Raw genomic sequence first — 56,206 nt, 5'->3', positions numbered from 1 at the left:
CAAGCACCTGCACGGCCGGACGATCCGCCGCATCTCGCGCGCGGCCGCCGCATCCACCGCGACCGGCTCGCCGAAGGTGCACGCGCTCGAGCAGGCGGCGATCCTCAAGAAGGCGCTGACGCTCTAGCCGTCGCATGACCAGGACCGGATGCCGCGGCATCCGGTCTTCGTCATCTGCGCGTGGATGCTCCCCGGCGCCGCTGCACGAGCGTCACGACCACGGCGGCGATCGCGAGCACCACGACCGGAAGCATCGAGCGGACGGCGAGCACCAGCATCCCGACGCAGAGGACGACCGCGACCCACGCCGTCCACCACCCGCGCGACCCCGTCGGCAGGATGCGCACCGCCGCGATCATGCCGATGACGTAGATCGCGACCATGCTGCTGGTGTGCACGAGGATGAACGGCGTCAGATCCAGCCCGCTCCACACCATGAGCGAGACGTAGACCGCCACGACGGCGCCGGTGAGCGCCAGAGCGCGCCGGGGGATGCCGCCGCTCTCGGCTCCGGGCGCGAACCAGCGGGGCAGATCACCGTTCGCGGCGAGCGACGCTCCGAGCTTGGCGAAGGCGGCGAGGTACACGTTCAGCACGCCGAGCGCCACGATCGCCGCGATCACTCCCACGGCGACGGACCCGAATCCCGGCGACCCGAGGCCGGCGAGGGTCAGCAGCGGCACCCGGCCCGCCCCTGCCGCGTCGCCGAGCGCGCCGACGGTGACGATCTGCAGCGCCAGGTAGCACGCACCGGTCACCACGAGCGCCACCGCGGTGGCGATCGGGATCACGCGGCGGGCATCGCGGAACTCGCCCGACACGTGCGTTCCCACTTCCCAGCCCGCGAACGCCCAGACGAACAGGCTGACCGCGGTGCCCACGCCCGCCCACCCGTGCGGAAGGAACGGCTGGAAGTTCCGAGGCTCCACCGAAGGAGCCGCGAACGCGACCACGGCCACGACCACCGCCAGCAGCAGGGCCGTCAACACGAGCTGCAGCCACCCGGCCACCCGCACGCCGAACGTGTTCACGCCGAACGGCAGGGCGAGGAAGACCAGGCCGAGCAGCGGAACGACCGCTCGATCGGCTCCCACGACAGCCGCCACATACTCCGCACCCAGCATCGCCACCACCGGAGCGCCCGCGCACACGCCGAAGAAGAACCAGTAGCCGGTCACCCGGGCGGCGGTCGGACCCAGGGCGCGACGCGCGTAGCTGGCGACTCCGCCCGCATCCGGGTAGCGCGCCGCGAGGGCGGCGAACGTGCCCGCCAGCGGCACGGACAGGATGATGACCGCGACCACGGCGACGATGCTCGCCGGCCCGGCAACCTGTGCGGCGAGTCCGGGAAGGACCAGCAGCCCGGTGCCCAGCACGGAGCCGATGTACAGCGCGATGCCCTGAGTGAGCCCGAGCGACGCGGTTCGCGGAGGTGACGGGGCGAGGGCGGCGAGGGGGCGGGTCACTGCTCCAGTCTCACGTTCCGGCGTCCGCCCCACGCCGCCGCACCTGCCAATCGTGACGCGGCGCCTGCCAAACGCCGCTTCGAGCGGCTAGTACCAGACGCTGAGATACGGCACCTGTGCCGAGGCGAAGACCGCATCCAGGCGCTGCACGGTCGCCTCGTCCGCCGTCACCATACCCGCCGCGCGCAGGGTCGATGCCCGCACGCCGCCCAGCACCAGGGACGACAGCGCGTTCACCGACAGGCGGGCATCGGGGGTCCCCTCCGACGCGCTCACCGACGCCGAGCCCGACGCGTCGACCGCCAGCATCCACGTGCCGTCGGCGAAGCCGAGGGGGTCTTCGACGCGCAGCCGGAACGAGCCGGCGACCGGATAGCTGCGGGCGCCCAGCACCGCGGGCACATCCAGGATGCGCAACCACCCGTGCTCACCGGTCTCCACCTTCGTGCTGCGCTGGTCGGCGATCATCCAGCGCAGCGGCTCGTCGACCGAACGCAGCTGCGCCTTCACCGTCGAGACGAGGTCGTGCTCGAGCGCGAACCGCCACAGCGACGCATACGCGTCGTCGGTCTCGGTCAGCAGGTACTGCAGATGCAGCTCGTGCTTGGTGAAATCCGAGTCCTCGTCGCCGAGGCGGTACACCGCGAGCCCCCGCGTCGCGCCGGCCCGGTCGGCGTAGCGCACCGCCCGCAGCTTGTCGCCGCCCTCCTGCCCCGGCGCGAGGCCGGCCATGCGGCGCCAGAGTCCGGGCCATACCGCGATCTCCCCGGGTCGATCGGCGCGCACCCGGTCGTGCAGTGCGGGCAGTTCGTCGCGCAGGCGCGCGCGATCGATGAAGTCCAGCCGCCCGTCGGGGCGCGGGCCGATCCACACGGCCCGCTTCGTCTCGATCGACCAATCGGTGGCATACGTCGCCGGGGCGAATCCGAACCGCCCGTAGATGGTCGCCTCGGACACGGTCAGCCCGGCGATCGCAACGCCCGCGGCGGCGGCCGTGCGCAACTCCCCCTCGAGCATCGCGCGGGCGATGCCCCGACGCCGGTGGGTCGGAGCGACCGTGACGCCGCTGATCGCCCACATGGGCAGGCCTCGCCGGCCCGGCAGCGACAGATCGGCGACCCAGGAGTTGACCGTGCCGACCGGCTGCGCCGGATCGAGCGAGGCGGGGTCGTAGATCCCGACGAAGCGCCGGAAGCTCAACCCGTCGCGCATGCCGCCGAGCTGCTGGTCGCTCTGCTCCCCCGCCAGGAATCCCCGCATCTCGGCCTGCAGATAGGGGTCAAACACTGCCGCATCGGCGGTGTCGATCACCCGGTACTCCAGGCCGTTCCCGGCGACGGCCTCGGCTGCGGTGGGATCCGCCGGGGCGCTCTTCGCATCGTTGACAGACATGCTCCGAGGCTACCGACTGCGTCGGACAGGCACGCGGTCAGTCCGCGAGGGCTGCGGCGGCGGCATCCGTCGACGCTTCCCGATCGGCGGCGACCAGACCCAGGCGAGTGCGCCGATCGAGCAGGTCGTCCACGTCCAGGGCGCCCTCGACCCGCACGCCCCACCTCAGCTCCTGGGCCGTCACGCCGCGGGCCGAGGCCGGTCCGGCGGGCAGATCCGCGACGAAGGGCGCCTCCGCGCCGTAGCGGCGCACGAGGCGGGCGGGTGCGGCGATCTTTCCGGATCGGTCGCGTGGCCACGCGCCCACGAGGGGCAGCGAGCGTGTCCGGGATGCCGCCACGGCTCCCCCCGTGAAGCGCGTGGTCACCGCGGCATCCACCCCGTCCTGTGCCATGCGCCGGTAGGTCGTGAGCTTGCCGCCGACGACGGAGAGGATTCCGTCGTCGGACTCGAGGATCGCGTGGCGGCGGGAGAGGTCGCTCGTCGGCGCCCCCTCCGCGTCCGCCGACATCAGCAGAGGGCGGAGGCCGGCGAAGGTGGCGATCACGTCGGACCGCTCGAGCGGTCGCTGCATCACCGTGTTGGCAGTCTCCAGCAGCATGTCGATCTCAGCCTCCGTGGCGTGCGGCACCTCGGGCAGCGGGCCGTCCGCCGGCACGTCGGTCAGGCCGATGTACGTGCGATCGTGGGGGGCGGGCACCGTGAAGACGAACCGGCTGCTCGATCCGGGGACGGGGATCGTCAGCCCGGCATCGGAACCGCCCAGTCGGCGCGTCTCGACGACCAGATGAGTGCCTCGGCTCGGGCGGAGGCGCACGCGAGGATCGAGCTCTCCCGCCCACACTCCGGTCGCACTGATCACGGCTCGGGCGCCCACCTGCAGCTCGCTCCCGGTCAGCGTGTCGCGCAGGACGGCGCCGTCACCCTGCACGTTGCGCGCCTCGACACGCGTCAGGATGCTCGCACCGTACCCCGCCGCCGTGCGGGCGACCGCGACCACGAGCCGGACGTCGTCGAACAGCTGCCCGTCCCATCCGCGCATCGCCCCTCGCAGACCCTGTTCGCGGACGGCGGGGACGAGGTGGAGCGTGCGATCGCGCCCGATCGGCCCCGGACTGCTCAGCACCGCGTCCGGAGTGCCGACGAGCCGGCGCAGCCCGTCGCCCAGGCCGAACCCCACGCCGACGTATGCACCGCGGGCCATATAACCCGGCGCATACAGCGGCAGCACCTGGGCGAGCGGTCGGATGAGGTGGGGAGCGATGCTCGTCATGAGCAGATGGCGTTCTGCTGCGCTCTCGTGGGCGATGGCGAACTGCCCCGAGGCGAGGTATCGCAGGCCGCCGTGAACGAGCTTCGAGCTCCATCGGCTCGTGCCGTGGGCGAGGTCGTGGCGCTCGACGAGCACGGTCCGAAGCCCCCGGCTCGCAGCATCCAGCGCGATCCCGGCGCCCGTGATGCCGCCGCCGATCACGAGCACGTCGATGCGGCCCTCGTCTCCCAGCGCGGCGAGCTCGCGGGAGCGGCGATCCGCGTTGAGCGCGCTGGGGTGCGGCCGGCGCCCCTGGATGCGGCTCATCTCGGCGCGCCCGCCGGCGCCAGGTAGCCGACGATGGCCGCGCGCAGTTCGCTGCGCCACGCCTCGTGCGGCAGCCATTCCGCGACGAGGGGTGCGGACTGGATCGCGGACTGGGCGATCAGCAGCACCATGGCGGCGAGGCGGTCGGGGTCGCCGCCGCGGACGAAGCCGGCATCCTGGCCGGCCTGAAGGCGCGCGGCGATCTCGCGGTGGATGCCGCGCTGGCTCGTGCCGAGGCGCTCGAGGATGTACCGCGCGAACAGCTCGGAGTCGGTCTCGCGCAACCGGGCCAGCAGCGGCAGCGCCTGGATCCGATCGGCCGTCTCGACGAGGCGATCCGCCAGCTGGTCCAGCGACACCACGCTGCCCCCGTGCGGCACGACCGCGAACAGCTCCCGGGTCACCAGCGCGGCCAGCAGGGCCTGGACGTCGGACCAGTACCGGTAGAGGGTCTGGCGCGACATCTCGGCCCGTCGAGCGATGTCCGAAGCGGTGGTGCGGCGGATGCCGTGCGCCAGGATCTCGGCGAGGGCGGCGTCGAGCAGCGCCGTGCGGGTGTCGCTCGCCTCGTCCGCCATGTGACAACCATACAGAATGTGTCATACTGTCGCGATGTCAGCTCACGACGACGGCGCGGCAGAACCGCTTGCGCGTCCCGCGGCGCGGGCCCGGTCCGCGTGGGACGCCTGGGGCAACGACACCGCACGGCTGCCGGCCGGAGCGAAGGCGCTGGTGGCGACGGTCCTCCCCGGCAAGGCCCACCCCGTGCCGCGCCGCGCCGCCCCGCGGCTCACGCCGTCGCGCATGGACGGTACGGACCTCTCGGCGCTCGCGGCGATCGTCGGCGGGGACGCGGTGAGCGTCGACGACGCAGTGCGCATGCTGCATCTCGGCGGGAAGAGCACGCCCGACCTGCTCGCCCGGCGCCGGGATGACCCTCAGGACGCCCCGGACGCGGTGGTCGCGCCCGCTTCCCACGACGAGATCGCCGCTGTGCTCGCCGTGTGCGACGAGCGCCTGATCGCCGTGGTGCCCTTCGGGGGTGGGACGAGCGTGGTCGGGGGCGTCGACCCCGAACGCGGCGCCCATACGCGCGTCATCGCCCTCGACCTGGCCCGGACTGCCGCACTCGCCGATCTCGACGAGACCTCGCTGCTGGCGACGCTGGGCGCCGGGACGACCGGACCCCAGGCGGAAGAGCTGCTGAACGAGCGCGGCTGGACCCTCGGTCACTTCCCGCAGAGCTTCGAGTACGCCTCGATCGGGGGCTACGCGGCGACCCGCTCGAGCGGTCAGGCCTCGCGCGGGTACGGCCGGTTCGACGACCTCGTGCATGCGATGCGCATCGCGACGCCTGCCGGCGAGCTGCGTCTCGGGCGGGCGCCGGCGAGCGCGGCCGGTCCGGACCTGCGCCAGCTCTTCCTGGGGTCGGAGGGCGCCTTCGGCGTCATCACCGAGGTGACCGTCCGCATCCGCGCGCTGCCGGCGGCGACCGCGTACGGCGCCTGGACGTTCGGCGACTTCGCCGCCGGAGCCGACGCCCTGCGCGAACTCACTCAGCGCGGCATCCGGCCCACGGTGCTGCGACTGAGCGATCCGAGCGAGACGCGCGTCAACGCCCTCATGGGCGGGCACCTGACGCGTGCCCGCGGTGCGCTGGCGGTGGCCACCTTCGAGGGGACCGACGCCGCTGAAGCCCATGCCGGCATCGCGCAGATCGATGGGGTCTTCGGCCGGCACGGCGCCAAGGCGCGCGGCGAGGACCCCGCGTGGTCGTGGGAGCGCGGCCGCTTCGCCGCGCCTGCCCTGCGCGACACCCTCCTGGACATCGGCGTGCTCGCCGAGACGCTCGAGACCGCGACGACATGGACGAACCTCCGCCCCCTGAAGACCGCCGTGACGCGAGCGCTCACGGACAGCCTCAGCGGCGAGGGAACGAAGCCGATCGTGATGTGTCACATCTCGCACGTGTACCCGGCGGGGGCATCGCTGTACTTCACGGTGGTCGCCGCCCTCACGGCCGATCCCGCCGCGCAGTGGGCCCGGGCGAAGGATGCCGCCTCCCACGCGATCGGCGCGGCGGGGGGCACGATCACCCACCACCACGCTGTCGGTCGCGATCACCGTCCCTACCTGGCGTCCGAGATCGGGGATCTCGGAGTCGCCGTGCTGCGAGCAGTCAAAGCGACGGTCGATCCGCGCGGCATCATGAACCCGGGCGCGCTCGTGCCCGCCGAGGGTCGCACCCCGGAGAAGTCGGAATGAACGTCACCCTGCTGGTCAACCCGGCCGCGCGCGCCGGCGCCCACACGGGCTCGGGCACGCGAGCGGCAGAGCGACTGCGGGCTCGGGGTGTGCGAACCACGATCATCAGCGGCGGAAGCGCCGCAGAATCCAGCGAACTCCTTCGCGCCGCCGTCGCCCTCGGAACCGATGCCGTCGTCGTCGCGGGCGGCGACGGCACGGTCCGCCTGGCGATTCAGCACCTCGCCGGCACGGGTGTGCCGCTGGGCATCGTGCCTGCCGGCACCGGCAACGACATGGCGGCCGCCCTGGGGCTTCGCGAACTCGACGCCGAGGCGGCCGCCGATGCGATCGTCGCGGGTCGGACCCGACTCGTCGACCTCGCGCGAGTCACGAGGGAGGACGGCACGACGGCGTTGTTCGGAAGCGTGCTGGCGAGCGGATTCGACTCGCGCGTGAATGACCGCGCCAACGCGATGCGCTGGCCGCGCGGCGGCTCGCGCTACAACATCGCGATCCTGATCGAGTTCCTGACGCTCAAGGGCATCCCGTACGAGATCGACCTCGTACTCGCCGACGGCACGCGCCAGCACATCGCCGGCGATCTGGTGATGGCCACGGTCGGCAACGGCCCGAGCTACGGCGGCGGCATCCCGATCTGCCCCGCTGCCGACATCACCGACGGCGAGCTGGATGTCACGCTGGTGCGCCCCGCTGGACGGCTCCGGCTGCTGCGACTGCTGCCCCGCGTCTACCGCGGCACGCACATCACGGTGCCCGAGGTGTCCACTCACCGCGTCACGTCCGTGACACTGACCTCATCCGGCGTGACGGCGTATGCCGACGGCGATCCGATCGGAGCGCTGCCGCTGACGATCGAGATCGCCCCCGCCGCCCTCACGGTGTTCGTTCCGCAGGGTGGCGGCCTCTAGGTCAGTGGGTGGCCTGTGCGGCGCGCAGCCGCTCGAGAACCTGGTCGCGCAGCTGCTCGGGGGCCGTCTCCTTGCACGCACGCGCGACGACGTCGGTCAGCGTCCGCGCCACGAGCGCCTCGTCCTGGCAGCTCGCGCAGTTCTCGAGGTGCTCGGCGATGTCGGTCTGCGAGGTCTTGCACACCTCGTGCCGGAGATACTCCTCGAGGTCGCGTCGCGCCCTCTCACATCCGCAATCGGTCATTTCCCGCTCCCTGTGGCCGCGCTGATTCCCCGCTCGGCCGCGTAATCCGCCAGCAGCTCACGAAGCATGCGCCTGCCACGATGCAGGCGGCTCATGACCGTGCCGATCGGCGTCTTCATGATGTCGGCGATCTCCTGGTAGGCGAAGCCCTCGACGTCGGCGAGGTACACCGCCAACCGGAAGTCCTCGGGGATCGCCTGCAGCGCGTCCTTGACGACCGACGCCGGCATGCGGTCTATGGCCTCCGCCTCGGCGGACCGGCTGCTGGTCGCGGTGGTCGACTCCGCGCCGCCGAGCTGCCAGTCCTCCAGCTCGTCGATCGTGCCCTGGTAGGGCTCGCGCTGCTTCTTGCGATAGATGTTGATGTAGGTGTTGGTGAGGATCCGGTACAGCCACGCCTTGAGATTGGTCCCCTGGGTGAAGGTCCCCCACGAGCCGAACGCCTTGACGAACGTCTCCTGCACCAGGTCGGCGGCATCCGCCGGGTTGCGCGTCATCCGCATGGCCGCCGCGTACAGCTGGTCCATGAAGGGGAGCGCCTGCACCTCGAACTGCGTGCGCGCGTCGGTGGCGGCTTCTGCCTCGTCGTTCATCACCCGCCAGTCTACGGCGGCGGGATCCCACGCCTCGTCGGCCTGATCGAGGTCGACGAGCCCGGGGCGTTCCAGCGTGGCGAGCATCGGACTCCACTTCTGCTGCGTTGCCGCCGACGGTTGTCAGCGGCGTGTCAGTAGGGTAGAACCCGATGACAGGCGACCGGTATTCCCACGTTCCCGCACCGACTGTGCGCGGCCGCTGGCATGCGCCCCGCGCGGGCGGTGCCATGCGTGCGACCGTGACCGTGCCGGGTTCCAAATCCCTCACCAATCGGGAGCTCATCCTCGCGGCGCTGGCCGACGGTCCGAGCCGGCTGGCCGCCCCGCTGCACTCGGACGATTCCGCGCGGATGATCGATGCGCTGCGCACCCTGGGAGTGGGGATCGAATCGACTCCGGGCAACGGCCGGTACGGCGACGACCTCGTCATCACGCCGATCTGGCCGCTGCAGGGCTCGACCGTCATCGACTGCGGTCAGGCCGGCACTGTCATGCGTTTCGTCGCCGGTCTGGCGGGTTTCGCGCGGGGCGATGTCACCCTCACGGCGCACGAGAGCGCGCTGCACCGACCCATGGGGACCATGATCAAGGCGCTGCGCGATGTCGGAGTGGACATCGACGACGGCGGGCACTGGTCCCTGCCGTTCACCGTGCGCGGTCACGGCCACGTCCGCGGCGGAGAAGTGGTGGTCGATGCGAGCCAGTCCAGCCAGTTCGTCACCGGACTGCTTCTGGCCGCGCCCCGCTTCGATGTCGGCCTGCACCTGATCCACCGGGGCGAACGCCTCCCGAGCATGCCGCACATCGACATGACGATCGAATCCCTGGCCCACCGCGGCGTGCACGTCGAGCGGCCGGCTCCCGGGGAGTGGGTCGTCCCTGCCGGACCCGTGCGGGCGAAGGACACCCCGATCGAGCCCGACCTCTCCAACGCGGCGCCGTTCCTGGCCGCGGCGATGATCGCCGGCGGAAGCGTCTCGGTGACCGGCTGGCCGGCCCACTCGACGCAGCCCGGCGCGATGCTGACCGAGATCCTCACGCTCATGGGCGCCCGCGCTTCCCGTCGCGGCGGTGCCTTGACCGTCACCGGCGGCGCCGGCATCGCCGGGGTCGACCTCGACCTCTCCGCCGCCGGAGAGCTCACTCCCACCCTCGTGGCACTCGCCGCCTTCGCGGACTCCGAGAGCACGTTCTACGGCATCGGCCACATCCGCGGACACGAGACCGACCGCATCGCGGCGCTCGTGAGCGAGCTGCGCGCGCTCGGCGGAGAGGCGCACGAGCTGGCGGACGGCATCCGCATCGTCCCGCGTCCTCTGCACGGCGGCACGTGGCGAGCGCACCACGACCACCGTCTCGCCACGACCGGTGCGCTGATCGGCCTGGCAGTGGACGGTGTCGAGATCGACGACATCGGCACGACCGCCAAGACCATGCCGGAATTCCCGCAGCTGTGGCTCGACATGCTCGCCGGCTCCCCCGGCGATGACGCGCACGCCGAACCGCTGCACGACGTGGCGTCCTAGGTGGTCCGCGCACGGTGAGCTGGCTCTCGGAGGACGACGACGAAGACGAGTTCGACGAATCCACCCTGCGGGCACGGCCCAACCCCAAAGCCAACCGTCCCCGCACCAAGCGCCGCCCTGCCCACGCGGATGCGCAGATCGCGCGGGTGCTCGGCGTGGACCGCGGACGCTACACCGTCCTCGCCGACGAGGACGGCCCCGACGAGCGTCGTGTGCTGGCCACCCGCGCCCGCGAGCTGCGCCGGATGCAGATCGTGACGGGGGACCGCGCGCGCATCGTCGGCGATCGGACGGGGGCGGAAGGCACACTCGCACGCATCATCGGCATCGAAGAGCGCACGTCCCTGCTGCGGCGCTCGGCGGATGACACCGATCAGGTCGAGCGCGTGATCGTCGCGAACGCCGATCAGATGCTCATCGTGGTCGCCGCCGCCGATCCCGAGCCCCGCGAGCGCCTCGTCGACCGCTACCTCGTGGCGGCCCTGGATGCCGGAGTGAAGCCGCTCCTCGTGGTGACCAAGACCGACCTCGCCGATCCCTCCGACTTCCTCTCGCATTTCGAGGGCCTGGATCTCGAGGTGTTCACGAGCGCCCAGGAGGAGATGCCGCTCGAGCGCATCGGCGCGCAGCTGATCGGGCACTCCACCGTCTTCGTCGGCCACTCGGGCGTCGGCAAGTCGACGCTGGTCAACGCGCTCGTTCCGAGCGCCATGCGCGCCACCGGCCACGTCAACGAGGTCACCGGGCGCGGCCGCCACACCTCCTCGTCGACGGTCTCGCTGCGCTACCGCGGCGACGGAGGCAACGGATGGGTCATCGACACGCCGGGTGTGCGCTCCTTCGGTCTCGGCCACGTCGACCCGGCCAACATCCTCGGCGCCTTCACCGAGCTCGCCAGGATCGCGGAGGACTGTCCGCGGGGCTGCACGCATCTTCCGGACGCCCCGGACTGCGCGATCGTCGAGGCCGCTGCGGAGGGCCGCTTGGGACCCAACGGCGCCGCGCGCCTGGACTCCCTGCAGCGCCTGCTGCTCACCTTCGCCGGAGCGCCCTGAGCGGCATCCGGGTTACGTATCCTGGAGCGATGAGCTCAGTCGTCCTCGCACCCGGAACGCCCGCCCCCGACTTCACCCTGCTCGACCAGGACGAGAAGCCGGTCTCGCTGAAGGACCTGCGCGGCCACGGCGTCGTCCTGTTCTTCTACCCCGAGGCGATGACCCCCGGCTGCACGACCGAGGCCTGCGACTTCCGCGACAGTCTGGCGCCGTTGCAGGCGGCGGGTTACACCGTGCTGGGGATCTCGCCGGATCAGCCCGAGAAGCTCCGTCGGTTCCGCGAGCGTGACGCTCTTCCCTACGACCTGCTCAGCGACCCGGATCACGAGGCGCTCAACGCCTACGGCGCGTGGGGCGAGAAGAAGAACTACGGCAAGACCTATCAGGGCGTCATCCGCTCGACCTTCGTGATCGATGCCGACGGTCGGGTACAGGAGGCGCTCTACAACGTCAAGGCCACCGGTCACGTCGCGCGGGTGCGCTCGCTGGTGGGCGTCGGCTAGGACGCGTCGGGGGATGCCGCATCGCGGGACTCGCGCCCGGCCGCGCGCACCGCGATGACCAGCAGCACCAGCGTCACGATCGCCGGTGCGGCGAGGAGCAGACCGGTCGCCGGTTCCGCGTACACCCCGGTCACCGCGCCGAGGGCGACCGCGAGGATGAGCAGCTGAGTCACGATTCCGCCCGAGCGGCCCCACGACTGACCGCGCCACGTCGCGACGGCGAACGCGAACACGGCGACGGCGCCGATCGCCGTGAGGACGAGCAGCGCGATCGCGCTCTCGAGCGAGTCGGTGTCGCCGGCCAGCAGCGCGCCCAGCTGCCAGAGCACCAAGCCCGCGATCGCGATCGCCTCGAGGGCGAGCAGGGCGGCTGCGGCGCGCGCGGCGGCGTGTGTCGGCATCCTCTTCGCTCCTTCGTCTTCGCTCGGCACCCGCCGGATCATGCGGCTCACGCAGGGGACACCCAGCATCTGCACACATACCGGCAGGCTCGGACCCTTGATAAGCACTGACCGCTGTGGGACCATTGATGAAGCCGTGTGCTCCCACAGCGAGGTGGGGCGAGCATAACTCGCATCTCCCACAGGGTATCGGACCCGAATCCGGGCTCTGAACACCCGATCATCATCAAGGAGCACCCCCATGGACTGGCGCGATAAGGCCGCCTGCCTGACCGTCGACCCCGAGCTGTTCTTCCCCGTGGGGAACACCGGACCGGCCGTCGATCAGATCGAGAAGGCCAAGTCGGTCTGCGCACGTTGCACCGTGACGGAGATCTGTCTGCAGTACGCCCTCGAGACCGGGCAGGACTCCGGCGTCTGGGGAGGCCTCTCCGAAGACGAGCGTCGCGCGCTCAAGCGCCGCGCCGCTCGCGCTCGCCGCGCGTCCTGAAGGTCAGGCCCGTTCGCGCTCGATGTAGCGCATCGGGATGTCGATCGTGACCTCGGTCCCGCTGCCGACCAGCGTGTGCCAGTCGATCGTCCCCCCCAGTTCGCCCTGGATGAGGGTGCGCACGATCTGCGTGCCCAGACCCCGACCGACCTGACCCTCGGGAAGGCCCGAGCCGGTGTCGCGCACCCGCACCGCCAGGTTCTCCTCGCCGCGCTCGGCGATGATCTCCACGTCGCCCTCCTGCCCGGCGAGGCCGTGCTCGACGGCGTTGGTGACCAGCTCGGTCAGCGCGAGCGCGAGCGGAGTCGCATACTCGCTGGGCAGGGTGCCGAACTTTCCGGACGACCGCGTGCGCGCGCGCGTATTGGGTGCCGCGGCCACCTCGGCGACGAGCTTGAGCACCCGGTCGAAGACGTTGTCGAAATCGACGGTCTGCGACAGCCCCTCCGAGAGCGTGTCGTGCACGACCGCGATCGCGGCGACGCGGCGCATCGCCTGGGTGAGCGCCTCGCGCGCTTCTTCCGAGTGCGAGCGGCGGGCCTGGATGCGCAGCAGCGACGCCACGGTCTGGAGGTTGTTCTTGACGCGATGGTGGATCTCGCGGATCGTGGCGTCTTTGGTGATGAGCTCCTGCTCCTGGTGACGAAGCTCGGTCACGTCGCGGCACAGCACGATCGCTCCGATGCGGGTGCCCCGGTCGCGCAGCGGAATGGCGCGCAGGGACACGGTGACGCTGCGCGCCTCGATGTCGGTGCGCCACGGCGCACGGCCGGTGACCACGAGCGGCAGCGACTCGTCGAACTCGCGCTTGTCGGGCAGGATCCGGGTGGTCACCTCGCTCAGCGACTCCCCCTCGAGCTCGTCGTCGAAGCCCATCCGGTTGAACGCCGAAAGCGCGTTGGGGCTCGCGAAGGTCGTGACGCCGTCGACGTCCAGCCGGATGAGCCCGTCGGAGGCGCGCGGTGCGCCGCGGCGTGGAGCGGTCGGCGCGGACAGGTCGGGGAACTCCCCCGACGCGATCATGCCGAACAGATCGTCGGCGCAGTCGTTGAAGGTGATCTGCTGACGCGACGGCGTGCGCGTCTCACCGAGGTTCGTGTGGCGAGTGAGCACCCCCATGGTCAGAAGCGGCTCGCCATTGCGGGCGCGGACGATCGGCACGGCCCGCACCCGGGTCGGCGTCTCCTCGAACCAGTCCGGTGAGGCCGAATCGACGATGCGGCCGCTCTCGAACGCCTCGCGAACCTGCGTGCGCCACTGGGGCCGGACGCGGTCGCCGACGATGTCGCGGTAGAACAGCGTCGCCGCGCCGCCCGGCCGCGTGTGGGCGACCGCGACGAACGAATCGTCGCCGGTGGGCACCCAGATGACGATGTCGGCGAAGGCGAGGTCCGCCAGAAGCTGACCATCGCCGGCGAGACGATGCAGCCACTCGACATCGGCTTCGCTGGACCGACCCTGGGCGTAGACGAGATCGCTGAGCGTCGACACCACTCCAGGCTATACGTGGCGCGACGCGCCCCTGCTACGCGGGCACGGCCTGCGCCGAGCGACGACGTGACGAGCGACGGATGCCGGCGGCGGCGACCTCGGCGGGTGCCACGGCCTCGCCCACGAAGCGTCGCACCGCCGTCGGGATGGGCGAGCGCGCCGCCCCGCCGGCGATCGGTCGGGCCGCGAGCAGGGCGGCATCCGCCGCACGGGAATCGGCCGGGACGAACCACACGTCCGAGATGCCGCCGAACCGGTCCAGCGTGCGGCGTACCTGCCCGCGCGCATCGATCCCGAGGGCCCCGGGGCGCAGCCGGTTGGCCAGCACCGCGACCGGCGTCGCGCCGATCGTCGCCTGCAGCTCGGGATAGGACCGCAGGAACCGCGAGATGCCCAGGGGATCGCACGCCGCGACGGCGACGACCAGGTCGGCGGACCGGAGTGCCGCGAGGGTGGCGGCGTTGCGCCGTGGTCCCTCGAGGTCGCTGACGATCTCCTCGTCGCGCTCGAGGGACGCGGCGACGTCGACCACCGTGTAGTCGGCCCATTCGCGACACGCGGCGAGCGCCGCGGCGACACGGCTCTCAGTGAGCTCGGGCCAGCGCGACGGGCGGTTGAGCCCCGTGAGCACGTCGATGCCGGTGGTCCCCAGCGGGGCGCTGATCCTCGTCAACTCGCGCGCATCGAGCCCGCCCAGTTCGGCCTGCCGGCAGGCCCCCGCAAACCCGGGGGCTTCGTCGGCCAGCCCGAGCGCGAGCGCGATGGAGGGGGCGTGGGAATCGGCATCCACCAGCGCGACACGGCGGCCGCCACGCCCGAGCTCGACGGCGAGTTCGATCGCGAGCGTCGAGCGGCCGGGAGACCCGGCCGGTCCCCACACGACGATCACCCGCGGCCTCGGTGACCCGGCATCGGCGGATGCCTCGGCCGCGCGAACCGGTGGCGCGCCGAGGCGCTCGGCGAGCTGCCTCGCCTCCACCCCGAGCGCCAGCGCGGGTTCGAGCCCGAACGTCGCGACCCGCCGCTCATCGGAGCTGTCCACCACGAGGGGGACGATGCGCACCGCACGCCGATCGCACATCGCCACGACCTCGGCGCTGATGCTCGCCCGGGAGGTCTCGAGCACGACGGCATCCGCCTGGTCGAGCGCAGCCTCGAGGGCCTCCCCGCCCGGGCCGCCGCCCCGGCTCCGGCGCGCCGGTGCGGGCGCTGCGTCACCGTTCTCGGCCTTCGCCGCGAGCGCCGACGCCGGCACGAGCGCCAGCACGGTCACTCCCTCCGCCTCGAGTCCGGCCGCCAGATCGCTGCCGTGCGGCTCGTCGACGGCGACGATGACCCTCACTGCGATGCTCCGGATGCCGGCACCACCGAGAGTGCGGACTGCGCCGCCATCGCAGCGAGCGTCGCGGCCACATCTGCGCGTGGGATGACGATCTCCAGCGCCGCTGAGCCGCCGCCGATCATCGAATCGTCGCGCGTGACGGAGACGACCGTCGCGTCGGCGACGAGAATGCGCGGCGTGTCGTACAGGCCGCGCTCGATCAGCGGCGCCGCCCACACCTCGATGACCGAGCCGGCGCGGACCGAGGCGGGGACATCGACGGCGCTGCGCAGCACGACGCTGGTCGTGCGCACCGCGGCTGCATCGCCGACGGCGCTGCGCGCCACCAGCTCGCCGGAGGGGATCGTGCGGGTCGCGACCAGACCGTCGGCGAGCGCTTGGGGTTGCAGGTACGCGTCGCCCAGCTGTCCGAGAGAGACATCCACCAGCCGCAGGTCATCGCCCGAGATCGCCTCGCCCGGCACGATCGTGCGATTCGCGGCGAAGGCGGGAGCGGTCTGACGCGCCGCCGACACCACGAACCAGACCCCGGCGACGGAGGCGATGACCAGCAGGATGCCCAGGAAGAACCGGGCATCGCCCCAGAAGGCGCGCGATCGGGGACGGACGGCATCGAGTGCGGACATGAGACCATCGTGACGCAGAGCGCGAAAGCGGCGTCGCGGTTATCCACAGCGGGTGCGCCGCGGAGGACACACCGCCCGGAGCGCTCCATAATGGGGGCATGCCCGAGATTCCGACGTCCGACGTGCGCCTGCTGGCTCCCGCGCAGGTCGCGGAAGTGCTCGGCGTCACGGTGGACGAAGTGATGGCTCTCGTCGAGCAGGCGCGGCTGCGCGGGCTGCGCGTCGGCTCCCCGGCCCGCTGGCGGATCGAAGAGTCGAGTGTGGCGCAGTACCTGGACGAGCAGGCCGAAGAGGCGCGTCGCATGGCCCTATGGCGTCAGTCGAACGAAGCGAGCTTTCCCGAGCTGTGGGGAACCGGCGTCGTCCGAAACGGCGACTGAGCCGACTCCGGCGCTCAGCCGAGTGTGGCGCCCTCCTCGAGTCTGATCCACGCGACCGCGGAGAACGGCACGATGCGGTGACCCGTCACCTCGCTCGCGCGCCGAGGTGTTCCCGGTTCGTGCAGCGCGATGTCCAGGTGATCGGCTCCGGCGCGGTCGATCGTGCCGCTCAGCGCACGCCCGCGCGTGAGATGGATCGTGACCGGGATGCGCCGGCGCACGAGGTCGCGTGCGATGAAGCCCAGGCTCATCCGCTCCACCAGTGCGGAGCGGGCCGGAGCGGGCCGTGCCGTCCGCAGCACGTCGGCGTGCGGCATCCCGATCGCGGCGAGCGCCGAGAACGGCACGATCATCGCGCCGGACCGCCCCCCGTCCAGAGCCGCCCAGTCCGCACCCACGCCGGTGACTTCGGCGGAGAGCACCGTTCCGTCGATCAGGTCGAAGGAGGGGACGGAGGAATCGCCCTCGCGGTCCACGAGCATCGCCAAGCGCTCTCGAAGAGTGACGCGCGAGAGCCGCAGCCGCTCGGCCTCCGTGTCCAGGGCAGCGCGCTCAGCCTCCCATTCGGCAGCGAGCTGACCCTCGAGGTCGTCGAAGAAGTTCTCCCAGCGCACCCACCGAGGGTAGGGCAGATGATCACGAGTCGATGAGAAGTTCTCCACAGGTCGAGGCTGGATCTTCTCTGCGAAGAAGCTCCTATGTTGTACTTTTCGCCAGGACATCCCCCTGTCGAGATTGGCTTCCATGGCAACGACGCCTTCGCGCTCCCCCCGCGCCACGTCCGGACCCGTCGCCGCGCGCGACCTCTCCGAATTCTTCGCCCCCCAGCGCACACCGTCCGCGGATCTGCCCGATCCTGAGCCCTTCCTGCGCAACCTCACGCGCGGCGTGCTCGAGGTCTTCGCGGGAGTGCGCGAAGTCGATCAGCTGGCCCGCTGGCTCACCGAGGACGCTTATCGCAAGCTGCTCACGCGCGCCAATCTCGCCGCACGGGCGCGAAGCGCACGGGGTGTTCCCGCGATCCGGCCGGTCTACACCCTGCTGTCGGTGCACCACTCCTCCCCGGCGGACAGCGTGGTCGAGGCGGTGGTGGTGGTTCAGAGCGCCGCCCGGGCGCGCTCGGTCGCCCTGCGGCTGGAAGGCATGGACGGCCGCTGGCGAGCCACTTCGCTCGCCATCCTCTGACCGGCGGCGGACCGACCCCAGCGTCGTGGCCGGTTCGCTCGTCGACTCTGCGCGCAAGGCCCGGGGCGTGCGCTCACCGCCGCGCCGGAGTCAGTCCTGATCGATGAGCTCGAGCAGCTTCTTCAGCGCGTCCCGGATGTCATCGTGATCGTACTGTCCGGCGCGGCTCTCGCCAGAGATCACCCCCGAGCGATGGACCTTCCGGAAGTCGCCGAACGGGAAGGTGTATCGCCCCTTGGTCTCGGCGCTCTCGGCCTTGTCGATGCCCAGATGCCAGTGCGAGTACTCGGTCCATCCGTGTTCCTCGATGAAGGCGTTCTCCTCGTCGGCGGTCGGCGCCGCCTCCGACCAGTCGTCCCGCTGATCGCGGACGACCTTGCCCTCGCGCACGAGGGAGCGGGCGTGCTTCAGAGCCGGTTCGTTCAGTTCGATAGCCATACGCAGACTCTACGAACCGCGCCCGCGCGCGCGGCAGGGGCTTGACCGGTCGGCTACGGCCGGTACGAGGCCAGAAAGTTGCCGAGCCGCTCGATCGCCTCGCTGAGCACGCGCGCCTCCGGCAGCGTCACGATCCGGACGTGATCGGGGGTCGGCCAGTTGAACCCGGTGCCCTGCACAAGCAGCACGTGCTCGGCGACCAGGAAGTCGTACACGAACTTCGCGTCGTCGCGGATCTCGTGTACGTCCGGATCGAAGCGCGGGAAGGCGTACAGGGCGCCCTGCGGCTTGACGCAACTCACGCCCGGGATCGCCTCGAGGCTCTCCCACGCGGCATCCCGCTGCTCATGCAGCCGCCCCGAGGGACCGATCAGAGCGTCGATCGACTGCACCCCGGACAGCGCCGCCTGCACGGCGTGCTGCGCCGGGACGTTCGGGCACAGCCGGGTCGATGCGAGCAGGGTGATGCCCTCGATGAAGCCGCGGGCGTGTCCCTTCGGGCCGGTGATCACGAGCCAGCCGGAGCGGTACCCCGCCACCCGGTAGGTCTTGGACAGCCCGTTGAAGGTGAGGACGAGCAGATCGGGGGCGACCGAGGCCATCGGGATGTGGACGGCATCGTCGAACAGGATGCGGTCGTAGATCTCATCCGAGAGCACCAGCAGGGAGTTCTCCCGGGCGATGTCGGCGATGCCCTCCAGCACCTCCCGCGAGTAGACCGCGCCGGTCGGATTGTTGGGGTTGATCACCACGATCGCCTTGGTGCGGGGGGTGACCTTCGCGCGGATGTCCTCGAGGTCCGGCTGCCAGCCGTTGGCCTCGTCGGCGAGGTAGTGCACGGGCGTTCCCCCGCCGAGGCTCGTCATCGCGGTCCAGAGCGGGTAGTCCGGTGCGGGGATCAGCACTTCGTCGCCCTCGTCCAGCAGCGCCTGCATGACCATGGTGATCAGCTCGGAGACCCCGTTGCCGAGGTAGACGTCGTCGGGTCCGAACGGCGGGAAGGTCGGGTCCTGCTCGTACCGGTACACCACGGCGCGGCGGGCGGAGATGATGCCACGGCTGTCGCTGTACCCGTGGGCGTGCGGCACGGCCTCGATCATGTCCCGGACGATCTGGAACGGCGCCTCGAAGCCGAACACCGCCGGGTTGCCGGTGTTGAGCTTCAGGATCGTGTGGCCCTCGTTCTCGAGCCGATCGGCCTCGACGAGCGCCTGCCCGCGGATCTCGTAGAGGACGTCTCTGAGCTTGCTCGACTGGTCGAGGGGGCGTAGGGGGCTCATCGGTTCAGGATAGACCGCAGTCGATCCGGCCAATCGCCATCCGCTGGACCGACCCGATCGCCGTCAGCGGCGCACGCGGCTCGCCCGACGTGCGGAGACGACCTGGAAGATCAGCGTCGCGGCGATCGCGATGAGGAAGACCGCCGACGCGATGACGTTCGCCTGCGGAGGGATGCCGCGCTGGGCGGCCACGTAGATGTAGACGGGGAAGGTCTGCACCGTGCCGGAGGTGAAGTACGTGATGATGAAGTCGTCGAAGCTGAGGCTGAACGACAGCAGCGCCGCCGCGACGATGCCCGGCAGCAGCAGCGGGAAGGTGATGCGCCAGAACACTTCCCGCGGCGAGCCGTACAGGTCGCGCCCGGCCTCCTCGAGCGCCGGGTCGAGGGAGAGCACCCGGGCGCGCACGGTGACGACGACGAAGCTCAGGCAGAACATCGTGTGGGCGATGATGATCGTGACGAGGCCCTTGGCGACCCCGATGGTGAGGAACTGCGAAGCCAGGCCGGCGCCGATCACGACCTCGGGGGTGGCCATCGGCAGGAACAGCAGGAGGCTGATCGAGCTGCGGGCGCGGAAGCGGTACCGCACCAGGGCGAGGGCGATCATCGTCCCCAGAGTCGTCGCGATGAGGGTGGCGATCGCACCGACGAGCAGGCTGTTGCCGAACGCGACGCAGACATCGGGCTGCGCGCACACCGTGAGCCAGTTCTCCAGCGTGAAGCCGTTCCACGAGATGTTGGAGCGGTTGGCGGCATTGAACGAGAACGCGAACGTGTAGATGATCGGGATCAGCAGGACGAGGAAGGCCACGGTGACATAGAGCGGAAGCAGCCACGATCCGACGGGTCGGCGTCGGCGGGTGTCCCGGCTGCGCATCTGGATCGTGCTGGTCTGCACGGCGGTCACAGCAGATCGTCCGTTCCGGCGCGGCGGACGTAGAACCCGACGATGACCACGATGACGGCCATCAGCAGGATCGACAGCGCCGCGGCCTGCGGATAGTTCACAGTGATCAGGAACTTCGACTGGATGACGTTTCCGATCATGGCCGTGCCCGGTCCTCCGAGGAACGATTGGCTCGCGTTGACGTAGTCGCCGGCGGCGGGGATGAAGGTCAGCAGCGTGCCGGAGATGACGCCGGGGAGCGACAGCGGAAAGGTCACCTTCCAGAACGTCGCGGCGTTGCTCGCGTACAGGTCGCTTCCGGCCTCGATCAGCCGCTTGTCGAGGCGGTCGAGCGAGGCGAACAGCGGCAGGGTCATGAAGGGGATGAAGTTGTAGGTCAGGCCGAACACGACAGCGAACGGGGTGCCGGTGATGTGGTCCTGCGGCCCCATCAGCCCGACCACCTGCAGCACCCCCACGACCGGTCCCTCATCCGACAGGATCTGCTTCCAGGCGAGCGTGCGCAGCAGGAAGGAGATGAAGAACGGGGCGATGACCAGCACCAGCAGCAGGTTGCGCAGCAGCTTGCGCTCCCGGATCGTCACCCCGATGAAGTAGGCGATCGGGTAGCTGATCAGCAGGGCGAAGACCGTGGCGAGCAGGGCATACCAGAACGAGCGCAGGAACTGGGGCCAGTAGGCCGCGATCACGTCGATGTAGTTCTGCCAGTAGAACGCGTAGTAGTAGCCGCCGTACGTGGCAGTGTCGTTGATGCCGAACGAGGTGATCAGCAGCGACACGAACGGCACGAGGAAGAACAGCGCAAGGTAGGCCAGTCCCGGCACCAGCAGCGCGAGCGCGATCACCCCGCCCCGGCGACGCTCGGGTTCGCGTGCCGCCTGAAGTCCCGCCGGGACGAGGGCCGAGATCGCCATCTCAGGCGGCTCCGATGTCCGCCAGGTCGGGCTCTTCGCCGCGCTGCGCTTCCGCGGCCTCGACGCGGGCGGCGGCATCCAGTCCGAAGGTGTGCTCGCGCCGCCACGCGACCCACACCTCGGAGCCGGCGGTGAAGACCGAGCCGAACACCATGTTCTGCTCGAACACGGAGATCTCGCCCAGGCCCGGCATCTGCAGGATGTACTGCGTGCTGGCGCCGGCGAAGGAGGCATCGATGATCCGACCCGGGCCGAGCACGTTCTCCAGACCGTCGCGCGGGGGCTCCTCGCTCAGCAGGCGCAGCTTCTCGGGCCGGACACCCACCGTGATGGCGCCGGAGGTGACGACCGCGCGCTCCTGCGGCAGGGCCAGGACGCCGCCCGCCGTGCGAGCGGTCAGAAGGCCGCCCGCGGTGGACTCGACCTCGGCGGGGAAGAGGTTCGACTGCCCGAGGAAGCTGGCCACGAAGCCGGTGCGGGGCAGTTCGTAGAGCTCCTGCGGCGAGCCGAGCTGCTCGATGCGGCCGTGGTTCATGACGGCGACGGTGTCGGCCATCGTCATGGCCTCCTCCTGGTCGTGGGTCACGTGCAGGAAGGTCAGTCCGACCTCGGCCTGGATGGACTTGAGCTCGAGCTGCATCTGCCGGCGCAGCTTGAGATCCAGGGCGCCGAGGGGCTCGTCCAGCAGGAGCAGGGCCGGACGGTTCACGATCGCGCGGGCCAGCGCCACCCGCTGCTGCTGGCCTCCGGAGAGCTGGCTGGGCCGGCGGTCGGCGACGTGGTCGAGCTCGACCAGCCGCAGCGCCTCGTGGGCCTTGGAGACGGCATCCGTCACCCTGCGCCGCTTCAGACCGAACGCCACGTTCTCGATGACGCTCATGTGCGGGAACAGCGCGTAGCTCTGGAAGACGGTGTTCACGGGCCGCTTGTGCGGCTTGATCGTCGTCACGTCCGTGCCGCCGATCAGGATGCGGCCCGCGGTCGGCTCCTCCAGCCCGGCGACCAGACGCAGCGTCGTCGTCTTTCCGCAGCCTGACGGCCCGAGAAGCGCGAAGAACGATCCGGCCGGGATGAGCAGGTCCAGCTCCTCGATCGCGGTGAACCCGGGGAAGGTCTTGCGGATGCCCTCGAGCTGAAGATCGGCTCCGGACTCGGCGAATTCTCCCGCTGCCACGTCAGGCGCCGAGGCCGACGGCCTCGAACTCGGAGTTGTACTTCTGCTGCTCCTCGTTCGTCAGGGTGCGGAAGATGTGCGCCTGGGCCAGCGTCTCCTCGTTCGGGAAGATCAGCTGGTTCTCCACCAGGTCGGGGTCGAGGTCGGCCATCGCGTCCTGAGCTCCGGCGACGGGGGTGATGTAGTTCACCCACGCGGCGACCTCCGCCGCGACGGCCGGGTCGTAGTAGTAGTCGATGAGCTTCTCGACGTTGCTCTTCTGCTGCGACCCGATCGGGATCATGAAGTTGTCGCTCCAGAGCGTTCCACCCGAGTCCGGAAGGGCGAAGCCGAACTTGTCGCCGACCTCGGCGTTGATGGCCGTGATGTCGCCGGACCACACGATCGCCGCGAGGGTGTCCTCGTTCTTGAGGTCGTCGGCATAGGAGTTGCCCTTGATGTTGCGGATCTGGCCGTTGGAGACCTGCTCGGCGAACACATCGAGCGCGTTCTGGAACTCGGTGTCCCCCCAGCTGGCGCCCGAGATGTCGACGCCCTGGCTCAGCATGATGAGGCCCATCGTGTCGCGCATCTCACTGAGCACGCCGATGCGACCGTTCAGCTCCGGGTTCCAGAGGTCCTCGACGCTCTGCAGACCGTTCGGCAGCTTCTCCTTGTTCCAGGCGATGCCGGCGAACCCGGACTGCCATGGCAGGGAGTTGGCCCTGCCCGGGTCGAAGTCGGGGTTCTGCAGGCTCGGGTTGAGGTTCGCGAGCGCGTTGGGCACGTTGGCTTGATCGAAGGCCTGCGTGTACCCGGATTGGATCCAGATCGAGGCCATCCAGTCGGTGAGGCAGACGACATCCGCCCCGATGTCCTGTCCGAGGGCGAGCTGGTCGCGCACCTTCGCGAAGTAGGTGTTGTTGTCGTCGATCGACACGTCGTAGTTGACCGTCAGGCCGCTGTCCTTCATGAAGGCGTCCAGCGTCGGGTGGTTGCCGTCGTCGTCCTCATCCAGATAGAACGACCAGTTCGCCCAGGTGAGCGTCTTCTGCGACGCGCTCAGGTCCTCCCCCGCGCTGGCCGACGCGGCCGGGCCGGAGCCGCCGACGCGGCCGGAGCAGGCGGCCAGGAACGCGGCGAGCGAGAGCGCGCCGGCGCCGCCGATCAGTCCGCGGCGGCTCATCTGCGCTGAGCGCGCCTGGGCGATCAGAGCGCGGACGGCCGGGTCTTCGGGCAGGGGTCCACGGGGCATGGAGCACTCCTCATACAGAAGGGACATATCGCTGACGCGACGACGGGTGAACCGATCCTGCCAGATCGACCCGCGAATCGACGACGGAATCCGTACATCGAAACAAAACTTTCACATGAATGCGTTGCGCCTTCGCACGGGAAGTGCGAAATCCGTCGCGTCCTGTTGTCGCTCGTCCGTGCGGGTGCCAGGATCTGACCATGTCCCAGCCCGGCGCGATCGACGCCCTCTCCAAGCGGATCATCGAACAGCTGCAGGAGGACGGCCGGCGCTCGTATGCCGAGATCGGGCGCGCGGTGGGCCTGAGTGAGGCTGCTGTGCGGCAGCGCGTGCAGAAGCTGACCGAGAGCGGCGCGATGCAGGTCGTCGCGGTGACCGACCCCATGCAGCTCGGGTTCCACCGGCAGGCCATGATCGGACTGCGCGTGGCCGGGGACACCCGCGACGTGGCAGCGGCTCTCGAGAAGATCTCCGCGGTGGACTACCTCGTGCTGACAGCGGGCAGCTTCGACATCCTGGCCGAGGTCGTCTGCGAGTCCGACGACGACCTCGTGGACCTGCTCAACAGCCGCATCCGAGCACTCCCGGGCGTGATCTCCTCCGAGACCTTCGTCTACCTGGGCTTGCGCAAGCAGTCGTACGACTGGGGCACGCGCTGAGCGCGTGCCCTCCCGCACCTACTTCTTCTTGTCGGCGGCGCGGCGCTGCGCGCGGTTCTGTGCAGCCGCAGCCGGGGCGACAGTGTCCGTGCGCTGACCGAACGCTCCGCGAGGAGCCTCGGCCGCCGGTGCCGCGGCGGGAGCGGTGGATGCCGCCGCCTGGCGCAGCCTGTTGGTGGCAGCCTGCTGCACCTGACCGCGGTCGTTGCGCACCTCGACCTCCCCCGCGTCGTTCGCGGCGGAGTACTGGAGTCGCTGCCCTTCGACCGGCGTGGCTCCCAGCCCCTTCGCCTCGACCTCGGCGGTGAGGTCGCCCTCGCCCTCGGCGGGGCGACGGACCTCGACCTCGAGGTTGTAGAGGTAGCCGACCGACTCCTCCTTGATCTGGCCCATCATCGCCTGGAACATCTGGTAGCCCTCGCGCTGATACTCGATCAGCGGGTCGCGCTGGGCCATCGCGCGCAGGCCGATTCCGTCCTTGAGGTAGTCCATCTCGTAGAGGTGGTCGCGCCAGCGACGGTCGAGCACCTGCAGCACGACCCGCCGCTCGAGCTCGCGCGTGGCCGCACCGCCCAGCGTCTCTTCGCGGTTCTTGTACGCGATGACCGCGTCCGAGAGGATCTCGCGCTTGAGGCCCTCCGGAGTGATCCGGCCCTTCGTCCCCGCCTCGGCGACGACCTCGTCGATCGTGACGCCGACGGGATAGAGCGTCTTGAGCTCCGTCCACAGGGCGTCGAAGTCCCAGCTCTCGGTGTGACCGGAGCCCGTGTGGTCGTCGATGACGGCATTGATCGCGTCCTCGATGAAGTGCTGCACGCGGTCGGCGATGTCATCGCCCTGCAGCATGTGGCGCCGATCGGAGTAGATCGCCTCGCGCTGGCGGTTCAGGACGTCGTCGTACTTGAGGACGTTCTTGCGGATCTCGGCGTTGCGGCCCTCGACCTGCGACTGCGCGCTCTTGATCGCACGGCTGACCATGGTCGATTCGATCGCGACGTCATCGGGGAAGTTCGTGCGCGCGAGGATCGCCTCGGCGGCTCCGGACTGGAACAGCCGCATCAGATCATCGGTCAGCGACAGGTAGAAGCGGCTTTCGCCCGGGTCGCCCTGACGCCCCGAGCGTCCGCGCAGCTGGTTGTCGATGCGACGGGACTCGTGGCGCTCGGTGCCGAGCACGTAGAGCCCACCCGCCTCGACGACCTTGGTGGCCTCGACCGCGACCGTGTCCCGGGTGCCGTGGTAGACGGCATCCCACTCCGCCTCGTACTCGTCGGGAGTCTCGACCGGGTCCAGGCCCTTCGCCTTCATCTCCTGGACGGCGAGGAACTCGGCGTTGCCGCCGAGCATGATGTCGGTGCCGCGTCCGGCCATGTTCGTGGCGACCGTGACCGCGCCGAATCGGCCGGCGCGCGCCACGATCTCGGCCTCGCGCGCGTGGTTCTTGGCGTTGAGGACCTCGTGCTTGATGCCCTTCTTGGCCAGCAGTCGCGAGAGGTACTCGCTCTTCTCGACGCTCACGGTGCCGACCAGCACCGGCTGGCCGTTGGCGTGACGCTTGACGATGTCCTCGACCACCTGGTCGAACTTGGCCTGTTCGTTCTTGTAGACGAGGTCGGACTGGTCCTTGCGGATCATCGGCTTGTTCGTCGGGATCGGCACGACGCCCAGCTGATAGGTCGACATGAACTCGGCCGCCTCGGTCTCGGCGGTGCCGGTCATCCCGGAGAGCTTGTCGTACAGGCGGAAGTAGTTCTGCAGGGTCACGGTGGCCAGGGTCTGGTTCTCGGCCTTGACCGGCACCGCCTCCTTCGCCTCGATGGCCTGGTGGATGCCCTCGTTGTAGCGACGGCCGACCAGGATGCGACCCGTGTGCTCGTCGACGATCATGACCTCGTCGTTCATCACGACGTAGTCGGCGTCGCGCTTGAACAGGGCGAGGGCCTTGATCGAATTGTTCAGGAACGAGATGAGGGGCGTGTTGGCCGACTCGTACAGGTTGTCGATGCCGAGGTAATCCTCGACCTTCTCGATGCCGGGCTCGAGCACGCCGATCGTGCGCTTCTTCTCGTCGACCTCGTAGTCCACGCCCGCCTCGAGCGTCTTGGCGATCTTGGCGAACTCCACGAACCAGCGGTTCGCCTCGCCCGAGGACGGGCCGGAGATGATCAGCGGCGTGCGGGCCTCGTCGATCAGGATCGAGTCCACCTCGTCCACGATCGCGTAGAAGTGACCCCGCTGGACGAGATCCTCCTTGCGCCAGGCCATGTTGTCGCGCAGGTAGTCGAAGCCGAACTCGTTGTTCGTGCCGTACGTGATGTCGGCCTCGTACTGCTGGCGGCGGATGTCGGGGGTCTGGCCGGCGACGATCGTGCCGGTCGTCATGCCCAGCGCACGGTAGATGCGCCCCATGAGCTCGGACTGGTACGACGCCAGGTAGTCGTTGACCGTGATGACGTGCACGCCCTTGCCGGCGATCGCGTTCAGATAGGCCGCGAAGACGGCCGTCAGCGTCTTGCCCTCACCGGTCTTCATCTCGGCGATGTTGCCGAGGTGAAGGGCGGCGCCGCCCATGATCTGCACGTCGTACGGACGCTGCCCGAGGGTGCGGCGAGCGGCCTCGCGCACCGCCGCGAAAGCCTCGGGCATGAGCCGGTCGAGGGTCTCGCCGGCTTCGTAGCGCGCGCGCAGCTCGACGGTCTCGCCGCGCAGCTCTTCGTCGGTCAGCTGCGTGTAGTCCTCTTCGAGGGCGTTGACGGCCTTCACGACCTGCTGGAGGCGCCGAAGGATTCGTCCCTCTCCGGCGCGAAGCAGTTTCTCGAGAGCGTTGGCCACGGAGCATCTCCATCTGTCAGGTGCGACGCCGTCCGGCGCCGGTGCCGCCCGGCGGCGAGCGCGCAGGCATACACGGCCATGTTATCCGCCCGTGACCTTGGAGTGCGCTGGAAAGCAGCGGGCCGGCGACACGCGGGCGGCGGCATCCGCGCTCGGAGGTGGTCGTGCCTAGACTCGGCAACTGCATACCCGGTATGCACCGCACCGAGTACCGGCACAGCGACAGGAGTCCGACATGTCAGTGAGACAGAGCCTGCTGGCGATCCTCGGCCAGGGGCCCTGCTACGGATACCAGCTGCGGGCGGAGTTCGAGCGGCGGACCGGATCGATGTGGCCGCTGAACGTCGGCCAGATCTACAACACGCTGGACCGCCTGGAACGCGACGGGCTGGTCTCCAAGGGCGCCACCGACGAGCATGGTCATGTCTTCTACACGATCACGGATGCCGGTGCGCGGGAGGTCCTGGCGTGGCTCGGCTCGCCGGTCGAGCGCGGGCAGACGACCCGCGACGAGCTCGCGATCAAGCTGGCCGTCGCCGCGACCCTGCCCGGCGCCGACATCGCGGCGGTGATCGGTGCGCAACGGGCAGCATCCCGCGCGAGCCTCGACGCGCTCACGCGGCGACCGAGGCTGATCGCCGAGACCGGACCCGAGGCCCTCGCCCGAGCGGTCGTCATCGACGCGATGATCGCGCACACCGAGGCCGACCTGCGCTGGCTCGACCACACCGAGCGGCGCCTGAGCACGCAGCCCCCGCAGGCGATGACGCTGGCACCGGCCGCCGACCGGCCGAAGCGCGGGCGGCCGGCGAAGGCGCCCGCAGCCTGAGCGCGCGGCATCCTGTCGCCTCACATCGGCGCGCACTAACCTGAAGCGTGACTTCCGCTGATGCCCCCGTCGAGGGCGAGGCTCCCGCAGAGCCCCCCGCGATGACGTTCGCCGACCTGGGATTGGGTGAGGCGGTGCTCAAGGCCCTGCGCGATGTGGGCTACGAGACCCCGTCCGCCATCCAGGCCGCGACGATCCCCACCCTGCTCGCCGGACGCGACGTCGTCGGGCTCGCCCAGACCGGAACCGGCAAGACGGCGGCGTTCGCGCTGCCGATCCTCGACCGGCTCGACGTGTCGCAGAAGACGCCGCAGGCGCTCGTTCTCGCGCCGACCCGCGAGCTCGCGCTGCAGGTGTGCGAGGCGTTCGAGAAGTACGCGTCGCACACGAAGGGAGTTCACGTCCTGCCGGTGTACGGCGGGCAGGGCTACGGCGTGCAGCTGTCGGCGCTGCGTCGCGGCGTGCACATCATCGTGGGCACCCCCGGCCGCATCATGGACCACCTCGACAAGGGCACTCTCGATCTGTCGGAGCTGAAGTTCCTCGTTCTGGACGAGGCCGACGAGATGCTCAAGATGGGCTTCGCCGAGGACGTCGAGACGATCCTGGCCGACACGCCGGCCACGAAGCAGGTCGCGCTGTTCTCCGCCACGATGCCGGCGACGATCCGCCGCATGTCGCAGCAGTATCTGCACGATCCCGAAGAGATCACGGTCAAGACCAAGACCACCACGTCGGCCACGACCACGCAGCGCTACCTGATCGTGTCGTACCAGCAGAAGATCGACGCCCTCACGCGCATCCTCGAGACCGAGAACTTCGAGGGCATGATCGTCTTCGCCCGCACCAAGAGCGCCACCGAGGAGATCGCCGAGAAGCTGCGCGCCCGCGGCTACTCCGCCGCCGCGATCAACGGCGACGTCGCCCAGCCGGTGCGGGAGAAGACCGTCAACCAGCTCAAGTCGGGCAAGCTCGACATCCTCGTCGCCACCGATGTCGCCGCCCGAGGCCTCGACGTCGAGCGGATCTCGCACGTGGTCAACTTCGACATCTCGACCGACACCGAGTCCTACGTGCACCGCATCGGCCGCACGGGTCGCGCGGGGCGCTCGGGTCAGGCGATCAGCTTCGTCACCCCGCGTGAGCGCGGGCTGGTGACCGCGATCGAGCGCGCCACCCGTCAGCCGCTGACCCAGATGCAGCTGCCGACGGCCGATGACGTGAATGTCACCCGCCTCGCGCGCTTCGACGACCGCATCACCGCCGCGCTCGCCCAGACCGAGCGCATCGACGGATTCCGCGACGTGATCGCCCACTACGTGCGCAACCACGACGTACCCGAGGTCGACGTGGCGGCAGCGCTCGCCGTCGTCGCGCAGGGCGAGTCCCCCCTGCTGCTGGAGCCGGAGCCCGAGCAGCAGCGCCGCGGCTTCGAGGATCGTGCCGAGCGCGGCGACCGTCCGGGTCGCTTCGACCGGGACGACCGCCCCGAGCGCCGGCAGCGGCCGACCAACAGCCGCATGGCGACCTACCGGATCGCCGTCGGCAAGCGGCACCGGGTGGAGCCGCGGCAGATCGTCGGCGCCCTCGCGAACGAGGGCGGCCTCAGCCGCGGGGACTTCGGTGCGATCCAGATCCGCCCCGACTTCTCGCTCGTCGAGCTGCCGGCCGACATGCCGCAGTCGACGCTGGACCGGCTCGCCGACACGCGCATCTCGGGCAAGCTCATCGAGATCCGCCTCGACACCGGCGGTCCGGGCAAGCGCTCCTACGACGATCGCCCTCCGCGCAAGCCGCGGCACAAGGACTGACGGCGGACTCCCGGGCGTCGGCATCCCCCCATTCATCGACTTGTCGTATATGCGCGTCGCGCACGGCGTGTCGCCAACAGATACGACAAGTGAACCGCGGCGGGAGGCTTCTGCGCCGAGCGCGAACCCGGGCGGTCGTTCAGCCGGCCGAACCTAGGATCGATGCATGGCTGGTTTGTGGGGCAAGCGGAAACGCGAGGAGCAGGCGGCACTGGACGCGCAGGATGCCGAGCTGGCACGGCGGGCACGCGCGGGTCTCGTGGCCGTCGACGAGCGCATCCGCACGACGACCGACGAGCTCGTCTTCGCCGAGGCCGAGCTGGGCGAGGGCGCGACGAAGGACCTGCGCGAGGCGCTGACCGCCGTGCGCACGCACCTCGGCGAGGCGTTCCACCTCAATCAGCTCAACCACGACGAGATCCCCGACACGCCCGACGAGCTGCGCACCCGCAACGCGCGGATCGCGCAGCTGTGCGAGTGGGCGGACGAACTGCTCGATGACCGCACGGCCGCGCTCGAGAACGACATCGAGCGCGTGCGCCGGGCCCCCGAGATCCTCGCGCAGGTGCGCACGGACATCGCCTCGCTGAGCGAGCGGCTTCCGCACGCCCGCGAGACGCTCGAGCGGCTGGCGCTGCGCTACAGCGAATCCGCTCTGCGTCAGGTCGCCGAGGGTGCTGACGAGGCGGAGCAGCTGCTGACCTTCGCCGCTCACAGTGCCGACGTGTCGGCGCGCCGCCGTGAGGCGGGCCGCCGGGAAGAGGCGAACCTCGCGCTCGAGACCTCCACCGAGGCGGTGCGCCGGGCGGCGGCGATCGTCGACGGCATCGAGGACTTCGAGATCGAGGCCCTGCGCGCAGAATCCACGCTCGCCGACGTGGTCGCGGATTCCCGCGGCGACCTGGTGGCCGCGCGACAGGCACCGCAGGTCCCCGCCGTCACGCAGGCCGTCGCGGCGCTCGAACAGGCGCTGGCGGCGCTGCCCGCGTCGCGCGTCAAGGCTGACCCGTTCGCCCATCTTTCCCAGCTGCGCGAGGCCAACAGCGGGCTGGATGCCGCGATCGCGGTGGCCCGCGAGCGCGCGGCGCGCCCGATCCCCTCCCCTGCCCATGTGCGGCATTCGCTGGATGACGCCGATCGCCAGATCGCGGTCGCCCGCAGCGTCATCGCCGGTCACCGCGGGTGGATCGGCGCGGATGCGCGCACCCGTCTCGCCGAAGCCGAGCGCACCCGCACGGATGCCGAGCCGCTGTCCTCGGACGAGGACACCCGTGAGGAGGCGATGAGCCTGGCGCGGCGCTCCGGCAGCCTGGCCAGCGAAGCCCTCCAGCTCGCCCAGCGCGATATCGACTCGTCCCGCCCGCAGGACCCCGGCTGGGGCGGTCAGGGCGGCGGTCGCCGGGGCGGCATGAGCGACGGCATGGGCGGCATCCTCGGAGGCCTGGTCATCGGCAGCCTGCTCGGCGACTTCTTCGACGGCTGAGCGGGCGCACGAGAACGGAACGGGACGCCTCGGTGGAGGCGTCCCCTCCCGTCGTGCGCTCCTGCTACGAGACGGCCAGCGGCGCGCTCTGCGTGGTCAGCGAGATCACACCGTAGTCCCAGCCCTTGCGGCGGTAGACGACGCTGGGGTGATCGGTGCGGGCGTCGATGAAGAGGAAGAAGTCGTGTCCGACCAGCTCCATGCGGTCGACGGCCTCTTCGACCGCCATCCATTCCGGTTCGAACTCCTTGGTGCGGATGACGACGGGCGTGTAGTCCGCCTCGTCTTCGTTGCCGGTGATGATCGGGATCTCGCCGGTCGCGACCGCGCGCATGACGTCGATCGAAGCGGGCTGCAGGTCGATGCCCGACAGCTCTCCGCTCTCCTTCTCGAACTTCGCGCCGCGAGGGTGGTTGCGGGCGTCGACGCGCTTGTCCTTCGCGCGCCGCAGCTGCTCGCACAGCTTGTCGACCGCCATGTCGAGGGCGGCGAACTTGTCGGCATCCGTCGCCTCTGCGCGGACGATGGGACCCTTTCCGGTCAGCGTGAGCTCGACCGTGTCATCTTCCATGCGGCCGTTGTGGTACGCGCGGTGAGTGACCTTCACATCCACGCGCTGAGCGCGGGGCGCAAGGTGCTCTATGCGGACGGCCTTGTCCTCGACAACCGAGCGGAAGCGATCGGTGATACCCACTCCCACGCCGACGATGCTGGTTTCCATCCCTGACCTCCTTGTTCCGGTCCACCCGGCCAAGGGCGGACCCTGAGTCGCCTTGTGGCTCCCCACGCTAGCCCGCCGACACCTCCCTGTCACTCTTTCGGACCGTGAGAATTCGCAATGAGTCCGCCTCACCCCCGGCGGCGCGCCGTCGCCGCGATCGTGGCAGCTCCGAGCACCTCCGCTCCCCCGGCCCGCAGGGCGCGGGCGGCCTCCTCCAGAGTGGCGCCGGTGGTCACGACGTCGTCGATCACGACGATGCGAAGCCCCGCGACGGCGCCTGCTCGCATCGAGCCGGCCACGTTGTCCCGTCGCGCCTCGCGTCCCAGACCCCGCTGGTCGGCCGTCGTCCGTGACGCGCGCAGCAGCCGCGCGGGGTGCAGGCCCGCGTGCCGGGCGACGACCTCGATCACGCGGTATCCCCGACGCCGGAACGCCGCGCGCGAGGTCGGAATCGGGACGAAGACGATGTGCGGATCGGGGGATTGCGCATCCCCCGATCCGTCTTCGCCCGCTCGCAGCGCCGCGTCCACCGCTGCCCGAAGCGCCGGGGCGAGCTCGCGCCCGAGTCCCGTGCGCCCTTCCTCCTTGAGCGCGCGCACCACACGAGCAGGAACCCCCTCGAAGGCCAGGCCGCTCCAGATGCGCACACCCCGCCCCTTGCTGGTCACCCGCGGGTGCAACCGCGCCCGGCACTGTTCGCAGAGTGCGACGTCGGGTTCGTCGCACCCTGCGCAGCACACCGGGAGCACGAGCGCGAGCGCCTCGGCGAGCGCGCTCCGCAGAGTGGCGCTCAGCCACACCGCGTCACCCATGGCCTCATCGTCCCGTGGCGACCTCCCTCAGCGGGGACGGGAAGCGGCCCCGGTGCACGCGAGGCTCGCGCACCATCCTGGGGAGGAGAAGCTACTGCGGTGAGCCCTGCTGGGTCGCGAGGATCAGGATGCCGCTCGTGGTGCGCTGCCAGTTCGCCCCGCGCTTGACGTAGAGCGATCCGTCGTCGGTGCGCAGCCGCGCGGTCGCGATCGAAGTCGCGCCGGCGACCGACGCCGCGCCGATCGGTGCATCGGTCGCGGTCGCCGGACCGCCGACGAGCTGCTCGGTGAACAGCGGCCCCCCGGACTCGGTGCTCAGCACTCCGAGGGTGGTGTCATCCAGCCAGGCGAGCCCCGAGCCGGAGCCGGTGACCGCCCCGAGCGGGAACGCTTCGCCCAGGCGGACGGGGACCGCCTCCGAGCCGCGGACGATGCCGGCGATCCAGACCTCGGATCTGCCGCCGGTGACCAGCAGCGCCGCGATCCTGGTGCCGTCGCGCGAGACCGCCATCGCGAGGATCTCCGAGGCACCCGGCCACGCGTCGGCGACGGCGAACTGCTGGCCGGCGATCGAGAACGCCGTGATCGCCGACGGCTGGTCGCGGGGAACGCTCCAGAGGTAGCCGAACGGGTCCGCCCCGGGGTCGATCAGCGCGGGACGACTGTCCACGATCGCGACCGGGGCATCCGAGGGCACGCGCGCCGCCCCTCCGTCGACCAGCCGCACGGCGGCGAAATCGCGGTCCGGTGAGACCTGGATCGACGCCGGCGCGACCAGGCGCATCGCCTCGGAAAGACCCGGCACGGGTGTCAGCTCGTCCCCCGCCAGGAAGCCGAACCCCTCGTCGGTCAGCACGAGCGGCGGGCCGGTCACGCGGGTCGACCGGGTCGAGACCGGCTCGGCATCCAGCTCCGTCGAGGCGACGAGCATCTGGGCGCCCGACACGCTGGCCGTCGCCAGGCTCGCGTCCAGCTGCGTCTGCATGCGGTCCAGCGTCGTCGGCTCCACCAGCAGCGCCTCCGCGCTGAGCGTCACCTGGGCCACGCCGGAATCCAGCGGCACCGACGGCCGGGCGAGCGAGACGCTCTCCGGGAACGCATTCTGGACGGATGCGGCCAGCCAGACGCTCGGCGCGCCGTTGACCAGGGCGCGGGCGATCCGCGTCGCGGCATTCGTCGTGGGGAACCACCGCACGTCCGGCACCAGGAACCGCCAGTCGGGGTCGAAGTACATGAGCGAATAGCGGTGGAAGACGTTGGTGAACACGTCGCGGTCGATCACCACGCCGTCCGGCGCCTCGGTGATCCGCCACTGGCCGTCATCCTGCTGGGCGAGACGGAAGGACAGCCGGGTGACGCCGGAGTCGGGCTGATATGCGCCGGAGGAGTCAACGGTCGCGACGGCGACCACCGAGAGCTCGACCGCGCCCTCGCTCGGCGAAACGGGCAGACGCTCATCCGGAAGGTCGATCGTGACACTGGCTTCGGGATTCCAGGTCTCGCGGATCGACGGCGCGAGGAACATCCGCGCGACCTCCCAGTTCGCCGCCGGCCCCGGACCCGACCCGGCCCGGATGAACCCCTCGACGATCTGCTCGGGGGTCGCACCCGGCTGCGGCTCGTCGGGACGGAACAGGAACTCGGGGGATCCGGCATCCTCGCCGACGGCGAGCCCCGGGTTCACCGATCCGCTGACCGGCAGTCCCCCGCATGCGGACAGGACGAGCGCCGAGATCAGGACGAACACCGACAGGATGCCGCGCGCGCGGGTCACGGGGTCCCCCTGCGGACGGCGGCTCCGGTGGCGACGTCGGTCGAGAGCACCTCGATCGGCTGCGTCAGCCCGAGCGCATCGATCGCCGCGATCGCGTCATCGCCCGGATCGACCGGGACGGGAGAGGGCGCGGTGAGGCGACCACCCTGCCGCGGAAGGGTCAGCACGAAGTTCGAGCCACGGCCGAGCGCCGACCAGACCGCGAGCTCGCCGCCGTGCAGCTTCGCGTCGCCGAGCGCGATCGACAGTCCCAGGCCTGTGCCTCCGATCGTGCGGGTACGTGACGGGTCGGCGCGCCAGAACCGATCGAACACGCGCTCGACGTCCTCGGGTTTCATCCCGAGCCCGAAGTCGCGCACGCCGATCGCAACCGCCTGCTGGTCGCTGTCGACGGTGATCACGATCGGTCGGCCCTCGCCGTGCTCGATCGCATTGCCCAGCAGATTGCGCACGACGCGGCGCACACGCCGCGGATCCATCTCGACCGGCGAGTAGCCGCCGGGCGCCACGAAGCGCACGTCGGTTCCGTGCTGCTCGGCCAGCTGCTGCATCGAGCCGATCACGTCCTCCGCGAGGTGGGCGAGGCTCGTCGGCTCGAGTTCCAGCTGCACCGAACCCGCGTCGTAGCGGCTGATCTCGAGCAGGTCGGTCAGCAGTGTCTCGAAGCGCTGCACCTGGGCGTTCAGCAGCTCCGCCGCCCGAGCCGTGGACGGGTCGAACTCGGCGCGCTGGTCGTTGATCATGTCGGCGGCGAGCCGGATGGTCGTCAGCGGCGTGCGCAGCTCGTGCGAGACGTCGGAGACGAACCGCTGCTGGACGAGAGACAGGTCGGCCAGCTCCTTGATCTGCGATTCGATGCTGTCGGCCATCGCATTGAACGAGCGTCCCAGCGTGGCCAGCTCGTCCTCGCCGCGCACCGGCAGGCGGACGCCGAGCTCCCCGGAGGCCAGCTTGGCGCTCGTGTCGGCGGCCTCGCCGATCGGGATCGTGACGGAGCGCAGCACGAACCACGAGATCGCACCGATCAGCAGGACCAGCGAGATGCCGACGATCCACAGCGTGGTCTGGACGAAGCCGAGGGTCTGCGAGGCGCTGCCCAGGTCGTACGCGAGGTACAGCTCGTATCCGCCGAAATCCGGCACCTGCAGCTGCTGACCGACGATGATGCCGGGGGTCGCTTCGCCCGTGCGCTGGAGTGCGACGGACTGCCACCACTGCTGCTCGGGGTCGGACTGCACCGCATCGCGCAGCCCCTCGGAGATGACGTCCTCCGTCAGGCCCAGCGTGTTGAAGTTCTGCGGAGCGAGCTGGGAGGGGGCGCGATCGATGCGGAAGGCCGCGATCATGTCGCTGGAGGACTGCTCGGCGAGCGTCTCCTGCACACCTCGCCAGAGGTTCTGGATCTGGATGCTGTCGCCCTGCACGGCGGCCGCATCCAGGCTGGTCTGGGCGGCCTCCGTGGCACGGCGGGAATCGGCGAGCACCTGGTTCTTGCGGTCCTCGAACAGATTGTTCTGGATCGCCAGCGCCATCCAGATGCACGCGACCAGGATCGCCAGGGCGGTCAGCGCCAGCGTGACGAGGATCGTGCGGAACCGGAGCGATCTGCGCCACAGGTTCGCCAGGCTGTCCGGCCACCCGCGCCAGTCCCGCCACACCGCCAACGCCGGCCGGGAGGTCGTCACCGCCGCGGTCGACGGCCTCGTGACGCCGAGCGCTCCGGTCGTGCCGGACGACACCGGCGCCTCACACCACGGCGCCGGCGCGGTAGCCGACACCGCGCACCGTCGTGACGATCTTGGGGTTGTCGGGGTCGAGCTCGACCTTCGCCCGCAGACGCTGAACGTGCACGTTCACCAGGCGCGTGTCGGCCTTGTAGTGGTAGCCCCACACCTGCTCGAGCAGCATCTCGCGCGAGAAGACCTGCTGAGGCTTGGAGGCCAGGGCGACGAGCAGCTCGAACTCCAGCGGGGTCAGCGCGATCGGGGCCTCGTCGCGGCGGACTTCGTGGGCTGCCACGTCTACCGTGAGATCGCCGATGCGCAGCGTCTCGTTCAGCGGCTGCGAGGCGGGACGAAGACGCGTGCGGATGCGCGCGACGAGCTCTTTCGGATTGAAGGGCTTGACGATGTAGTCGTCTGCGCCCGATTCGAGCCCTTTGACGACGTCGGCGGTGTCGGTGCGCGCGGTCAGCATGATGATGGGCACGCCGGATTCGGCGCGGACGCGGTTGCAGATCTCGATTCCGTCCATGCCGGGCAGCATGAGGTCCAGCAGGATGAGGTCGGGCCGCTCAGAACGCCAGATGTCGACCGCCTTCGAGCCGTCCGCGCAGAACACCGTGTCGAACCCCTCGGTGCGCAGCACGATGCCGATCATCTCGGCGAGGGCGGTGTCGTCATCGACCACCAGGATGCGGGAAGTCATTCGCGCGTTCGTGTCCTTTGCTCCGGCCGGGGGCGCGACGCTCATCGCGCGTCCCCGTGCGCTCCCCACAGAGTAATGGAAGTCGGCTGTGGGCACGCCGAGCGTCGGGGCGCACCGGGTTGCCGACCGCGGCGGCGCCCCCGCGATATGGCACGATGAAGGCTCAGCACGCCGGCGCGTGACACGAGCCGTGACACCAGGGAGGCCATCTGTGACCGCCTATCCGACCTGGACTCCGGCATCCCGGCCCGGCATCATCCCCCTGCGGCCGCTCACGTTCGGGACCATCCTCGGGCGCTCGTTCGCGGCGCTGCGTCAGAACCCGCGCGTCCTCCTCGGATTCGCCCTCTGCGTGCAGACTGCCGCGTACCTGCTGGTTCTGCTCGGTGTCGGTGCGGTGGCGCTGGCCTCGTTCACGCGGCTGGACACGCTCCGCGAGGGCACGGACGAATTCGAGGCCGTCATGGCCGGCTCCATCGCGCTGACGGCGGTGACGGCCTTCGTCCTCGGCCTCGCCGCCGGCGCGCTCGGCGTCATCGTGCAGGGCGTCGTCGTGAGCGAAGTCGCCCACGCCGCCCTCGCGGAACGCCTCACCCTTCGTGCCCTCTGGCAGCGGGTCAAGCCGGTGGCGTGGCGCCTGGTGGGCTATTCGCTGCTGCTCGCCCTCGCTGTCCTCGCCCTGATCGCGGTCGTCGCGGGAACGATCGCGGCGATCGCCTTCGCCGCCCTGCCCCTCGCGGTGGGCCTGACGATCTTGATCGTGCTGGCGGCGATCCCGCTCACGCTCTGGATCTCCACGAAGCTCCTGCTCGTCCCGGCGGTGATCATCCTCGAGCACGCGACGATCCGCGGGGCGATCTCTCGGTCGTGGCGCCTCATCCGCGGGCGCTTCTGGCCGGCGCTCGGAGTCGTCCTCTTGATCTCGCTCGTGTTCGGCGCGATCGCCCAGGTCGTCAGCATCCCGTTCTCGTTCCTGACGACCGCCCTGACCACGATCGTGACTCCGACGGGCGATCCCACTCCGAGTGCGATCGTGGGCGTCGTTTTCGGGGCGATCCTGACGCAGGTCATCACGCTGCTGATCCAGTCCGTCGCGGTCGTCGTGCAGGCGACGGCGACGGCCATCATCTACATCGACTGCCGGATGCGCCGCGAGGGTCTGGACATCGACCTGCTCACCTACGTCGAGAGACGGGATGCCGGAGCCCAGGGGCTGCCCGATCCGTACAGCCAGAACGTCGGCCGGGAGATCGCGCCCCGCCCTGTGTTCTCGCCCGTTCCGGGCACTGCACAGGGGTACCCGACACCGGGGTACGCGCCGCCCGCATACGGCCCGCCGCACCGCGCTCAGGCATACCCCTTCCCGCAGGGCTATCCGCCGCCGCCCCCGGCGCCCGCCGCCGTGCCGCCGTACGTCGCGCCGCCCGCGCCCATCGTCCCGAGCCGTCCGGCCGACCAGGAGCCGCGTCCCGAGCAGACGCGCTGGACGGCGCCGAACGCCCAGAGCGACGCACCGGACCCCGACTCGCCGTGGTCCTAGCGCCCGTCCTGCTGCTGCCGACCGACTCCGTCCCGCCCCTGACCCCGGACGGTGACGAGGCGCGCCGCTGGGCCGAGCAGGAGCTGTCGAATCCCGCCTACGACGCAGCGCAGCCCACGGCATTCGACCGGATCGCGCGCGCCGTCGGCGACTTCCTCGAGTCGCTGTTCGCCACACGGCTCGACGGGGACTGGGGACCGTGGGCCGCGCTGGTCGCGGCGATCGTGATCGTCCTGGTGATCATCGCGGCGTTCCTGGTCTGGGGCGTCCCGCGCGCGACCGGACGCACGCGCGCATCCGCCCCGCTCTTCGGAGGCGACGAGGAGCGCAGTGCGGCCGAGCTGCGCCGCGACGCCGAGGGCTTCGCCGGGCGCGGCGACTGGGATTCCGCCGTCGTGCTGCGCTTCCGGGCCCTCGCGCGGGCTCTCATCGAGCGCGGGGCCGTGGACACGCCCCCGGGCGCCACCGTGCACGCGTTCGCCCGCGCCGCGTCGCGCGCCTTTCCTTCGCAGGCCGACGCGCTGGAGGCCGCGGCCGGCGCGTTCGACGACGTCCGCTATCTCCGGCGTCCGGGCACCGAGGCCCTGTACCGGCGCGTCGCCGCCGTGGACGAGCAGCTGAGGGCCGCCCGTCCGCTCCTCTCGGATGCTGCGGGAGTGCGCGCATGAGGCGGCTCGCGTGAGCGCCGTCTCCGACGCCGTCGCGGCAAGCCCCTCCCGGACGCGGTCGGAAAGACGCCGACGGATCACGGCATGGGCGGTCATCGCCGCGGTCCTCGTGGGCGTCGGCATCCTCGGCGCGGTCCTGGGGGGCATCGGGCAGTGGACCGAGCGCGACGTGCTCGACCCGCAGTCCGCCGGTCCGTCGGGCACGCGGGCGCTCGTCACGATCCTCGGCGAGCACGGTGTGCGGGTCGTGATCGCCCGAGACCGCGCGGCGGTCGAGGACGCGCTGGCACCGGGCGGAGCAACCCTCGCCGTCGCCGACGCCCCGTATCTCTCCGACGATGCTCTGGTGGAGCTGACGGATGCCGCCGCGGACGTCGTGCTGATCGATCCCCGTGCGCGCACCCTGCGGCTGCTGCTGTCGGGATCGGACACCTACGGGGTGGGGCCGGGAGAGCCGGTCGATCCGGGCTGCGCGCTCCCCGAGGCGAACCGGGCCGGCGCCATCATTCCCGGCGCGATCTACCAGCCCGCCGAAGGCGCAATGGCGTGCTACCCCACCGGCGGCGGCTTCGGCCTGCTGGCGCAGGAGCGCGACGGCGGCCGGGTGGTCGCCGTCGACGGGCGGGCCGTCTTCACGAACGAGCTCTTGGCGGAGAACGGCAACGCGGCACTGGCCGTCAACCTGCTCGGCCGGCATCCGACCCTCGTGTGGTACATGCCGAGCATCCAGGACAGCGACCTCGCCGAATCGGATCCGACCCTCGGCGAGCTCACGCCGCCATGGGTCAGTCCGGTCATCGTGCTGCTGCTGACCTCGGGCCTGGCTGCCGCGATCTGGCGCGGGCGCCGCTTCGGCCCCCTGGTCGCAGAGCGGCTGCCCGTCACGGTCCGCGCCGCCGAGACCACTGAGGGGCGCGGGCGGCTCTACGCCCACGCCCGCGACGCCGTGCACGCCGCCGACCAGCTGCGCCTGGGCTGCCTGGGCCGGCTGAGCGGACTGCTCGGCCTCGGTCCCGGCGCAACCGCAGCCGAGATCGCGGATGCCGCGGCCGCGCGCACCGGATACGACCGCGGCGCCGTGCGCGGGATCCTGATCGATGAGATCCCGCGAAGCGACGCGGAGCTGGTCGATCTCGATCGGCGGCTGCGATCCCTGGAGCAGGCCGCGCGCGCCCGTGTGCGACCCGATGCCGTCCGTCCCGAAAGGAACACCCCATGAGCGACCCCACCCCGGCACCCGAGGCGCCGACGCCCGCCGAGGGGGCCACGGCCCCCGACGACGTCGCGCTGCGCGAAGCGATGAACCGGGTGCGCATCGAGGTCGGAAAGGCCGTGATCGGGCAGGACGGCACGGTCACGGGCCTGCTGATCGCGCTGCTCGCGCGGGGGCATGTGCTGCTGGAGGGCGTGCCGGGTGTCGCCAAGACGCTGCTCGTGCGGGCGTTCAGCGCCGCCCTGGGGCTGGACACGAAGCGCATCCAATTCACCCCCGACCTCATGCCGGGCGACGTCTCGGGTTCGCTCGTGTACGACGCTCGCGAGGGCGAGTTCGAGTTCCGCGAGGGACCCGTCTTCACGAACGTCGTGCTGGCCGACGAGATCAACCGCACGCCGCCCAAGACGCAGTCGGCGCTGCTGGAGGCAATGGAGGAGCGGCAGGTCTCCTCCGACGGGGTGACCCGTGCACTGCCGGACCCGTTCCTGGTCGCCGCGACCCAGAACCCGATCGAGCAGGAGGGGACTTATACGCTTCCCGAGGCGCAGCTGGACCGCTTCCTCCTCAAGCTCATCGTCGACATCCCGGCGCGGGAGGCGGAACTTGCCGTGCTGCGCCGGCACGCCGACGGCTTCGACCCACGGGACCTCGCCGGCGCCGGCCTTCGCACGGTGATCACCGCCGACGAGATCCGCGCTGCTCAGCGCGCCGCCGCCGCGGTCACCGTGGCGGACGACGTCCTGGGCTATGTCGTCGACCTCGCGCAGGCCACCCGGCGGAGCCCCTCGGTGCAGCTGGGCGTGAGCCCTCGAGCGACCACCGCGCTGCTGGCCGCCGCGAAGGCGTGGGCATGGCTCGGCGGCTACCCCGCGATCACACCCGACCACGTGCAGACGATGCTCGTGCCGACATGGCGGCACCGCATCCGCCTGCGCCCCGACGCGGAGCTCGAGGGCGTCTCGGTGGACGCCGTCCTGGGCTCGGTGCTGCAGCAGACCCGCGTGCCCATCTGATGTACGTCACCGGCCGACTCCCGCTGCTGGTCGCCGTCGGCGCGGTGCCCGTCGTGCTGCTGGCGATCGCGGGAGCCTCGCCGTGGCTCAGCGCCGCAGGGTGGATCCTCGTGTGCGCCGGCGCGGCGATCGCGGATGCCGCCGCGGCCGCCGACCCGCGCCGTGTGCGCCTCCAGCGCCGCATTCCGCGAAGGGCGCTGCTGGCCCAGCGGGTCGAGACGGAGCTCTGGCTGCACAACACCGGCGAGCGCCGTCTGCGAGGACGCGTGCGCGACGCGTGGCAGCCGACGGCCGGCGCGCCCGACCAGCGGTTCCCGATCGACCTGCCGCCGGGTGAGAGGCGCCGCATCGTGGTGCCCCTGCTGCCCCGCCGACGCGGCGAACTGAGCTCGGAGTTCGTCGCCGTGCGCTCCGACGGTCCGCTCGGACTCGCCGGGCGGCAGACCGCGATCGGGGAGCGCGGCGCCCTGCGCGTGCTTCCGCCCTTCACCGCGCGCCGCCACCTGCCCTCGCGGCTGGCGCGCCTTCGCGAACTCGACGGGAACACCAGCGTGCAGGTGCGCGGTCAGGGGACCGAGTTCGACAGCCTGCGCGAGTACGTCCGAGGCGATGACGTCCGCTCGATCGACTGGCGTGCTACAGCCCGGGCGGGCACCACGATGCTGCGCACCTGGCGCCCCGAGCGCGACCGGCACGTCGTGATCGTGATCGACACCGGGCGAACCGCCGCGGCCCGTGTCGGCGACGGGGTCCGTCTGGATGCCGCGATGGAGGCCGCGCTGCTGCTGGCCGCCCTTGCGACGCGGGCGGGCGACCACGTGCACCTGCTGCTGTTCGACCGGGTGATCCGTGGGCGCGTGAGCCGCATCGACGGCCCCGCACTTCTGCCGGCGCTCGTCGATGCCATGGCTCCGGTCGAGCCGCAGCTGATCGACACCGATTGGGACGCCGCATTCGCGCAGGTGCGCGCGCTCACGTCACGGCCGTCGTTGGTCGTCCTGCTCACCGCGCAGGACGCGCCCGAGGCCGCACGAGGATTCCTCGGGTCGCTGCCGGCCCTGTCCCGCCGCGCGCACGTCCTGGTGGGAACCGTCACCGACATCGAGGAGGTGCCCGGCGATCGCCTCGACGCGGCCGCGGTGTACCGCGCCGCAGCGCAGGAGCGCGGCATCCGCGATTCCGCGGAGGTCGCCGCAGCGATCGGCCGTGCCGGCGCCGAGGCGGTGGCCGCATCGGCGGAGGCGCTGCCGCCGAAGATCGCCGACCGCTACCTCGACCTGAAAGCGGCGGGCCGGCTCTGATCGCCGTCCGTGACGCACCGTGACGGGCATTCGGCGCCCCGCCGCGGGCGCACCTGTGAAGTTCCTGAACATGCCCTAGGCTCTCGCAGTGCGGATATTCCGCCCATCACCGACTGCGAAGGGAACGAGTCATGAGCGACCCGCGTCCAGACAAGCCCGTCGAGCCCACCGAGCTCAGCCACACTCCTCCCCCGGGAGACCCCCGGCCCGAAAAGCGCGTGCGCCCGACCGAGCTCGATCACACTCCTGACAAGGTCGCGGCAGGTCCCTCCACCGCGGCGACCCTCGTGGCCGAGGCTTTCGGCACGCTCCTGCTCGTGCTGGGCGTCCTGAGCACGGCCCTCTTCGCCGCCGGATTCGGCGAAGGAACCGAATCGGCCAACAAGGGCGTCGGATTCCTCGGCGTCGCACTCGCGGTCGGCATCACCGTCATCGCGGGAGCCTACGCGTTCGGTCCGATCTCCGGCGGCCACTTCAACCCCGCGGTCACCCTCGGGCTCGCGGCTGCCGGGCGCTTCCCCTGGCGCGGGGTTCTCCCGTACATCATCGCGCAGATCATCGGCGGCCTCGTGGCCAGCACGCTGGTCGTGCTCATCGGCCTGTTCGGCCCCGAGGGCTGGCTGAGCAACGCACAGGACGGCGGCTTCGCGAGCAACGGGTGGGACGAGCTCTCACCCGGCGGCTTCGGACTGGGTGCCGCCGTCATCGTCGAGGTGCTCTTCACCGCTCTGTTCGTCATCGTGATCCTCGGCGTGACCCACGCGACACGCGGGTCGAACTTCGCGGGGCTCGCGATCGGCCTCGCGCTGGTGCTGATCCACCTCGCCATCATCCCGATCGACAACGCGTCGGTGAACCCCGCGCGCTCGATCGCATCGGCGATCTACGGCGGTCCGCTCGCCCTCGGCCAGCTGTGGGTGTTCATCGTCTTCCCCATCGTCGGCGGTCTGATCGCGGGCTTCGCGTACCGCGCGCTGTTCGACGGCACCAAGAAGGCCTGAACCGGAGTTGCGTGAAGGGCCGGTCGCTTCGGCGGCCGGCCCTTCTTCGGTCTCATCGACCCGACGTCCTCAGCCGGCGACGAGCGTGGGCGTGCCGGCCTCGTACTCGCCGAGGTCTCCGGTCTCGCCCTTCCGGTGAGCTCGGCCGCCGACGAACACCATGTAGAACACGAAAGCCGAGAGCGCCAGGGCCCCGATGCCGATCTTGACGGGCCAGGGCCACGGCTGCGCGGTGACGAAGCCCTCGATCGTGCCGGCGACGGCGAGCGCGAGGACCAGGCCGATCGCGATCGTCGCGAGCGACCGGCCGGCCGAGGCGAGCGCCTCGCCGCGGGTGCGCCGGCCCGGCGCCACCCAGGCCCAGAAGATGTGCAGACCCGCGGCGCCGGCGACGAAGATGCACGTGAGCTCCAGCAGGCCGTGCGGAAGGATGAACAGCAGGAACACATCTCCCCGGTCGAAGGCGAGCATGATCGCCGCGGCCGTTCCGACGCCCACCGCATTCTGCACGAGCACCATGAGCGGCCAGACACCGGTGATCCCGAACAGAACGCACTGCGCGGCGATCCAAGCGTTGTTCGTCCAGACGGTGCCGGCGAAGACCGCGGCGGGGTTCTCGCTGTAGTACTCGGTGAAGCTGTTCTCGGCGTAGTACTCCAGCTGCGCCTTCGGCCCCAGCGACGCCACGAGCGCAGGATCGCCCGACACCCAGAACGCGACCAGGGCGACCACCGCGACGAAGGCGACGGCGATCACGAGGGTCGTCCAGCGCACGCGGTACAGTGCGGCCGGAAGCTGCAGGGCGAAGAAGCGCGGAATCTGCCGGGCGACGTTCTCGGGTGCGCCCGTCAGGCGCAGGCGCGCCCGGGCGAGCATCGTCGAGACGTGGTCGCCGTGAGCGGTACGGCCGGCGGAGGTCTTGATGTCGGCGAGGTCGGCGGATGCCGCGCGGTAGCGCATGACCAGTTCGTCGACCTGCTCACCGCTGAGCCGGCGCGATCGGCTCAGCTCGTCCAGACGCGCCCACTCGTCGCGCCGTGCGGCGGAGAGGGCGTCGAGATCCATTTGGTTAACTGTACGCATGCCCGCCCCGCAATCCGCCGACGCCTCCCGCCGGCCGAGCGCCGCCCCTCGAGCGATGGAGGTCGCACAGGACGAGATCCTCACGGGCGAGGCTGTCGCCCTCGACGTCCAGCCGGTGGGATTCTTCCTGCGCGCACTCGGGACGCTGATCGACGTCGTGCTCGGCGTGCTGGTCTTCGTGCTGCTGGCCCTCGTCGCATCGTGGCTGATCGGCCAGAGCGTCCTGGATGCCGTGGCCCTGCCGATCCTGACGGTGACCGTCCTGGTCACGGTCACGGTCGTCATCCCGACCGTCGTGGAGACGATGACGCGCGGGCGCAGCCTCGGCAAGCTCGCGGTCGGCGGTCGCATCGTCCGAGCCGACGGCGGAGCCTCGGGGTTCCGCCAGGCCTTCATCCGGGCCCTGGTGGGCGTGTTCGAGATCTGGCTGACGCTCGGCGCCGTCGCCGCGCTCGTGGGCGCCTTCACCCCGCGCGCCCAGCGGCTCGGCGACCTGATGGCCGGCACGTACTCCGAGCGCACGCGCACCCCGCGCCTGCCCGCACCGGCGGCGGGAGTCCCGGGGCCGCTGGCCGCGTGGGCGCAGGTCGCCGATGTCGCACGGCTTCCCGACCGGCTCTCCCGGCGCATCGCGCAGTTCGTGCAGAACGCCGACGACATGCAGCCCGCCGCCCGCATGCGGCTGGCGGCGTCGCTGGCCGCCGAGACGGCGGCGCATGTCTCCCCCGTCCCCGACGTCGACGCAGAGACGTTCCTGCGGGCCGTGGTCGCGGTGCGCCGCGATCGCGAGCTGCGGGCGCTTCAGCTCGAGGACCAGCGTGTCGCCGCGCTCACCGCGACGGCATCCGGCGTTCCCCGCGGCTTCCCCGCGCGCTGAGCGCGTTCGTCAGTATCTGTAGTGGTCGAGCTTGTAGGGCCCCTCGACCGGAACGCCGATGTACGCCGCCTGCTCGGGAGTGAGCGGCGTCAGCTCGACGCCGAGCGCGCCCAGGTGCAGGCGCGCGACCTTCTCGTCGAGCGCCTTGGGCAGCGTGTGGACGCCGAGCGGGTAGGCCTCGATGTTCGTGAACAGCTCGAGCTGCGCGAGCACCTGGTTCGTGAACGAGGCGCTCATCACGAACGACGGGTGCCCCGTGGCGTTGCCGAGGTTCATCAGGCGCCCTTCGCTGAGCACGAGGACGCTGCGTCCGGTGGGAAGGCGCCACTCGTGCACCTGGGGCTTGATCTCGACCGCCACGGCACCTTCGAGGGATTCCAGGCCCGCCATGTCGATCTCGTTGTCGAAGTGCCCCACGTTCGCGACGATCGCGAGGTGCTTGAGACCGAGCAGGTGCTCCACGGTCACGACGTTCTTGTTGCCGGTGCCGGTCACGACGATGTCGATGTCGCCGATCACCGCGTCCAGCCTGGCCACCTGGAAGCCGTCCATCGCGGCCTGCAGCGCGCAGATCGGGTCGATCTCACCGACGATGACCCGGGCACCCTGGCCCCGGAGGGCCTCGGCCGCGCCCTTGCCCACGTCGCCGTACCCGACCACGAACGCCGTCTTGCCGCCGATGAGCACGTCGGTGGCGCGGTTCAGTCCGTCGGGCAGCGAGTGACGGATGCCGTACTTGTTGTCGAACTTCGACTTGGTCACCGAGTCGTTGACGTTGATCCCGGGGAACAGCAGCTCTCCGGCGGCGGCGAGCTCGTACAGACGATGCACACCGGTGGTGGTCTCCTCCGTGACGCCGATCAGCTCGGCGCTGATCCGCGTCCATCGCTGCGGATCGGCATCCAGGCTCGCACGGAGGGTGTCCAGCACGACGCGATACTCGTGGGAGTCCTCCGCGGTCGCCTGCGGCACGGCACCGGCGGCTTCGAAGGCCACGCCGCGGTGCACGAGCAGCGTCGCGTCGCCGCCGTCATCGAGGATGAGGTTGGGGCCGTCGAAGCCCTCTGCGCTCCAGTCGAAGATGCGGTCGGTGCACGCCCAGTACTCCTCGAGGCTCTCGCCCTTCCAGGCGAACACCGGCACGCCGGCGGGCTCCTCGGGTGAGCCGCTGGGGCCGACCGCCACCGCAGCTGCCGCCTCGTCCTGCGTCGAGAAGATGTTGCAGCTTGCCCAGCGCACCTGCGCGCCGAGGGCGACGAGCGTCTCGATCAGCACCGCGGTCTGCACCGTCATGTGCAGGGAGCCGGCGATGCGCGCGCCGGCGAGCGGCTGGTGAGGTCCGAACTCCTCGCGCAGCGCCATGAGCCCCGGCATCTCGTTCTCGGCGAGCCGGATCTGGTGGCGGCCCGCCTCGGCGAGGCTCAGGTCGGCGACGCGGAACTCGAGGGCGCGGCGGGCGGCGACGGGGGCGCTCAGGTCTGTGCTCATCCGCCCATTGTCCCAGACGCCGGGAGGAGCGTCATCCGTCGGCGAGGTCCTCGATCAGCGCTGCGCGAGCGTCTCGTGCCGAACGACGACCCACCCGCGCGGCATCGACAGCCGGTCCGTGTGGATCGCGCAGAGGTCGTGCGCGTGCGGATCGCCGCCCAGCCCGAGCGGGCCGAGCACCGCCATCTGATCGGGGTAGTCGTAGGTCAGGGTCGAGACTGCCTCTCGGGCACATCCCACTTTGGAGCAGAGTCTCGTGCGCATCGGAACCACGTTATCCAGCGCGGCCGTCGGCGGCGGGGTGCCGCGCCGCGGGGCGCTCGCCCGGACCTCGCACCGGGATCGGCGACGTGCCCGGTCCTAGGATGGAGTCATGGCATGGCGCAGGAGCAAAGAGGTCGCCTCGGCGGCCCGGCGCCCCGCTCGCCACGGCCGGCACGGCCGCGAAGGACGCAGCCCGATCGTCCGGCCGCCGCTGCCGCCGCTCGAGACCCGGGTGGACCGCTTCGACCTGGCCGTGGGCACCGCTGCGGAGTTCCTGCGATCAGCCTGGCCGGAACTGCGCGATGTGAGCTTCGAAGTCGGGGACATGCCGCCGACGACCGACGATGACGGCATCCCGCGCTGGCGCGCGCTGACCGCCGAGAAGCGCATCATCATGTACCGCCTGCCCATCGAGCGCCTGAGCCACCTGCACCGCGACGATGACCTGCACCGCCGGATGATGGTGGAGAGCAGCGTCTTCCGCGCGGCCGCCGAGTACCTCGACCGGGACCCCTGGGATCTGGGGCCCGAGCGGTTCAGATTCTTCTGACGTCTTCGCTCAGGGGTAGACCGTGATGCGCTGAGCCGCGGCGTCCGAAGACCACACCGGGAATCCGGCGAGCGCGCCGTCACCGGACTGCGAGACCATGGCGCGGATGCCGTCACCGCCGGCATCCAGCAGGTACACGGTTCGCGACGTCAGCCGCACAGCCTCGCCCGCGCCGGGCGCGACCGTCACCTCGTCGCTGGAGGTTCCGTCGACGGCGCTCACCGTGACCGTGATCGGCTGATCGGTCGGATTGGACAGCGCGAGGATCGGCTCGGGCCCTGCCGGTGCCGCGAACAGGCTGGGCGAGGTGACGGGCGGCGCGGCGGCGTACCAGGCGAAATCCGCGCCCTCGCCGAAGCCGGTGGTCTGCCAGACGGCGGCCAGCACCTCAGCGCCCGCCGACACGTCCACGGTGTACTGGCCGGCCGCCAGACCCGGCAGCTCGACCTCGGTGGGAATGCCCGCCCCGAGCGGCACCGTGGTCGGGGCAGACGCCACGACCGCCGCACCGACGGGCGTCGTGGTGATCGTCGCTGTGGTGTCGGCGTTCGGCGAGAGAAGCCGCACGACCGTGGATGCACCCGGCGTGGCGTCGGCGCCCGGGTTCTGCGTGACCGTGACTCCCGGGATGATCTGACGCTCACCGGCCACGGGGATCGCCCCGATCTGATCGATTCCGCCGGGGACCAGCGTGCGCGTGATGCTCGCCTGCAAGGCCGCCTGCACCGGCGCCCCGGTGGCCGTGACGCGGATGACCGGGCTCTCCTCTCCCAGGATCAGTCCGGCCAGCGGCACGACGATCTGCGCGCCGGGTGCCACCGTCAGCTCTTCGCCGCCCGCGGGCACCTGGGCGCCCGCCGCGCCGTACGTCGTGAGCTGCACGGACGCCGGAACGGAGCCCGGGTTGGCCAGCAGCACCACGTCGGCCGCGCCGGTGGCCGCCGATCCGCCCACGAGCCAGGACTCCATGAGTGGCGGTCGGCAGGCGGACGCCGCGAAGCCACGCAGGTCGTCGGCCGAGACGGTGGCGGACCCGGATGCCGCGACGTCCGTGCGCGCTCCCCCGGCGGGCTGCGCCACGACGGCGGTCGCGGGTGCGGTCGCATCGGCGGCAGGAGATGACAGCGCCTGCTCGCTCGGAGGGGCCTCGTCCAGGCCGACGCCGGTCGTGATGCTCTGCGGCGCCGCGGTGACGATGCGTCCGGCATCCGCCGCCTCACGACCGAGGGCGAGCAGACCGCCGGTGCACACCAGCACGCTGGCCGAGGGCGCAGGAGTCGCGGCGACGGCGACCGGTTCGCGGGCCACGACCGGCCAGGGCACCGAGACCGCGGTGACCACGGCGATGACGAAGGCCACGGCGACCAAGGTGCCGGCGAGCAGGCGCGCACTCGTGGTCGCCCAGCGGAAGACGCGGCGATCGCTCATCTGCCCTCCTGCCAGTGGGGCCCGACGACGCGGGGCGTGCGGCGCGCCTGGCGCCGCGAGGCCGCCGTCGGCACGGCGAGCAGCACGGCCACCGCGACGGCGATCAGCTCGGCGAGGGCGATCGCCCGCGCAAGATCGTGGACGGATGCCGAGGCGGCGGCTCGCGCCTCGACCGGCTGCGTGACCCGCCAGAGCGCGCCCTTCTCGGTCTCGCCCACCGCATCCAGTCCGTCGCGCTGATTCAGCGCGGTCTCCGCCGCCAGCCGGAAGCCGCGGGCGACCTCGGATTCGGGCTCGGCGGCGGGAGCGAGCAGGATGAAGCTCACGCCGTCGGCGGCGAGGGCGCCGATCACGTCTTCCGCGGCCGAGGTGACGAGGTTGGCGGTGAGCGTGGCCACCTCCTCGTCCGCCGCGCTCTGCGTCGCGCGGCTCGAGATGATCGTCGCCTGACCGTCGAGGGTCTCACTGCCGCCCCAGACGATGCGCGACGAGACTCCGCCGGCGTTCTGGGGGGTCATGATGATGGTGCCCACGTTCGGGTCGTCCCGGCCGGCGGCGTCGACGTATGCGGGCAGCGTGCTGGCGGGGCCGTTGGTCAGCAACGCCGTGCCGCGGGCCATCGAGGTGAGTGCGGGAACGGCCAGGATCAGCAGGCAGACCATCACCGCCGCCGCCGAGAGCGCCCGGACGGCCGCGAGGCGCGGGGCGAGGCCGACATCCAGGGCGGCCAGAGCCCCACCCAGCGCGCCGAGCCATGCGAGGCTCAGGCCCGCGCCGGGCCACAGCGCGACCGACAGCGATTCGGCGAAGGCGACGGAGATCCCCACCGCGGCGAAGGCCGTGGCCAGGCCCAGCGCGGCGACCACCAGCAGGGCGATGCCTGCCGCCCACCGCTGCGTGAGCGGCGCCGCCAGGGCGAGGATGGCGACCGGCGCCGCGAGCAGCGGCACCCACCACGTGGGCAGGTCAGGCACGAAGCCGGCCCAGCCGACGAGATCAGGAGTGGGGATGCCGGCAGCCAGCAGTGCGCGGCCGGCCGCATCCGCGGCCACCTGCGCGCCGGACCACGTCATGCCCGGATCGGCCAGCAGACCCCATGCGTTGCCTGCACGCAGCTGGTACCAGACGACCGGCGCCGCGAAGAGCGCAGCCGGCACCGCCGTCCACACGAGACGGGCGACCCCGCGCCCCTGACGCAGGACGATCGTGAGGACGATCGCACCGACGAGGATCACGACCAGCGCCGGCGCGAGCGACGGAGCGCAGGCGATCACCGCTGCCAGCAGCAGCGACGCGGCCCCCGACGCCACCCACGAGCGCTGGGCGACCGCGCCGGCGTAGAAGAGCCACGGCAGGAGCAGGTGCGCGAGCACCGCACTGGGCCTGCCCTGCGTGAGCGCCGCGAGGAAGGTGGGCGCCAGCGCCCATCCGGCGCCGCCCGCGAAGCGCAGCAGCGACCTGTCGGTCACGCGCGTGGCGGCGAACCACCCGCCGAGCGCCGCGAGCGGCAGCGCCGCCAGCCACAGCACGACCAGCGCGCGCGACGGCTCGAGCGGCCAGAGCGACCCGAGCACGGCGAGCACCGCCGCGAACGGATCGGGCGGACCGATCGTGTCCAGGCCCGACGCCCGCAGGCCGTACACCGCCGCGCTCCACAGCTGCGCGGCATCCGTCGCCAGTGGCTGCAATCCGCCGCCCCCGAGCACCGCCCAGGCAGCCAGAGCCGGGAAAGCGGCGATCGACAGTACGAGGGCGCCGAGCACCAGCCAGGCGCCGCCGCCGGTGAAGAAGCGCAGTTCCCCGCGGCGCACCGGCGCGGCGGAGTCGGCGTCATCGTCCAGATGTTCGCGCAGCGCCCGTTGCGACACCCGAAGCGGAGCGATCTGCGCCCACGATGCGGTGCGGGCGCTGCGGATGCGCGCGCGCGAACGCGCGATCGACGGCAGGCGCACCATCGAGAAGATGGCCGCTCCCCATTCGGGCAGAACGAGCCCGGGCTGCTTGCGCACGATCTGCAGGACCGTCCGCCAGAGCGCGACGGGCAGGATCGCCAGCCAGAGGAACGGAACAGCCGCCGGACGCGCATAGGCCAGACGGCGGTGGAGCTGGGCGGTACGAGACGCGAATGCGCGCCGGCGCTTCCGGGCGGGGGTCCTCGCCGCCGGCAGCCCCGCCACCCCGTCTCCGGCGACGGCGACCAGCGCCGTGGGGACCAGCAGCACGCGCGAGCCGGCAAGCCGGGAGCGCACTCCGAGGTCGAGGCCTTCGTCCGCCCCCGCGAGCGCCCGGTCGATGCCCCCGAGGGCACGCCATGCCTCTGTGCGGGCCAGGACGCCGCGGATGTCCGACCCGAGCACGTCCTCGCGGGCATCGTGCTGTCCCTGATCGAGTTCGGCATCGGCGAGGCCGACGGTGCGGCCGAACACCGTCATGCTGACCCCGAGGGAGACGATCTCGGTGCGGTCGTCCCAGCGGACCAGCTTGGGCGCGACGAAGGCGACGGAGGGGCCGAGCTCGAGCGCCCCGACCAGACGCGCGAGCGCCTCGGGCTCGGGAGCGGTGTCCTGAGCCAGGATCCAGACCGCATCCCCCGACACCCGCAGCGTCGCCATCGCCGTCGCGGCGGCGAAGCTCGTGGATGCCGGAGCGCTGATCACCGACTCGGCGCTGGATGCCGCCGCCACGCCGGCGACACCCTCGTCGTCGCCGCACACCACGATCGTCAGAGCATCGACCCTGACGGTCTGCTCGGCCAGCCCCGCGAGCGTGCGCCGCAGATGGTGTGCGGCGGGCGTGCGCCCGTCGGGGCGCACGACGAGGATGGCGTGGACTCGGGCGGGCATGACCTGGTCAGCCTACGTGCGAGGCCCGGCGGCGACCCGGCGCACGCGCCGCGGATCGCCGGAACGGGCCGCGACGCCCCGCGCAGCCGAGATCGCGCGGACGCGTCAGCTCGCGCGACGCTTGAGTTTCCGACGCTCGCGCTCGCTGAGGCCGCCCCAGATCCCGAATCGCTCATCATTCTGCAGGGCGTATTCGAGGCATTCGCCACGGACATCGCACGTCGTGCAGATCTTCTTCGCGTCCCGTGTGGAGCCGCCCTTCTCTGGGAAGAACGCCTCCGGATCTGTCTGTGCGCACAGCGCATCGGTCTGCCACCCGAGCGGATTGCCGTCTTCCCCCTCAAGAGGACGGCGCACCCCCGGAACCCCGAGCTGGACCGGATCGACGAACCAATTGTCGGGAACGCCTGAACGGTAACCCGTCATCTCGTTCTCCCACCTTCTCACCCCCACGCTGGTTCGCGTGTACGAGTAATTACACCGGTGTAGTTCGCCGCGGTCAAGTCGCAGATCGTAAAGCCTCACCCCGCGCTTGAACGTTTACGACGCGCCGTCGGCGTGTCGCGCTCCGGGCTGGGCGATGTAGAGCTCACCCTCGCCTGTGATGACCATCCGCTGCTCGTCCGGGGTCACCACGACCGCCTGCCCCGGGGTCATTCGCTCGCCCGCGCGGCTCTTCGCGCCGTCCACGACGACTTCACCACCGGTCGCCAGCGCGATCGCCGTTCCGTCCAGACCCACCGCGACCTCCTCGCCGGGCGCGACGGCGACGCGTGTGAGCGCGAAATCGGGTACATCCGGCGCGAATCGCCGAACCCCGTCGCGCTCGTGCGGCCGCAGCACCGGAGCCGGCCCGGGGGTGGGATCGAGGACCCTGATCAGCTCCGCGACGTCGATGTGCTTCGGAGTGAGCCCCCCGCGCAGGACGTTGTCGCTCGCGGCCATGATCTCCACGCCGAGTCCCGACTGGTAGGCGTGCAGCACGCCCGCCGGCACGAACAGCCCCTCCCCGCGCCGCAGCACGACGAGGTTCATCAGAAGGGCGACGCCGATGCCGCGGTCGCCGGGGAAGTCGGCCGCGAGTCGACGGACCAGATCCAGTTCGGCGGAGAATTTCTCGGATGCCGCGTCCTGGGCGGCCGCGACGATCCCTGCGATCGCGGCCGTGGAGTCCCCCGCGAGCAGCCACTCGACGGTGTCGCGGACCGCGGCGGCGGCATCCCTCCCGCTCAATCGCTCGGCGACCGCCGCGCCGCCGTCTCCGAGGAGGGCCAGAAGCCGGCGCGTCGCGTCGAGCTCGCGCACCCCGGCGAGCGCGGTGAAGGTCTCGCTCAGCGCGACGATCAGCTCCGGCTTGTGGTTGCGGTCCCGGTACGTGCGCTCCGGAGCGTCCCGGGGGATGCCGGCGGCGTCCTCCGTCGCGAACGCCTCGACGGCCTCCTCGCGCGACGGATGCACCTGGATCGAGAGCGAGGATGCCGCCGCCAGCAGCTTCATCAGGTACGGCAGGTGCTCGGGGGCCCCCGTGCCGGCGGCATCCTCCGCGAGCCACGCTCCCAGCGTGCGTCCGTCGGTCACGTGCGAGGGACTGCCGGGGTGGTCACCGAACCACACCTCCGCCTCCGGGCGGCCCGACGGAACACGGTGCTCGAGATCGGCGATGAGGGTCGTGGACCCCCACGCGTAGTCCTGCGGAGTGTTCGTCACAGTCACGAGCATGCCTCCAGCGTAGAGGGACGCACCCGGTACCCTGATGGGACGATGGCCGTCCACACCAAGCACCCCGCGTCGGCGCCTCCCGCGGCTCCGGCTCGCGAGAAGACGGGCCACCTGATGCTCCGCGCCTGGTGCGTGTTCGTGGTGTTCACGGCGCTGTCCGGCACCGCGTGGATCAACGCGATCGGAGAGCTCCCCACGGCGATCATCACGATCGCCGGTGGTCTGCTGTCGATCGGCCTCTGGTTCGCCGTGCGTCCGCCGGTGCAGTGGCGGCGCCTGCCCTGGTTCACGATCGCCTATGTGGCCTGGGCCGCGCTGTCGATCATCTGGTCGCACTGGCGCGAGGCGACCGCCGTCACGCTGCTGCTGCTGGTCATCACGACGCTGCAGGGACTGTTCATCGGCAGCGTGCTGACATGGCGTGAGCTGGTGCGCACGATCGCTTCGGCCCTCAAGTGGGTCATGGCCCTGTCGCTCGTCTTCGAGCTGTGGGTCTCGGTCTTCATCCGCGGCCCGCTGCTGCCGGGCTTCGTCATTCCTAGCGAGCCCGCCGACGATCCGATCGTCTACTGGTCGCGCGACAACCTGTTCGACGGCGGTCGCATCCAGGGGATCATGGGCAACGCCAACCTGCTGGGCCCGGTGGCCCTGCTGGCGGTCATCGTCTTCTCGATCCGCCTCGCCGCCGGAGCGCCGCGGCGCACGCTGCTCGGAGTGTGGATCGCGCTCTCGGCGTATCTGTTCTACCGCGCCTCGTCGGCGACCGCGTACGTGGCCGCCCTCGCCGTCGCGATCGTCCTGGTCACGGTGCTGCTCATGCGCCGGGCACGCCGACCCGGCGAACGGACGCGCTACTACATCGCGTACGCCGTCATCGGACTCGGCGGAGCCCTCACCTTCTGGCTGCTGCGCGGCCAGATCTTCACGGCACTCGGCCGCAGCGCAGACCTCACCGGCCGCGAGGCCATCTGGGAGAAGGTTCTCGCGCGCGCCGTCGAGCACCCGCTGATCGGCTGGGGGTTCTCCACCCCCTGGGTCACGGGCGATCCCGCCTTCGACGGATGGATCATCGATCACGGCCAGACGGTGATGCAGGCGCACAACATGTGGCTGGATGTCTTCCTCCAACTGGGCCTGGTGGGTGTGTTCCTCATGGGAATGCTGTACCTCGCCTTCATCTGGCGCTCCTGGTTCTTCGCGGTCGACCGGCCGCGGTGGGACCTGCGCGACGACCGCCCCTACTCACCGCTCACTCTGCTGCCGACCCTCGTCGCGGCGATCCTGCTCGTGCAGGGGCTCGCGGAGTCCGGTCCCCTGCTGCTGTGGGGATGGCTGTTCGTGGTCATGCTGGCTTTCAAGATCAAGCAGTCGCCCCACATCGGCGAGGGCGCGTCGGAGATGCGGATCGCGATCGAGCGCGGCGAGCTGACCGCGCGACTGCCGTGACGGAGGTGCCCCGCAGCGCCTCGCCCGGGCGCTGGCTGGGGGGAATGCTGGCCTCGGCCGCCCTCGCTCGGGCATTCACGATCGCGGTGCTCGGAGCTGTCTTCTCGGCCTTCGTGATCGAGCGCGTGGCGGGGCGGGTCACCTACATCTCGATCATCGTCGGGCTGTGCGTGATCGGGGCCGGCATGCTGATAGCGCGACGACGGGAGATCTCGCTCGTCCGGCTCGTGCCGACCACCGTCGTCCTGTTCGTCGGCTGGGCGTTCGCGAGCGTCTTCTGGAGCCAGGACGCCTCGAGCTCGTTCTGGAGCTGGCTGTACACCGCGGGACTGGCTTTCCTGGCCGTCACGATCGGCCACGTCCGCGACACGCTGCAGACCGCGCGCGCCTTGGGCGACGTGATGCGGGTCCTGCTGTCCCTCTCGCTCGCGGTGGAGATCCTGGCCGGCGTGCTGCTGGACATGCCGATCCGCTTTCTGGGCATCCAGGGCAACATCGCCCAGCTGGGGCCGATCCAGGGCATCTTCGGCACCCGCAACCTGCTGGGCTTCGTCGCGGTGATCGCGCTGATCACGTTCCTCATCGAGTACCGGACGCAGTCGGTCCGCGTCGGCGTCTCGGTGTTCTCGGTCGTGCTGGCGGGGGGCCTCGCCGCCCTCAGTGACTCCCCGACCGTCCTGGTGCTCGCCGTCGCCGTCGGGCTCGCGGTCGGCGCCCTGGCGCTCGTGCGCCACGCGAAGCCCAGAGACCGCTCGGCGCTGCAGTGGACGATCGGCGGAACCGTGGTCGCGGGTCTGGCGATCGGCTATGCGGCGCGGCATCCGATCATCGCCCTCCTCGGGGCCGGCTCGGACTTCGCCACCCGGGTTGGTCTGTGGACCACGATGGTGGACTACCTGCGCTCCAAGCCGGTGCAGGGCTGGGGCTGGTTCGGCGCGTGGGATGCGAGCGAATTCCCGTTCAGTGCGATCAACTACGCGCTGCGCACGACCCACGCGAGCGGGTTGAACGCCTACTTCG

The 56,206-nt window shown here is 71.0% G+C and carries 53 protein-coding genes (2 of these 53 only partly in view); 23 read left to right on the top strand and 30 right to left on the bottom strand.

Features of this window, described 5'->3' with window-relative positions; genetic code table 11:
- On the top strand, positions 1-127 hold part of the coding region annotated (locus tag RWQ91_RS12810; RefSeq protein ID WP_399546420.1) for a multifunctional oxoglutarate decarboxylase/oxoglutarate dehydrogenase thiamine pyrophosphate-binding subunit/dihydrolipoyllysine-residue succinyltransferase subunit (this coding region is incomplete at its 5' end). Its footprint begins 3,372 nt before the window's first position; 127 of 3,499 annotated nt are visible.
- A gap of 43 nt (positions 128-170) precedes the next feature.
- Here RWQ91_RS12810 and RWQ91_RS12805 read toward each other — a convergent pair.
- From RWQ91_RS12805 to RWQ91_RS12790, 4 genes are all read right to left on the bottom strand, one after another.
- Complete coding sequence (locus tag RWQ91_RS12805) at positions 171-1,466, bottom strand: amino acid permease (protein ID WP_314506602.1); 1,296 nt, start codon at positions 1,464-1,466, stop codon at positions 171-173.
- 87 nt (positions 1,467-1,553) lie between these two features.
- Positions 1,554-2,858, bottom strand: coding sequence for a GNAT family N-acetyltransferase (locus RWQ91_RS12800; protein WP_314506601.1), 1,305 nt, complete (start codon positions 2,856-2,858; stop codon positions 1,554-1,556).
- Between the two features lie 37 nt (positions 2,859-2,895).
- Entirely contained in the window at positions 2,896-4,437 is a 1,542-nt protein-coding gene (locus RWQ91_RS12795) for a glycerol-3-phosphate dehydrogenase/oxidase (protein ID WP_314506600.1), read from the bottom strand.
- Positions 4,434-5,015 (bottom strand): helix-turn-helix domain-containing protein, encoded by a 582-nt coding sequence (locus tag RWQ91_RS12790; RefSeq protein ID WP_314506599.1) that lies wholly within the window; start codon positions 5,013-5,015, stop codon positions 4,434-4,436. The genes RWQ91_RS12795 and RWQ91_RS12790 overlap by 4 nt, the downstream gene beginning before the upstream one ends.
- 34 nt (positions 5,016-5,049) lie before the next feature.
- On the opposite strand from RWQ91_RS12790, the gene RWQ91_RS12785 reads away from it, so the two are divergent.
- Both RWQ91_RS12785 and RWQ91_RS12780 read left to right on the top strand, forming a co-directional pair.
- A complete protein-coding gene (locus RWQ91_RS12785; RefSeq protein WP_314506596.1) occupies positions 5,050-6,702 on the top strand; it encodes an FAD-binding oxidoreductase in 1,653 nt (550 codons plus the stop codon).
- Positions 6,699-7,613, top strand: coding sequence for a diacylglycerol kinase (locus RWQ91_RS12780; RefSeq protein WP_314506595.1), 915 nt, complete (start codon positions 6,699-6,701; stop codon positions 7,611-7,613). The genes RWQ91_RS12785 and RWQ91_RS12780 overlap by 4 nt, the downstream gene beginning before the upstream one ends.
- A 1-nt stretch (position 7,614) precedes the next feature.
- On the opposite strand, the gene RWQ91_RS12775 is transcribed toward RWQ91_RS12780, so the two are convergent.
- Together RWQ91_RS12775 and RWQ91_RS12770 are read right to left on the bottom strand one after the other, a co-directional pair.
- Positions 7,615-7,857, bottom strand: a complete 243-nt coding sequence (locus tag RWQ91_RS12775; protein ID WP_314506593.1) for a zf-HC2 domain-containing protein — start codon at positions 7,855-7,857, stop codon at positions 7,615-7,617.
- Positions 7,854-8,537: a sigma-70 family RNA polymerase sigma factor gene (locus RWQ91_RS12770; RefSeq protein ID WP_399546415.1), complete on the bottom strand. Its 684-nt coding sequence runs from the start codon at positions 8,535-8,537 to the stop codon at positions 7,854-7,856. Before RWQ91_RS12770 ends, RWQ91_RS12775 begins: the two co-directional genes overlap by 4 nt.
- 65 nt (positions 8,538-8,602) lie before the next feature.
- Here RWQ91_RS12770 and aroA point away from each other — a divergent pair, with 65 nt between their 5' ends.
- The 3 genes from aroA to bcp are packed head-to-tail and all read left to right on the top strand — an operon-like array spanning position 8,603 to position 11,537.
- Positions 8,603-9,979 carry a 3-phosphoshikimate 1-carboxyvinyltransferase gene (gene aroA, locus RWQ91_RS12765; protein ID WP_314506592.1) on the top strand — a complete coding sequence of 459 codons (1,377 nt, stop codon included), beginning with the start codon at positions 8,603-8,605 and terminating at the stop codon, positions 9,977-9,979.
- A 14-nt stretch (positions 9,980-9,993) separates the two neighbouring features.
- A complete protein-coding gene (rsgA, locus tag RWQ91_RS12760) occupies positions 9,994-11,034 on the top strand; it encodes a ribosome small subunit-dependent GTPase A (RefSeq protein ID WP_314506591.1) in 1,041 nt (346 codons plus the stop codon).
- 29 nt (positions 11,035-11,063) lie between these two features.
- On the top strand, positions 11,064-11,537 hold the full coding sequence (gene bcp, locus RWQ91_RS12755) for a thioredoxin-dependent thiol peroxidase (protein WP_314506590.1): 474 nt from the start codon (positions 11,064-11,066) through the stop codon (positions 11,535-11,537).
- Here bcp and RWQ91_RS12750 read toward each other — a convergent pair.
- Entirely contained in the window at positions 11,534-11,938 is a 405-nt protein-coding gene (locus RWQ91_RS12750) for a histidine kinase (protein ID WP_314506589.1), read from the bottom strand. The genes bcp and RWQ91_RS12750 overlap by 4 nt on opposite strands.
- A gap of 241 nt (positions 11,939-12,179) precedes the next feature.
- On the opposite strand from RWQ91_RS12750, the gene RWQ91_RS12745 reads away from it, so the two are divergent.
- Positions 12,180-12,428: a WhiB family transcriptional regulator gene (locus RWQ91_RS12745; RefSeq protein ID WP_018171995.1), complete on the top strand. Its 249-nt coding sequence runs from the start codon at positions 12,180-12,182 to the stop codon at positions 12,426-12,428.
- 3 nt (positions 12,429-12,431) lie between these two features.
- On the opposite strand, the gene RWQ91_RS12740 is transcribed toward RWQ91_RS12745, so the two are convergent.
- The 3 genes from RWQ91_RS12740 to RWQ91_RS12730 are packed head-to-tail and all read right to left on the bottom strand — an operon-like array spanning position 12,432 to position 15,887.
- Entirely contained in the window at positions 12,432-13,919 is a 1,488-nt protein-coding gene (locus RWQ91_RS12740; RefSeq protein ID WP_314506586.1) for a histidine kinase N-terminal domain-containing protein, read from the bottom strand.
- A gap of 34 nt (positions 13,920-13,953) precedes the next feature.
- Entirely contained in the window at positions 13,954-15,261 is a 1,308-nt protein-coding gene (locus RWQ91_RS12735) for a P-loop NTPase (RefSeq protein ID WP_314506585.1), read from the bottom strand.
- Positions 15,258-15,887: an SAF domain-containing protein gene (locus RWQ91_RS12730; protein WP_314506584.1), complete on the bottom strand. Its 630-nt coding sequence runs from the start codon at positions 15,885-15,887 to the stop codon at positions 15,258-15,260. Before RWQ91_RS12730 ends, RWQ91_RS12735 begins: the two co-directional genes overlap by 4 nt.
- A gap of 98 nt (positions 15,888-15,985) precedes the next feature.
- Between RWQ91_RS12730 and RWQ91_RS12725 the strand changes: the two genes are divergently transcribed.
- Positions 15,986-16,267, top strand: coding sequence for a helix-turn-helix domain-containing protein (locus RWQ91_RS12725; protein WP_314506582.1), 282 nt, complete (start codon positions 15,986-15,988; stop codon positions 16,265-16,267).
- Positions 16,268-16,281: 14 nt separating this feature from the next.
- Here RWQ91_RS12725 and RWQ91_RS12720 read toward each other — a convergent pair whose 3' ends face one another.
- Complete coding sequence (locus tag RWQ91_RS12720) at positions 16,282-16,881, bottom strand: hypothetical protein (RefSeq protein ID WP_314506580.1); 600 nt, start codon at positions 16,879-16,881, stop codon at positions 16,282-16,284.
- Positions 16,882-17,011: 130 nt separating this feature from the next.
- On the opposite strand from RWQ91_RS12720, the gene RWQ91_RS12715 reads away from it, so the two are divergent.
- A complete protein-coding gene (locus RWQ91_RS12715; RefSeq protein WP_314506579.1) occupies positions 17,012-17,452 on the top strand; it encodes an Rv3235 family protein in 441 nt (146 codons plus the stop codon).
- A 90-nt stretch (positions 17,453-17,542) separates the two neighbouring features.
- Here RWQ91_RS12715 and RWQ91_RS12710 read toward each other — a convergent pair whose 3' ends face one another.
- The 6 genes from RWQ91_RS12710 to RWQ91_RS12685 all read right to left on the bottom strand — a co-directional run bounded on the left by RWQ91_RS12710 (position 17,543) and on the right by RWQ91_RS12685 (position 23,401).
- Positions 17,543-17,890 carry a hypothetical protein gene (locus RWQ91_RS12710; RefSeq protein ID WP_314506578.1) on the bottom strand — a complete coding sequence of 116 codons (348 nt, stop codon included), beginning with the start codon at positions 17,888-17,890 and terminating at the stop codon, positions 17,543-17,545.
- A gap of 53 nt (positions 17,891-17,943) precedes the next feature.
- Positions 17,944-19,170, bottom strand: coding sequence for a pyridoxal phosphate-dependent aminotransferase (locus RWQ91_RS12705; RefSeq protein ID WP_314506576.1), 1,227 nt, complete (start codon positions 19,168-19,170; stop codon positions 17,944-17,946).
- 63 nt (positions 19,171-19,233) lie between these two features.
- Positions 19,234-20,049 (bottom strand): ABC transporter permease, encoded by an 816-nt coding sequence (locus RWQ91_RS12700; protein ID WP_399546424.1) that lies wholly within the window; start codon positions 20,047-20,049, stop codon positions 19,234-19,236.
- A gap of 26 nt (positions 20,050-20,075) precedes the next feature.
- Complete coding sequence (locus RWQ91_RS12695; RefSeq protein WP_314506571.1) at positions 20,076-20,993, bottom strand: ABC transporter permease; 918 nt, start codon at positions 20,991-20,993, stop codon at positions 20,076-20,078.
- 1 nt (position 20,994) lies between these two features.
- Complete coding sequence (locus RWQ91_RS12690) at positions 20,995-22,167, bottom strand: ABC transporter ATP-binding protein (protein ID WP_314506568.1); 1,173 nt, start codon at positions 22,165-22,167, stop codon at positions 20,995-20,997.
- Position 22,168: 1 nt separating this feature from the next.
- Positions 22,169-23,401 (bottom strand): spermidine/putrescine ABC transporter substrate-binding protein, encoded by a 1,233-nt coding sequence (locus tag RWQ91_RS12685; RefSeq protein ID WP_314506565.1) that lies wholly within the window; start codon positions 23,399-23,401, stop codon positions 22,169-22,171.
- Positions 23,402-23,601: 200 nt separating this feature from the next.
- On the opposite strand from RWQ91_RS12685, the gene RWQ91_RS12680 reads away from it, so the two are divergent.
- Positions 23,602-24,060: an Lrp/AsnC family transcriptional regulator gene (locus RWQ91_RS12680; protein ID WP_314506563.1), complete on the top strand. Its 459-nt coding sequence runs from the start codon at positions 23,602-23,604 to the stop codon at positions 24,058-24,060.
- Between the two features lie 18 nt (positions 24,061-24,078).
- Here RWQ91_RS12680 and secA read toward each other — a convergent pair whose 3' ends face one another.
- Complete coding sequence (gene secA, locus RWQ91_RS12675) at positions 24,079-26,892, bottom strand: preprotein translocase subunit SecA (protein ID WP_314506562.1); 2,814 nt, start codon at positions 26,890-26,892, stop codon at positions 24,079-24,081.
- Between the two features lie 235 nt (positions 26,893-27,127).
- On the opposite strand from secA, the gene RWQ91_RS12670 reads away from it, so the two are divergent.
- The 3 genes from RWQ91_RS12670 to RWQ91_RS12660 all read left to right on the top strand — a co-directional run bounded on the left by RWQ91_RS12670 (position 27,128) and on the right by RWQ91_RS12660 (position 31,015).
- The gene (locus RWQ91_RS12670) at positions 27,128-27,721 is read left to right on the top strand and encodes a PadR family transcriptional regulator (RefSeq protein WP_314506560.1); all 594 of its coding nucleotides are present in this window, start codon (positions 27,128-27,130) and stop codon (positions 27,719-27,721) included.
- 101 nt (positions 27,722-27,822) lie between these two features.
- The gene (locus RWQ91_RS12665; RefSeq protein ID WP_314506618.1) at positions 27,823-29,532 is read left to right on the top strand and encodes a DEAD/DEAH box helicase; all 1,710 of its coding nucleotides are present in this window, start codon (positions 27,823-27,825) and stop codon (positions 29,530-29,532) included.
- Between the two features lie 166 nt (positions 29,533-29,698).
- Positions 29,699-31,015 carry a hypothetical protein gene (locus RWQ91_RS12660; protein WP_314506558.1) on the top strand — a complete coding sequence of 439 codons (1,317 nt, stop codon included), beginning with the start codon at positions 29,699-29,701 and terminating at the stop codon, positions 31,013-31,015.
- Between the two features lie 64 nt (positions 31,016-31,079).
- On the opposite strand, the gene hpf is transcribed toward RWQ91_RS12660, so the two are convergent.
- The 5 genes from hpf to mtrA form a co-directional block, all read right to left on the bottom strand.
- Entirely contained in the window at positions 31,080-31,736 is a 657-nt protein-coding gene (gene hpf, locus RWQ91_RS12655; RefSeq protein ID WP_314506556.1) for a ribosome hibernation-promoting factor, HPF/YfiA family, read from the bottom strand.
- Positions 31,737-31,864: 128 nt separating this feature from the next.
- Positions 31,865-32,548 (bottom strand): phosphoribosyltransferase family protein, encoded by a 684-nt coding sequence (locus tag RWQ91_RS12650; RefSeq protein WP_314506554.1) that lies wholly within the window; start codon positions 32,546-32,548, stop codon positions 31,865-31,867.
- Between the two features lie 91 nt (positions 32,549-32,639).
- Positions 32,640-34,322 carry an LpqB family beta-propeller domain-containing protein gene (locus RWQ91_RS12645; protein ID WP_314506552.1) on the bottom strand — a complete coding sequence of 561 codons (1,683 nt, stop codon included), beginning with the start codon at positions 34,320-34,322 and terminating at the stop codon, positions 32,640-32,642.
- A complete protein-coding gene (gene mtrB, locus RWQ91_RS12640) occupies positions 34,319-36,061 on the bottom strand; it encodes an MtrAB system histidine kinase MtrB (RefSeq protein WP_399546407.1) in 1,743 nt (580 codons plus the stop codon). Before mtrB ends, RWQ91_RS12645 begins: the two co-directional genes overlap by 4 nt.
- A gap of 7 nt (positions 36,062-36,068) precedes the next feature.
- Entirely contained in the window at positions 36,069-36,749 is a 681-nt protein-coding gene (gene mtrA / locus RWQ91_RS12635) for an MtrAB system response regulator MtrA (protein ID WP_314506551.1), read from the bottom strand.
- 211 nt (positions 36,750-36,960) lie between these two features.
- Here mtrA and RWQ91_RS12630 point away from each other — a divergent pair, with 211 nt between their 5' ends.
- The 6 genes from RWQ91_RS12630 (at position 36,961) to RWQ91_RS12605 (ending at position 43,488) form a co-directional block, all read left to right on the top strand.
- Positions 36,961-38,289: a glycerophosphoryl diester phosphodiesterase membrane domain-containing protein gene (locus tag RWQ91_RS12630; RefSeq protein ID WP_314506550.1), complete on the top strand. Its 1,329-nt coding sequence runs from the start codon at positions 36,961-36,963 to the stop codon at positions 38,287-38,289.
- Positions 38,280-38,957, top strand: a complete 678-nt coding sequence (locus RWQ91_RS12625; protein WP_314506548.1) for a DUF4129 domain-containing protein — start codon at positions 38,280-38,282, stop codon at positions 38,955-38,957. The genes RWQ91_RS12630 and RWQ91_RS12625 overlap by 10 nt, the downstream gene beginning before the upstream one ends.
- 10 nt (positions 38,958-38,967) lie before the next feature.
- On the top strand, positions 38,968-40,176 hold the full coding sequence (locus RWQ91_RS12620) for a DUF4350 domain-containing protein (protein ID WP_314506545.1): 1,209 nt from the start codon (positions 38,968-38,970) through the stop codon (positions 40,174-40,176).
- Positions 40,173-41,186: an AAA family ATPase gene (locus tag RWQ91_RS12615; RefSeq protein WP_314506542.1), complete on the top strand. Its 1,014-nt coding sequence runs from the start codon at positions 40,173-40,175 to the stop codon at positions 41,184-41,186. The genes RWQ91_RS12620 and RWQ91_RS12615 overlap by 4 nt, the downstream gene beginning before the upstream one ends.
- Positions 41,186-42,487: a DUF58 domain-containing protein gene (locus RWQ91_RS12610; protein ID WP_314506541.1), complete on the top strand. Its 1,302-nt coding sequence runs from the start codon at positions 41,186-41,188 to the stop codon at positions 42,485-42,487. The genes RWQ91_RS12615 and RWQ91_RS12610 overlap by 1 nt, the downstream gene beginning before the upstream one ends.
- A 131-nt stretch (positions 42,488-42,618) precedes the next feature.
- Positions 42,619-43,488, top strand: a complete 870-nt coding sequence (locus RWQ91_RS12605) for an aquaporin (RefSeq protein ID WP_314506538.1) — start codon at positions 42,619-42,621, stop codon at positions 43,486-43,488.
- Between the two features lie 69 nt (positions 43,489-43,557).
- On the opposite strand, the gene RWQ91_RS12600 is transcribed toward RWQ91_RS12605, so the two are convergent.
- Positions 43,558-44,553 (bottom strand): stage II sporulation protein M, encoded by a 996-nt coding sequence (locus RWQ91_RS12600; protein ID WP_314506537.1) that lies wholly within the window; start codon positions 44,551-44,553, stop codon positions 43,558-43,560.
- 73 nt (positions 44,554-44,626) lie between these two features.
- Between RWQ91_RS12600 and RWQ91_RS12595 the strand changes: the two genes are divergently transcribed.
- The gene (locus RWQ91_RS12595; RefSeq protein WP_314506613.1) at positions 44,627-45,448 is read left to right on the top strand and encodes an RDD family protein; all 822 of its coding nucleotides are present in this window, start codon (positions 44,627-44,629) and stop codon (positions 45,446-45,448) included.
- A gap of 9 nt (positions 45,449-45,457) precedes the next feature.
- On the opposite strand, the gene ahcY is transcribed toward RWQ91_RS12595, so the two are convergent.
- Both ahcY and RWQ91_RS12585 read right to left on the bottom strand, forming a co-directional pair.
- Positions 45,458-46,936, bottom strand: a complete 1,479-nt coding sequence (gene ahcY, locus RWQ91_RS12590) for an adenosylhomocysteinase (RefSeq protein ID WP_314506535.1) — start codon at positions 46,934-46,936, stop codon at positions 45,458-45,460.
- A 54-nt stretch (positions 46,937-46,990) separates the two neighbouring features.
- A complete protein-coding gene (locus RWQ91_RS12585) occupies positions 46,991-47,200 on the bottom strand; it encodes a DUF3499 family protein (RefSeq protein ID WP_314506534.1) in 210 nt (69 codons plus the stop codon).
- Positions 47,201-47,309: 109 nt separating this feature from the next.
- Here RWQ91_RS12585 and RWQ91_RS12580 point away from each other — a divergent pair, with 109 nt between their 5' ends.
- Positions 47,310-47,750 (top strand): metallopeptidase family protein, encoded by a 441-nt coding sequence (locus RWQ91_RS12580; RefSeq protein ID WP_314506532.1) that lies wholly within the window; start codon positions 47,310-47,312, stop codon positions 47,748-47,750.
- A 9-nt stretch (positions 47,751-47,759) separates the two neighbouring features.
- Here RWQ91_RS12580 and RWQ91_RS12575 read toward each other — a convergent pair whose 3' ends face one another.
- The 4 genes from RWQ91_RS12575 to manA all read right to left on the bottom strand — a co-directional run bounded on the left by RWQ91_RS12575 (position 47,760) and on the right by manA (position 53,740).
- On the bottom strand, positions 47,760-49,178 hold the full coding sequence (locus RWQ91_RS12575; protein WP_314506529.1) for a DUF5719 family protein: 1,419 nt from the start codon (positions 49,176-49,178) through the stop codon (positions 47,760-47,762).
- Positions 49,175-52,021 (bottom strand): glycosyltransferase, encoded by a 2,847-nt coding sequence (locus tag RWQ91_RS12570; protein ID WP_314506528.1) that lies wholly within the window; start codon positions 52,019-52,021, stop codon positions 49,175-49,177. Before RWQ91_RS12570 ends, RWQ91_RS12575 begins: the two co-directional genes overlap by 4 nt.
- Positions 52,022-52,126: 105 nt before the next feature.
- Complete coding sequence (locus tag RWQ91_RS12565) at positions 52,127-52,447, bottom strand: WhiB family transcriptional regulator (protein ID WP_091705126.1); 321 nt, start codon at positions 52,445-52,447, stop codon at positions 52,127-52,129.
- Between the two features lie 114 nt (positions 52,448-52,561).
- On the bottom strand, positions 52,562-53,740 hold the full coding sequence (manA, locus tag RWQ91_RS12560) for a mannose-6-phosphate isomerase, class I (RefSeq protein ID WP_314506525.1): 1,179 nt from the start codon (positions 53,738-53,740) through the stop codon (positions 52,562-52,564).
- A gap of 42 nt (positions 53,741-53,782) precedes the next feature.
- Here manA and RWQ91_RS12555 point away from each other — a divergent pair, with 42 nt between their 5' ends.
- Complete coding sequence (locus RWQ91_RS12555) at positions 53,783-55,186, top strand: O-antigen ligase family protein (RefSeq protein ID WP_314506522.1); 1,404 nt, start codon at positions 53,783-53,785, stop codon at positions 55,184-55,186.
- On the top strand, positions 55,183-56,206 hold the 5' portion of the coding sequence (locus tag RWQ91_RS12550; RefSeq protein WP_314506520.1) for an O-antigen ligase family protein. The gene runs 311 nt beyond the window's last position; the window shows 1,024 of its 1,335 coding nt (coding positions 1-1,024); the start codon lies at positions 55,183-55,185; the stop codon falls past the right edge of the window. Before RWQ91_RS12555 ends, RWQ91_RS12550 begins: the two co-directional genes overlap by 4 nt.

The organism is uncultured Microbacterium sp., from assembly GCF_963524805.1.
Lineage (GTDB): Bacteria > Actinomycetota > Actinomycetes > Actinomycetales > Microbacteriaceae > Microbacterium.
Note: the sequence above shows the minus strand (reverse complement) of the source record. Positions and strands in the feature narration are given on the sequence as shown.

Bases quoted from the DNA above. Each gene is read 5' to 3' on its own strand.
- RWQ91_RS12710 (WP_314506578.1), bottom strand. From the start codon at position 17,890: ATGGCTATCGAACTGAACGAACCGGCTCTGAAGCACGCCCGCTCCCTC.
- RWQ91_RS12775 (WP_314506593.1), bottom strand. From the start codon at position 7,857: ATGACCGATTGCGGATGTGAGAGGGCGCGACGCGACCTCGAGGAGTAT.
- mtrA (WP_314506551.1), bottom strand. From the start codon at position 36,749: ATGACTTCCCGCATCCTGGTGGTCGATGACGACACCGCCCTCGCCGAG.
- RWQ91_RS12725 (WP_314506582.1), top strand. From the start codon at position 15,986: ATGCCCGAGATTCCGACGTCCGACGTGCGCCTGCTGGCTCCCGCGCAG.
- RWQ91_RS12585 (WP_314506534.1), bottom strand. From the start codon at position 47,200: ATGCGCACGAGACTCTGCTCCAAAGTGGGATGTGCCCGAGAGGCAGTC.
- RWQ91_RS12650 (WP_314506554.1), bottom strand. From the start codon at position 32,548: ATGGGTGACGCGGTGTGGCTGAGCGCCACTCTGCGGAGCGCGCTCGCC.
- RWQ91_RS12780 (WP_314506595.1), top strand. From the start codon at position 6,699: ATGAACGTCACCCTGCTGGTCAACCCGGCCGCGCGCGCCGGCGCCCAC.
- ahcY (WP_314506535.1), bottom strand. From the start codon at position 46,936: ATGAGCACAGACCTGAGCGCCCCCGTCGCCGCCCGCCGCGCCCTCGAG.
- RWQ91_RS12750 (WP_314506589.1), bottom strand. From the start codon at position 11,938: ATGCCGACACACGCCGCCGCGCGCGCCGCAGCCGCCCTGCTCGCCCTC.
- RWQ91_RS12565 (WP_091705126.1), bottom strand. From the start codon at position 52,447: ATGACGGGTTACCGTTCAGGCGTTCCCGACAATTGGTTCGTCGATCCG.
- manA (WP_314506525.1), bottom strand. From the start codon at position 53,740: ATGCTCGTGACTGTGACGAACACTCCGCAGGACTACGCGTGGGGGTCC.
- RWQ91_RS12605 (WP_314506538.1), top strand. From the start codon at position 42,619: ATGAGCGACCCGCGTCCAGACAAGCCCGTCGAGCCCACCGAGCTCAGC.
- RWQ91_RS12790 (WP_314506599.1), bottom strand. From the start codon at position 5,015: ATGGCGGACGAGGCGAGCGACACCCGCACGGCGCTGCTCGACGCCGCC.
- RWQ91_RS12730 (WP_314506584.1), bottom strand. From the start codon at position 15,887: ATGTCCGCACTCGATGCCGTCCGTCCCCGATCGCGCGCCTTCTGGGGC.
- RWQ91_RS12685 (WP_314506565.1), bottom strand. From the start codon at position 23,401: ATGCCCCGTGGACCCCTGCCCGAAGACCCGGCCGTCCGCGCTCTGATC.
- RWQ91_RS12580 (WP_314506532.1), top strand. From the start codon at position 47,310: ATGGCATGGCGCAGGAGCAAAGAGGTCGCCTCGGCGGCCCGGCGCCCC.
- RWQ91_RS12575 (WP_314506529.1), bottom strand. From the start codon at position 49,178: ATGAGCGATCGCCGCGTCTTCCGCTGGGCGACCACGAGTGCGCGCCTG.
- RWQ91_RS12715 (WP_314506579.1), top strand. From the start codon at position 17,012: ATGGCAACGACGCCTTCGCGCTCCCCCCGCGCCACGTCCGGACCCGTC.
- RWQ91_RS12700 (WP_399546424.1), bottom strand. From the start codon at position 20,049: ATGCGCAGCCGGGACACCCGCCGACGCCGACCCGTCGGATCGTGGCTG.
- RWQ91_RS12600 (WP_314506537.1), bottom strand. From the start codon at position 44,553: ATGGATCTCGACGCCCTCTCCGCCGCACGGCGCGACGAGTGGGCGCGT.
- RWQ91_RS12665 (WP_314506618.1), top strand. From the start codon at position 27,823: ATGACGTTCGCCGACCTGGGATTGGGTGAGGCGGTGCTCAAGGCCCTG.
- RWQ91_RS12570 (WP_314506528.1), bottom strand. From the start codon at position 52,021: ATGCCCGCCCGAGTCCACGCCATCCTCGTCGTGCGCCCCGACGGGCGC.
- RWQ91_RS12770 (WP_399546415.1), bottom strand. From the start codon at position 8,537: ATGCTCGCCACGCTGGAACGCCCCGGGCTCGTCGACCTCGATCAGGCC.
- RWQ91_RS12800 (WP_314506601.1), bottom strand. From the start codon at position 2,858: ATGTCTGTCAACGATGCGAAGAGCGCCCCGGCGGATCCCACCGCAGCC.
- aroA (WP_314506592.1), top strand. From the start codon at position 8,603: ATGACAGGCGACCGGTATTCCCACGTTCCCGCACCGACTGTGCGCGGC.
- RWQ91_RS12660 (WP_314506558.1), top strand. From the start codon at position 29,699: ATGGCTGGTTTGTGGGGCAAGCGGAAACGCGAGGAGCAGGCGGCACTG.
- hpf (WP_314506556.1), bottom strand. From the start codon at position 31,736: ATGGAAACCAGCATCGTCGGCGTGGGAGTGGGTATCACCGATCGCTTC.
- RWQ91_RS12615 (WP_314506542.1), top strand. From the start codon at position 40,173: ATGAGCGACCCCACCCCGGCACCCGAGGCGCCGACGCCCGCCGAGGGG.
- RWQ91_RS12795 (WP_314506600.1), bottom strand. From the start codon at position 4,437: ATGAGCCGCATCCAGGGGCGCCGGCCGCACCCCAGCGCGCTCAACGCG.
- bcp (WP_314506590.1), top strand. From the start codon at position 11,064: ATGAGCTCAGTCGTCCTCGCACCCGGAACGCCCGCCCCCGACTTCACC.
- RWQ91_RS12695 (WP_314506571.1), bottom strand. From the start codon at position 20,993: ATGGCGATCTCGGCCCTCGTCCCGGCGGGACTTCAGGCGGCACGCGAA.
- RWQ91_RS12670 (WP_314506560.1), top strand. From the start codon at position 27,128: ATGTCAGTGAGACAGAGCCTGCTGGCGATCCTCGGCCAGGGGCCCTGC.
- RWQ91_RS12745 (WP_018171995.1), top strand. From the start codon at position 12,180: ATGGACTGGCGCGATAAGGCCGCCTGCCTGACCGTCGACCCCGAGCTG.
- RWQ91_RS12680 (WP_314506563.1), top strand. From the start codon at position 23,602: ATGTCCCAGCCCGGCGCGATCGACGCCCTCTCCAAGCGGATCATCGAA.
- RWQ91_RS12595 (WP_314506613.1), top strand. From the start codon at position 44,627: ATGGAGGTCGCACAGGACGAGATCCTCACGGGCGAGGCTGTCGCCCTC.
- RWQ91_RS12555 (WP_314506522.1), top strand. From the start codon at position 53,783: ATGGCCGTCCACACCAAGCACCCCGCGTCGGCGCCTCCCGCGGCTCCG.
- RWQ91_RS12785 (WP_314506596.1), top strand. From the start codon at position 5,050: ATGTCAGCTCACGACGACGGCGCGGCAGAACCGCTTGCGCGTCCCGCG.
- RWQ91_RS12610 (WP_314506541.1), top strand. From the start codon at position 41,186: ATGTACGTCACCGGCCGACTCCCGCTGCTGGTCGCCGTCGGCGCGGTG.
- RWQ91_RS12705 (WP_314506576.1), bottom strand. From the start codon at position 19,170: ATGAGCCCCCTACGCCCCCTCGACCAGTCGAGCAAGCTCAGAGACGTC.